53 protein-coding genes and 1 pseudogene (1 of these 54 running past the window's edge) are annotated in these 56,404 nt (G+C 62.0%); 27 read left to right on the top strand and 27 right to left on the bottom strand.

Features of this window, described 5'->3' with window-relative positions:
• Positions 1-1,111, top strand: the 3' portion of a protein-coding gene (locus ABD919_RS20460; protein ID WP_345237934.1) for a T9SS type A sorting domain-containing protein. The gene continues 1,397 nt to the left of window position 1, outside the view; 1,111 of the gene's 2,508 nt are visible here — the last part of the coding sequence; its start codon lies beyond the left edge, outside the window; its stop codon occupies positions 1,109-1,111.
• Positions 1,112-1,192: 81 nt separating this feature from the next.
• Here ABD919_RS20460 and ABD919_RS20455 read toward each other — a convergent pair whose 3' ends face one another.
• Both ABD919_RS20455 and ABD919_RS20450 read right to left on the bottom strand, forming a co-directional pair.
• Complete coding sequence (locus ABD919_RS20455; protein ID WP_345237933.1) at positions 1,193-2,377, bottom strand: T9SS type B sorting domain-containing protein; 1,185 nt, start codon at positions 2,375-2,377, stop codon at positions 1,193-1,195.
• Positions 2,378-2,401: 24 nt separating this feature from the next.
• A complete protein-coding gene (locus ABD919_RS20450; protein ID WP_345237932.1) occupies positions 2,402-3,049 on the bottom strand; it encodes an IPT/TIG domain-containing protein in 648 nt (215 codons plus the stop codon).
• Positions 3,050-3,454: 405 nt separating this feature from the next.
• Between ABD919_RS20450 and ABD919_RS20445 the strand changes: the two genes are divergently transcribed.
• Positions 3,455-3,634 carry a hypothetical protein gene (locus ABD919_RS20445; RefSeq protein ID WP_345237931.1) on the top strand — a complete coding sequence of 60 codons (180 nt, stop codon included), beginning with the start codon at positions 3,455-3,457 and terminating at the stop codon, positions 3,632-3,634.
• A gap of 408 nt (positions 3,635-4,042) precedes the next feature.
• Here ABD919_RS20445 and ABD919_RS20440 read toward each other — a convergent pair whose 3' ends face one another.
• From ABD919_RS20440 to ABD919_RS24030, 4 genes are all read right to left on the bottom strand, one after another.
• Positions 4,043-5,800 (bottom strand): T9SS type A sorting domain-containing protein, encoded by a 1,758-nt coding sequence (locus tag ABD919_RS20440; RefSeq protein ID WP_345237930.1) that lies wholly within the window; start codon positions 5,798-5,800, stop codon positions 4,043-4,045.
• A gap of 394 nt (positions 5,801-6,194) precedes the next feature.
• Positions 6,195-8,585, bottom strand: coding sequence for a S8 family serine peptidase (locus tag ABD919_RS20435; protein ID WP_345237929.1), 2,391 nt, complete (start codon positions 8,583-8,585; stop codon positions 6,195-6,197).
• Between the two features lie 78 nt (positions 8,586-8,663).
• Entirely contained in the window at positions 8,664-10,010 is a 1,347-nt protein-coding gene (locus ABD919_RS20430) for a T9SS type A sorting domain-containing protein (protein WP_345237928.1), read from the bottom strand.
• 154 nt (positions 10,011-10,164) lie between these two features.
• Complete coding sequence (locus ABD919_RS24030) at positions 10,165-10,398, bottom strand: integrase core domain-containing protein (RefSeq protein ID WP_425556425.1); 234 nt, start codon at positions 10,396-10,398, stop codon at positions 10,165-10,167.
• A 210-nt stretch (positions 10,399-10,608) separates the two neighbouring features.
• On the opposite strand from ABD919_RS24030, the gene ABD919_RS20420 reads away from it, so the two are divergent.
• Positions 10,609-10,929: a HipA domain-containing protein gene (locus tag ABD919_RS20420; protein WP_425556424.1), complete on the top strand. Its 321-nt coding sequence runs from the start codon at positions 10,609-10,611 to the stop codon at positions 10,927-10,929.
• A 352-nt stretch (positions 10,930-11,281) separates the two neighbouring features.
• Here the strand turns inward: ABD919_RS20420 and ABD919_RS20415 are convergent, their stop codons facing one another.
• From ABD919_RS20415 to ABD919_RS20365, 11 genes are all read right to left on the bottom strand, one after another.
• Positions 11,282-11,701 carry a response regulator gene (locus ABD919_RS20415; RefSeq protein ID WP_345237926.1) on the bottom strand — a complete coding sequence of 140 codons (420 nt, stop codon included), beginning with the start codon at positions 11,699-11,701 and terminating at the stop codon, positions 11,282-11,284.
• Positions 11,702-11,790: 89 nt separating this feature from the next.
• On the bottom strand, positions 11,791-12,969 hold the full coding sequence (locus tag ABD919_RS20410; RefSeq protein ID WP_345237925.1) for a PAS domain-containing sensor histidine kinase: 1,179 nt from the start codon (positions 12,967-12,969) through the stop codon (positions 11,791-11,793).
• Positions 12,970-13,035: 66 nt separating this feature from the next.
• Entirely contained in the window at positions 13,036-13,461 is a 426-nt protein-coding gene (locus tag ABD919_RS20405; protein WP_345237924.1) for a response regulator, read from the bottom strand.
• Between the two features lie 5 nt (positions 13,462-13,466).
• Positions 13,467-16,754 (bottom strand): PAS domain-containing sensor histidine kinase, encoded by a 3,288-nt coding sequence (locus ABD919_RS20400; protein WP_345237923.1) that lies wholly within the window; start codon positions 16,752-16,754, stop codon positions 13,467-13,469.
• 119 nt (positions 16,755-16,873) lie between these two features.
• Entirely contained in the window at positions 16,874-17,161 is a 288-nt protein-coding gene (locus ABD919_RS20395) for a hypothetical protein (protein ID WP_345237922.1), read from the bottom strand.
• A 68-nt stretch (positions 17,162-17,229) separates the two neighbouring features.
• The gene (locus tag ABD919_RS20390) at positions 17,230-17,502 is read right to left on the bottom strand and encodes a hypothetical protein (RefSeq protein WP_345237921.1); all 273 of its coding nucleotides are present in this window, start codon (positions 17,500-17,502) and stop codon (positions 17,230-17,232) included.
• Between the two features lie 83 nt (positions 17,503-17,585).
• Entirely contained in the window at positions 17,586-18,188 is a 603-nt protein-coding gene (locus ABD919_RS20385; protein ID WP_345237920.1) for a hypothetical protein, read from the bottom strand.
• A gap of 245 nt (positions 18,189-18,433) precedes the next feature.
• Complete coding sequence (locus ABD919_RS20380; RefSeq protein WP_345237919.1) at positions 18,434-18,823, bottom strand: hypothetical protein; 390 nt, start codon at positions 18,821-18,823, stop codon at positions 18,434-18,436.
• 45 nt (positions 18,824-18,868) lie between these two features.
• A complete protein-coding gene (locus tag ABD919_RS20375; protein ID WP_345237918.1) occupies positions 18,869-19,198 on the bottom strand; it encodes a hypothetical protein in 330 nt (109 codons plus the stop codon).
• A gap of 34 nt (positions 19,199-19,232) precedes the next feature.
• Positions 19,233-19,523, bottom strand: a complete 291-nt coding sequence (locus tag ABD919_RS20370; protein ID WP_345237917.1) for a hypothetical protein — start codon at positions 19,521-19,523, stop codon at positions 19,233-19,235.
• 82 nt (positions 19,524-19,605) lie between these two features.
• A complete protein-coding gene (locus tag ABD919_RS20365; protein ID WP_345237916.1) occupies positions 19,606-20,610 on the bottom strand; it encodes an ArdC family protein in 1,005 nt (334 codons plus the stop codon).
• A 395-nt stretch (positions 20,611-21,005) separates the two neighbouring features.
• Here ABD919_RS20365 and ABD919_RS20360 point away from each other — a divergent pair, with 395 nt between their 5' ends.
• The 5 genes and pseudogenes from ABD919_RS20360 to ABD919_RS20340 all read left to right on the top strand — a co-directional run bounded on the left by ABD919_RS20360 (position 21,006) and on the right by ABD919_RS20340 (position 25,891).
• Positions 21,006-21,473, top strand: a complete 468-nt coding sequence (locus tag ABD919_RS20360) for a LexA family protein (protein ID WP_345237915.1) — start codon at positions 21,006-21,008, stop codon at positions 21,471-21,473.
• 2 nt (positions 21,474-21,475) lie between these two features.
• Positions 21,476-21,586, top strand: a pseudogene (locus ABD919_RS20355) (Y-family DNA polymerase); the annotation flags it as partial.
• 558 nt (positions 21,587-22,144) lie between these two features.
• Positions 22,145-23,869 (top strand): group II intron reverse transcriptase/maturase, encoded by a 1,725-nt coding sequence (gene ltrA / locus ABD919_RS20350; protein ID WP_345237913.1) that lies wholly within the window; start codon positions 22,145-22,147, stop codon positions 23,867-23,869.
• A 68-nt stretch (positions 23,870-23,937) separates the two neighbouring features.
• The gene (locus tag ABD919_RS20345; RefSeq protein ID WP_345237936.1) at positions 23,938-25,125 is read left to right on the top strand and encodes a Y-family DNA polymerase; all 1,188 of its coding nucleotides are present in this window, start codon (positions 23,938-23,940) and stop codon (positions 25,123-25,125) included.
• A gap of 85 nt (positions 25,126-25,210) precedes the next feature.
• Positions 25,211-25,891 carry a hypothetical protein gene (locus ABD919_RS20340; protein WP_345237912.1) on the top strand — a complete coding sequence of 227 codons (681 nt, stop codon included), beginning with the start codon at positions 25,211-25,213 and terminating at the stop codon, positions 25,889-25,891.
• A gap of 45 nt (positions 25,892-25,936) precedes the next feature.
• Here ABD919_RS20340 and ABD919_RS20335 read toward each other — a convergent pair whose 3' ends face one another.
• Positions 25,937-28,471 carry a toprim domain-containing protein gene (locus ABD919_RS20335; RefSeq protein ID WP_345237911.1) on the bottom strand — a complete coding sequence of 845 codons (2,535 nt, stop codon included), beginning with the start codon at positions 28,469-28,471 and terminating at the stop codon, positions 25,937-25,939.
• A gap of 87 nt (positions 28,472-28,558) precedes the next feature.
• Entirely contained in the window at positions 28,559-28,945 is a 387-nt protein-coding gene (locus tag ABD919_RS20330; protein ID WP_345237910.1) for a hypothetical protein, read from the bottom strand.
• Between the two features lie 237 nt (positions 28,946-29,182).
• Here ABD919_RS20330 and ABD919_RS20325 point away from each other — a divergent pair, with 237 nt between their 5' ends.
• The 13 genes from ABD919_RS20325 (at position 29,183) to ABD919_RS20265 (ending at position 40,476) form a co-directional block, all read left to right on the top strand.
• Positions 29,183-29,881 carry a hypothetical protein gene (locus tag ABD919_RS20325; protein WP_345237909.1) on the top strand — a complete coding sequence of 233 codons (699 nt, stop codon included), beginning with the start codon at positions 29,183-29,185 and terminating at the stop codon, positions 29,879-29,881.
• A gap of 58 nt (positions 29,882-29,939) precedes the next feature.
• The gene (locus tag ABD919_RS20320; RefSeq protein ID WP_345237908.1) at positions 29,940-30,359 is read left to right on the top strand and encodes a hypothetical protein; all 420 of its coding nucleotides are present in this window, start codon (positions 29,940-29,942) and stop codon (positions 30,357-30,359) included.
• A 6-nt stretch (positions 30,360-30,365) separates the two neighbouring features.
• A complete protein-coding gene (locus tag ABD919_RS20315; protein WP_345237907.1) occupies positions 30,366-30,695 on the top strand; it encodes a hypothetical protein in 330 nt (109 codons plus the stop codon).
• Positions 30,664-33,279 carry a TraG/VirB4 family ATPase gene (locus tag ABD919_RS20310; protein ID WP_345237906.1) on the top strand — a complete coding sequence of 872 codons (2,616 nt, stop codon included), beginning with the start codon at positions 30,664-30,666 and terminating at the stop codon, positions 33,277-33,279. The genes ABD919_RS20315 and ABD919_RS20310 overlap by 32 nt, the downstream gene beginning before the upstream one ends.
• Complete coding sequence (locus ABD919_RS20305) at positions 33,276-34,415, top strand: hypothetical protein (RefSeq protein WP_345237905.1); 1,140 nt, start codon at positions 33,276-33,278, stop codon at positions 34,413-34,415. The genes ABD919_RS20310 and ABD919_RS20305 overlap by 4 nt, the downstream gene beginning before the upstream one ends.
• 21 nt (positions 34,416-34,436) lie before the next feature.
• Positions 34,437-35,087 (top strand): hypothetical protein, encoded by a 651-nt coding sequence (locus ABD919_RS20300; RefSeq protein ID WP_345237904.1) that lies wholly within the window; start codon positions 34,437-34,439, stop codon positions 35,085-35,087.
• A 48-nt stretch (positions 35,088-35,135) separates the two neighbouring features.
• Positions 35,136-35,888: a conjugal transfer protein TraK gene (locus ABD919_RS20295; protein WP_345237903.1), complete on the top strand. Its 753-nt coding sequence runs from the start codon at positions 35,136-35,138 to the stop codon at positions 35,886-35,888.
• Between the two features lie 124 nt (positions 35,889-36,012).
• Positions 36,013-36,807 (top strand): DUF4138 domain-containing protein, encoded by a 795-nt coding sequence (locus tag ABD919_RS20290; RefSeq protein WP_345237902.1) that lies wholly within the window; start codon positions 36,013-36,015, stop codon positions 36,805-36,807.
• An 18-nt stretch (positions 36,808-36,825) separates the two neighbouring features.
• Positions 36,826-38,205, top strand: coding sequence for a conjugative transposon protein TraM (gene traM / locus ABD919_RS20285; RefSeq protein ID WP_345237901.1), 1,380 nt, complete (start codon positions 36,826-36,828; stop codon positions 38,203-38,205).
• 31 nt (positions 38,206-38,236) lie between these two features.
• Positions 38,237-39,127 carry a hypothetical protein gene (locus tag ABD919_RS20280; protein WP_345237900.1) on the top strand — a complete coding sequence of 297 codons (891 nt, stop codon included), beginning with the start codon at positions 38,237-38,239 and terminating at the stop codon, positions 39,125-39,127.
• Positions 39,128-39,133: 6 nt separating this feature from the next.
• The gene (locus tag ABD919_RS20275; protein ID WP_345237899.1) at positions 39,134-39,673 is read left to right on the top strand and encodes a hypothetical protein; all 540 of its coding nucleotides are present in this window, start codon (positions 39,134-39,136) and stop codon (positions 39,671-39,673) included.
• Positions 39,674-39,688: 15 nt separating this feature from the next.
• Positions 39,689-40,078, top strand: coding sequence for a hypothetical protein (locus tag ABD919_RS20270; RefSeq protein ID WP_345237898.1), 390 nt, complete (start codon positions 39,689-39,691; stop codon positions 40,076-40,078).
• 32 nt (positions 40,079-40,110) lie between these two features.
• On the top strand, positions 40,111-40,476 hold the full coding sequence (locus ABD919_RS20265) for a hypothetical protein (protein WP_345237897.1): 366 nt from the start codon (positions 40,111-40,113) through the stop codon (positions 40,474-40,476).
• A gap of 83 nt (positions 40,477-40,559) precedes the next feature.
• On the opposite strand, the gene ABD919_RS20260 is transcribed toward ABD919_RS20265, so the two are convergent.
• Positions 40,560-40,820: a hypothetical protein gene (locus ABD919_RS20260; RefSeq protein WP_345237896.1), complete on the bottom strand. Its 261-nt coding sequence runs from the start codon at positions 40,818-40,820 to the stop codon at positions 40,560-40,562.
• 640 nt (positions 40,821-41,460) lie between these two features.
• Here ABD919_RS20260 and ABD919_RS20255 point away from each other — a divergent pair.
• The 3 genes from ABD919_RS20255 to ABD919_RS20245 are packed head-to-tail and all read left to right on the top strand — an operon-like array spanning position 41,461 to position 42,629.
• On the top strand, positions 41,461-41,868 hold the full coding sequence (locus tag ABD919_RS20255) for a hypothetical protein (RefSeq protein WP_345237895.1): 408 nt from the start codon (positions 41,461-41,463) through the stop codon (positions 41,866-41,868).
• A gap of 10 nt (positions 41,869-41,878) precedes the next feature.
• Positions 41,879-42,250 carry a hypothetical protein gene (locus ABD919_RS20250; protein WP_345237893.1) on the top strand — a complete coding sequence of 124 codons (372 nt, stop codon included), beginning with the start codon at positions 41,879-41,881 and terminating at the stop codon, positions 42,248-42,250.
• 1 nt (position 42,251) lies between these two features.
• Complete coding sequence (locus ABD919_RS20245) at positions 42,252-42,629, top strand: hypothetical protein (protein WP_345237892.1); 378 nt, start codon at positions 42,252-42,254, stop codon at positions 42,627-42,629.
• 177 nt (positions 42,630-42,806) lie between these two features.
• Here ABD919_RS20245 and ABD919_RS20240 read toward each other — a convergent pair whose 3' ends face one another.
• The 3 genes from ABD919_RS20240 to ABD919_RS20230 all read right to left on the bottom strand — a co-directional run bounded on the left by ABD919_RS20240 (position 42,807) and on the right by ABD919_RS20230 (position 45,490).
• Positions 42,807-44,135, bottom strand: a complete 1,329-nt coding sequence (locus tag ABD919_RS20240) for an ATP-binding protein (protein WP_345237891.1) — start codon at positions 44,133-44,135, stop codon at positions 42,807-42,809.
• A 140-nt stretch (positions 44,136-44,275) separates the two neighbouring features.
• A complete protein-coding gene (locus tag ABD919_RS20235; protein ID WP_345237890.1) occupies positions 44,276-45,001 on the bottom strand; it encodes a DUF6088 family protein in 726 nt (241 codons plus the stop codon).
• 264 nt (positions 45,002-45,265) lie between these two features.
• Positions 45,266-45,490: a hypothetical protein gene (locus ABD919_RS20230; RefSeq protein ID WP_345237889.1), complete on the bottom strand. Its 225-nt coding sequence runs from the start codon at positions 45,488-45,490 to the stop codon at positions 45,266-45,268.
• Positions 45,491-45,645: 155 nt separating this feature from the next.
• Here ABD919_RS20230 and ABD919_RS20225 point away from each other — a divergent pair, with 155 nt between their 5' ends.
• Positions 45,646-46,557, top strand: a complete 912-nt coding sequence (locus tag ABD919_RS20225) for a YitT family protein (protein WP_345237888.1) — start codon at positions 45,646-45,648, stop codon at positions 46,555-46,557.
• 106 nt (positions 46,558-46,663) lie between these two features.
• On the opposite strand, the gene secDF is transcribed toward ABD919_RS20225, so the two are convergent.
• Entirely contained in the window at positions 46,664-49,660 is a 2,997-nt protein-coding gene (gene secDF, locus ABD919_RS20220) for a protein translocase subunit SecDF (RefSeq protein ID WP_345237887.1), read from the bottom strand.
• A gap of 173 nt (positions 49,661-49,833) precedes the next feature.
• Complete coding sequence (locus ABD919_RS20215) at positions 49,834-50,205, bottom strand: hypothetical protein (RefSeq protein WP_345237886.1); 372 nt, start codon at positions 50,203-50,205, stop codon at positions 49,834-49,836.
• Positions 50,206-50,343: 138 nt separating this feature from the next.
• On the opposite strand from ABD919_RS20215, the gene ABD919_RS20210 reads away from it, so the two are divergent.
• Positions 50,344-52,773, top strand: a complete 2,430-nt coding sequence (locus tag ABD919_RS20210; RefSeq protein WP_345237885.1) for an efflux RND transporter permease subunit — start codon at positions 50,344-50,346, stop codon at positions 52,771-52,773.
• Between the two features lie 7 nt (positions 52,774-52,780).
• Here ABD919_RS20210 and ABD919_RS20205 read toward each other — a convergent pair whose 3' ends face one another.
• Complete coding sequence (locus tag ABD919_RS20205) at positions 52,781-53,161, bottom strand: hypothetical protein (protein WP_345237884.1); 381 nt, start codon at positions 53,159-53,161, stop codon at positions 52,781-52,783.
• 340 nt (positions 53,162-53,501) lie between these two features.
• On the opposite strand from ABD919_RS20205, the gene ABD919_RS20200 reads away from it, so the two are divergent.
• Positions 53,502-54,959, top strand: coding sequence for a potassium/proton antiporter (locus ABD919_RS20200; RefSeq protein ID WP_345237883.1), 1,458 nt, complete (start codon positions 53,502-53,504; stop codon positions 54,957-54,959).
• A 126-nt stretch (positions 54,960-55,085) separates the two neighbouring features.
• On the opposite strand, the gene chrA is transcribed toward ABD919_RS20200, so the two are convergent.
• Positions 55,086-56,312, bottom strand: coding sequence for a chromate efflux transporter (gene chrA, locus ABD919_RS20195; protein WP_345237882.1), 1,227 nt, complete (start codon positions 56,310-56,312; stop codon positions 55,086-55,088).
• Between the last annotated feature and the right edge of the window lie 92 nt (positions 56,313-56,404).

Genomic DNA, 56,404 nt, shown 5'->3' with positions numbered 1-56,404 from the left:
AGTAGTTGTAGGCGGCAGGTTTGACCAATTGAGCGGTGGCCCTAGGCTAGCTATTGGTCGACTTCTGCCAAACGGAGCATTAGATAATTCATTTGTTCCATCTTCGCAATCACTGCCTCTGGGGACTCCCTATGTGCGCCAAGTAGCCTTGCAGCCGAATGGCCACGTACTTGTTTTGGGTCAATTCAATTTAGTGGGCCCTAACAATGTTCAGTATTTAAGCCGATTAAATGGGGCAACTGGTTCAGAAGACTTGAGTTTTCAGCCCGCTGAGCCCGCTGACGTAGAATCTTTATTGGTCCAGCCAGACGGTCGAATTGTGGTAGCCGGTCAAACGACCCTAATGAATCAATCCGTTTTGGTCTGGCGCATGCTTCCTGATGGCCCACGAGACCCGGGGTTTTCCTTAACCCCTGTCACGGCTCCGCGTGCTGGAGGCACCTTGGCCCTCGATGCCGCCGGAAATATCTACGTGGGTGGCTATTTTACTTCGTACGGTACCGTTCCGACTGCGGGTGTGGCAAAGCTCCTGCCTAGCGGAACAGTAGATGCCGGGTTTATTGCCCGTCTGACAGGGGTTGTGAATCTGAACTGCCTAGCAGTACAGCCCAATGGCCGCGTGCTACTAGGCGGCTCTTTTCTTCCGTCCTCACCGAGTGGCAATGCTGGCACACTACGGCTCCTGGCAGATGGCACTAGCGACATGACTTATACTGGTGCCAGTGGACCTAATGCGAATGTGGAGCAACTAATTGTTCAGCCCGATGGAGCGATTGTTGCAGCTGGCTCCTTTACCCGGGTAACAGGGGATGAAATTGCCGGGTTAACTCGTTTAGTGGATTTTAATGTGCTTACAACGAAAGCCCGGCTGGCACATCCTAGGGTGCAGGTCTGGCCCGTTCCTACTCAAGGCCTATTGCATTTGTCGATCCCAGCTGATACTCAGGTACAACAGATTTGTCTTTTGGATTTACAAGGAAAAACTGTTTTGCGGGTGCCCACCAAGGCATCTACACTAACTCTAGATGTTCGAGGACTCAGCGCAGGAGTATATGTGCTTAAAATAGTACTTGCGTCCGGTACGGAACTGGTAAGGATACAAGTACAGTGAGGTTTTGAAGCTGTTTAATAACAAGAAGGCCGACGCATCAAATGCGTCGGCCTTCTTGTTGTAGCTAAACGAATGGTATGACTACCGGGAATGGTCAACTACGATTTGCTTGGTAATGGCATCGCCTTTGTCGCCAATAATACGCAGGAAGTAGATTCCGTTGGCTAATGACTTGGTGTCAATTTCTACGGCTTGTTTGGTTGCTGAACCGCTGTAGCGAACTAGCCCCGTTTTATCGAGTAGTTCGACTTTGTATAGTACTGAATGTCGCGGTGCTGTTGCACGGTTGTCGGCTGCGTCGAGACCAGCTACCATGTAGGGGTTAACTACGACCTTTTCATTTGCTGGATTGGGATAAACACCTAATTCAGTAGATGTAAAGGGAGTAGGCTCGTTTGAAGCAGCTCGCATGTAGTTGCTGGCGAAGATGGATACCCAGCCCTGTATGAAATCCGTGTGTGTTTGCGAACATGAGCAGCCTAGGCTGCAGTTGTAAAAATCTACTCGATAATAGTAGTCGCCATCCACACAGCCTACGCCATTGTCGTCACGGCCATCCCACTGAATCTGGCCACCAATAAGCCCAACGGAATTAATTCGGGTGTCAGTGTAGCTACGCTCTAGCTTCTTTACGCCCCATCTGTCAAATATGCGCAACCTGTACCCGTAGGCATTCAATGGGCCAGTACCACGGTTAGGAGTGTTGTCGCGAATCTGCCAGGTATCATTTATGCCGTCACCATTCGGGGTCAGAACATTAGTTGCCCAAGCGCTGATAGCACCTGTGATAATAGGAGTCACGAGGACCCTTGCAATTGCGAATTGGTAAGGGTTTGTGCCCTCATCACGAACTGTTACTTCGAATTCCGTGGGTACTTGGGGCGACACACTGATGGATGCTGTGTTGCCAAGCGTGACATTGCTAGACGGGTTAGCACTCCATGAATACTTAAATGGGCCAACACCATTACATACTGAAGCAGTAATGATGCGGGGGCCGCAATCATTAGCTCTAAAGTTCTGGCGAATCAGGTTTACCGAAAAACCAGGAACGAGCGAGCAAGGGTCGACACCAGGCCCGTCTTTGAGTTGAGGTTGAGAAGATGTGGAAATTGGTTGAATTGCTACCTTGGCATCTTGGGCATCGACACTACCTGACAGGAACATACCTGCCAAGAAAAGAGTCGTAGTCAAGGTAGATACAGTCCGTTGCCAAACTCGCGACGAATAATGAGCCATTTGTGATTGAGTGAAAGGTGTTTTCATTAGAGAAAAGGTGTACGGTGAGGGTTAAGGGTTTATGGTGACTGGAAAGATTTCTGTAACAGACTTGGTGTTTGTCGTATTAAAATAGGTTATGAGCCGTGCGTTGCCGCTAATAGCTCCAGCAGGTACTATTACTTGTAAACTGCTGCTACTTGCTGCGCGAATGGAAGCTTGTATTACAGTGTTGTTTGCTCCAGGAAACAGCACCGCACTCTCTGCGGGGTTTGCCTTAAAGCCTTGGCCACTAATGTTGATGACATCGCCAGCCCTGCTACTAGCCGGAGCGACCGACACAATCTGGGGATAAAGCGGAGACTTGAGTAAAACTGCTCGTGAGCAGCTCCGGGTGCCTGTTTTTACAAATACTTCAGCGGCAGGTACTTCTGCCGTCGTGAACGCGTTGGCTGGTACGACAACTGATAAGGCGCTGGATGAGGCCGAGAGAATGGTGCCTGGGAACCCATTAAAGGTGACTTCGTTTCGGCTGGGAACCGCACTGAAGTTACAACCAGTCACCGTCACCGTCATGCCTTCCGCAGCAATAGCTGGCTCAACAGCGGTAACGGTCGGATTAGGTTCAGGCTCTTGCTTGTTGCAAGCGCTTAGAGCCGATGCAAAGGCAATAAAGGGAACTACAAGGGCTTTCTGGTACTGAATGATAATATTTTTCATAATGAGTAGAGGATTAAACTAGGCTTTCGCCTGTTAAAAAGGTGGCCAAATATAAATATAATCAAGTGATCTATTGCAAATAACATTGTATTTAATAGGGCTTCCGCACCAAATATCAGGCAATCTAGAGTAGGTACTCATGTCGTAGGCTGCTTGTTTTCGCTTTCGTTTAAGGCTAATAGGCTGTGGGTCCTGGGTCAGCAAGTAGAGGGCGGTTTTGCGTAAGATGTTGGCATTAAGGGTTGCATGGTCTGCTCGTAAGCGCGACTGGTCTTCCTTAAAGGTCAGGTCCAACTGTCAATGCAACTGGTATTCTATGGCCAACTCCTACTCCCAGCATCACCCGCTTTATCTGGTGCTGCGCGAACTGGGCCGAGCCTTACGCACGGAGTTTTTGCTCTCTACATGGACGAGCAGAACCTGCGCAAGCGCATCAACGACCAACTCGGCAAGTTGGAAATTACCACCCAGGTTGTCCGCGCCGTGTTTTATGGGAAGAACGCGCAGTTCCACTATGCTGGCGGGAAAAGCAGCAGGTCGCAGATAACTGCAAATGGCTCGTGCAAAACGTGCTTATGTGCGTGAATTGCTTGTACCTGAACCAGCAGTTGTTTCAGGTCCCATCTGTAGAGGGGTTCTTGTTGCAAACGGGCAGATTTACACGCTAAGCCCTGTTATCAGAAAGGGTAGCCAGAGAGTAAGCCGAAAAAGGGCGATTCCAAGCAATCCAAAGGGTGCGTTGACCTAGTCAGAAAGTATTCCTTTTTGATTGCGCATCAGAAAAGAGTCTACAGTGGGGTGAAAATCAAACAATTGTTCACTTAGCGTATAAATCCGCCCGTTTGCAACAAGAACCCCTGGCAAGGATTGAGGAATAAGCGCGCATAAAGCCCGCTGGTACTTACTCGCTTACCTTTTGCCGGTGGAAGAGGTGGCAGTGAAGGTGAAGCGGAATCAAGATGCGGCCGCCATTACAAGCCAGGGCAACCAGCTTTACTCCTGCACTACCAGACGCTGCATGGCCTGGGTAGCAGTAGACTGTACCCGTAGCCAGTACACCCCCGGGGCCAAGCCGATAAGAGGCAAAGCAAAGGATGAGCTACGCGGGAGCAGCTGTACTGGGTGCGTGCTCACGGTGCGGCCCAGGGCATCGGTGAGCGTGAGCGTGGCCAGGGCCCCGCCGGGCACGGCCGGCAGCCCTATCGAAGTGGCGGCACGGGCGGGGTTAGGAAAGAGTTCCAACTGGTCACCCGGCCGGGTTGTGGCTGTGGCAGTCATGGTAGCGTCGGTCAGCGAGGCCAGGAAGGCAGAGGCTCTGCCCGACGTCCCGTTACCGCTAAGGGCATGGCTGCCGAAGGTGGCCGTGGGGCTCATGAAATAGCCATTCACATACACCCGCGACCCACTCAGGGAAAGCCCCGTACCTACATCCAGACCCGTGCCGCCGGCCCGCTGCGCCCACTCAAAGCGGGCGCTGTTGCCCGCGTCGCTGAGTTTGGTCACAAATAGGTCGCCTTCCCCGGCACTAACCAGCGGATTGCCACCAAAGTCGGCCGTGCTATAGAACATACCGGCCGCGTAGAGGCTGGTGCCGCTCACAGCCAGGCCTGAAACGGCGGCCCGGTTGCTGGGGCTGGCAATGCCGGCTTGCCGGGCCCAGCCGAAGCTGGCCGTGCCGCCAGCATCGGTCAGCTTGGCTAAAAATACGTCCTCCCCTGAGGCCGTTAGGGCAATGCCGCCAAAGTCCGCGGAGCCCGTGAAGATGCCGGCCATGTATACGCTCGTGCCCTGTACTGCCAGGGCCGTGCCCTCGTGAACTCCTATTCCTCCTACCTGCCGGGCCCACTCGAAGCTGGCCGTGCCGCCCGCGTCGGTCAGTTTGGCCACGAAGGCATTGGGGAGAAACGAGTTACCGATGGTATTGGTCAGGCTGCTGCTGCCGAAGCTCACCGTGGGGCTGGCAAAATAGCCCACCAGATATACGCTTGGACCACTTACTGCCAAGCTGATTGGAATGTCGTAGCTCGTACCGCCGGCCTGCCGGGCCCACTCGAAGCGGGCCGTGCTGCCGGCGTCGCTGAGTTTGGCCACAAACAGGTCGGTGCTGCCGGCGTTTAGCAGCACGCTGCCGCCCACGTTGAGCCGGGCGCCGTCAAAAATTCCCGCCACGTATACATCCGTGCCGCGCACGGCCAGTGCATATATCCCGTCGTTTTCGGTCCCACCAACCCGTTGCGCCCACACGAAGCCGGCAGCACCGCCTGCGTCGGTGAGCTTGACCACGTAGGCATCGGTACGATTCCGCGCGCCCGGCAGGGTTTCATTCACCAGAAAGAGACTACCGAAGCGGGCTGTGTCGCTTTCGAAAGTACCTCCCAGGTACACGTTCGCGCCATTCACGGCCAGGGAAGAACTGCGGTCGTCGGCCGGTCCCCCGGCCCGTTGGACCCAGACAAAGTCACTCGCCGCTGGGCTCCACTTGCCTACGAACACATCGGTGCCGCCTGCGCTGGTGACGGTATGACTTCCCAGGGTAATTTGTTGGGTAAATCCGCCGGTCACGTACACGTTGCCAGTGGCGTCAGTGACCGTCTTGTGGATAAAGCAGCGACCGTCGGCCGGGTTGTTGCCCACGGCCAACTGCCAGGCCGGGGCCTGGGCGCGGGCTCCCAGCCCGGCTAGCAACAGCAGCAACCCGACCAGCAGGCCCCGGCAATCAAAATAAGAGGGAGTAAAGGGGAAGGGTTTCATAGGGAGCGGGTAATAAGTAGGGTAATAAAGAAAAGCCTGCTAAAAGCAGGCTTTCCGGTGCGACACGCCCGGCAACAAGGCTTGGTACGAAGCGGGTCAGGAAGCTATGCCACCCACTCTGGGCAACCCTGGTTAACGTATTTCCAGGTAAGCGGATGAGGCCTTGTCCGCGGGTCTCGTGGCTTGCCCGTGAGACCGAATGCCAAGCAAAACGGCGTTTCCCTGAGCGCAAGCGGCAAGCAAAAACAACGCCACACGCGGGTATTACAAACATTGCGCGAGCGGCAGCCAGGCAACTCGACAGGCGGCGAGGGTTGTCGGGGCTGGTATTAAACCTGGGCCCGACAACTCATCTACTTTCCCGGGAGCGCCGCAAGCCGGTGAGCTACACGGCTTATTCCTTCACAATGCGTACGACGCTCACCCCGCTGGGCGTCGTTACACGACACAGGTACAGCCCCGTCGGCAGCTTAGCCAGCGGTAGCTGCTCGGTTTGCCGTCCGGCTGCGGTGGCGGTGTGCTGCCATGCCGCCACCGTTTGGCCGGCAAGCGTTTGCAGCTCCAGTCGGGCCTGCTCTCCACTGGCTTGCGCCCCGAAATCGACCCAGGCCTCGCGGCTACTTGGGTTCGGGTAGGTCCGCGCCGACGTACTTGCGCCGGCTGTGCCGGGTTCATCGCCGGGCGCCGTCCGAAATTCGAAATGGTAGGGGTCGCTCGTCCAGACCGTGTAGGCGTAGTCATTGCTGGTCACATTCGGATTATAAGGCAGCCACACATCAAGCGGACCGAGTGGACCGCTAGTGAAATGGTAGAAGTAGCCCGTCAGGGTTGCCGAGGTGGTAGTAGGAGCGGAGAGCGTTATGCCTGGGTAAGGGAAGACTGGATAATAAGTATCTGGTCCAATCACGAAACTTGGCCGTATCCCATAAGGAACCGACGCACTGTTACGGGCCCAGGCCCCTTTGATGGTCAAGTGGCCCACGTTGTGCGAGGCAGTCACGACAGAGCGAATGACGTCACCGGTGTAGGTTTCCGCGTTGAGCATGCCTACGCGATTTGCAAGTATCAGCTTAACTCCGGTGGCTATCGTAGTGCGCGTGGCATTGGCGGCGTCGGTGCCTGCCAGCTGGTGGAGCTGATAGCCGCCTCGGGTCCACTGTATTGCCTTGCCCACGTCCAGCAGGCCCGCGCCGTACAGGTCGCTGACGGATATTCCGGAATAAGGGCTGACCGTTTTGGGTCGTGCGGTTTTTTTCAACACTTCCAATACGTCCTCGGGGTGCAGCGTTTGGGGGGAAGGCTTCGTGCTGTGGTAGCTAAGCAGCAGCGCTGCCGCACCGGCTACGTGTGGTGCGGCGGCCGAAGTGCCATTAAACACGTCGTAGGGAACAGCAGGCGGAGGCGTACCACTGGGTCGGTAGCGGGTTTGGGTGGTGTACACCAGCGCGTGCGTGCCGGGTGCGGCCAGGTCTACATCCGGGCCATAGCTGCTACCGTACAAATCGTCGGGGCCGGAGCCATTGGTGGAGGTTTTTATATTTCCGTTGCTTCCGGTGGCGCTCACGCTGATTACTTCCGGGTAAAAGGACGGGAATAAAGCAGCGTTGTTACCAGCATTGCCCCGGGCCGTTACCATTACCACTTTATTGGAATAAGCGGTCTTGACGGCCTCTTCTAATAAGGTTAGGTTAGAAGTGCTGGAGGGCGCGGTCCAGCTGTGGTTCATTACATGCACCCCATAGTTGCGGGCGCGGCCCGTGTTCAGGGCGGCGTCCAGAATCCCTTCGGCGGCCCGGTCCATGCCCGCGAAAGCACTGCTTGGGACTGATGAGTTCCACAGAGGGTCGCTGGGGCTATTGCCGAATATGCGCAGCGAGTAGAGGCTCACGCCGCTGGCAATGCCTGCTACTCCTACGTAGGTGGTCCCACCGCTTACCTGGTTGTTACGAAGCGCCCCGATGATACCGGCACACTGGGTGCCGTGCCCCCAGAAGAAGCCGCCGCTCGTTCTGGCGTCGCCTTGCCAAGTATCTGAGTTAAGGGTGAAGGGCTGTTGGTTTACGTAATCCCATCCCCCACGCACACGCGAGCCGGCGGTGGTGCCATCCCCCAAATCGGGATGGCCGCCGTCGATGCCCGTATCCATGATGCCGACTTTAATAGTGGAGATTCCGAAGGGTACGTATTGCCAGGCCGGCTCTACATTCACGTGAAAGCGGTTCGCAACATCAGTTGGCTCGGGGTAGGTTGCCGTGGCGTGAAGACTGGCCTGGTTTGTCACATAGAAAGGGTCGTGGGTCTTCGGCCAGGGCGGGTTGGTAGACGCTGGCTGGGCTATGAAATTGAAGTGCGCGTAAATGACCAGACCGCTGGCCTGGTTCAGGTTGTCGCACACGGTTTGCTCATCCAGCCAGTTGGGTAGCCGTAGTACAAATGCCGACCACAGGGGCGGGATGCGTACGGGCACGTTGTCACGGCCGATGGAAAGGGTATCAAGGGTAGTCAGGTTGCGAAAAATCTTGAACGTGGATACTGCGGACAAGTCCTGGCCCACCAGTGAGGACAATTGCTCCACGGTACCCCCGTCCACAAAATCTATTAGTGCTCCGGTTACTTTGGTTGGATTGTCAATGGCAAACCCGTTCACATGGAGCGGGTCGAAGCGCACGATGATTTCGTGTTTGACGCGCAGGGGGGTGCCCTTTTCATCCAGCACGGCTTCATAGGAACGCTCCTGCGCGTGCAGGGCATGGGTACTGCTGCCCAGCGCGAGGGCTAAGAGCAAAAGATGGCGGTAAAGCTGCCTCATGAGCAAAAAGGGGGTAAGGTGAAATTGGAAACGGATGAAATCTTTGTTTAACACTCATTGCACCAGTAGCTTGCATGTGCCCGTGCCGGCGGGGGTGCGTAGCCGCAGCAGGTAGGCTCCGGCCGCAGCACCTGGTGTAGAAACCGGGCAGGTATGCCAGCCGGCAGCCTGCCAGCCCAGCGGCACGTGCTGCACCACCCGGCCAGCCAGGTCCAGCAGGGTGTAGGTGACCCGCCCACCGGTGGGCAAGTAATACCGCAGGGTGCTTTGCCCAGGGCTCGGGTTGGGCCACAGTTCCGGGGCCAGAGCCAACTGCGCCGTGGGCGCCCGGGTCGCCAGCACCAGGCCGCTCACGCGCCGGATGCGGTGGTTATTGGTGTCGCCAATCAGAAGTGCTCCTGTACCGTCCAGCGCCAGACCAGAGGGCTGGTCGAACTGCGCCGTCAGGGAGGGCCCGTCGGCAAATCCAGGCTGCCCACTGCCAGCCACCGTACTGACAGTTGATGTGCTAAGGTTTATTTTCCGTACCAGATTATTACCCTGTTCCAGTACGTATAGCGTGTTTTCAAGCGTGCTGTAAGCCAGCCGCAGGGGGCGAGACAAGCGGGCCATGCTAAGTGGACCGTCCACGTAGCCGGCAGTGCCGTTCCCGGCAAGGGTGCTCACGGTATTGGTTAGGGGGTCAAACTTGCGAATCCGATTGCCGACGTAATCAGCGATGTACACGTTGCCACTGGTGTCGGTCGCCAGGCCCGTCGGGCCCCAGAAGCGGGCGTTGCCGGCGGGGCCGTCCAAGTGCCCACGCACCCCGCTGCCGGCCACGGTACTGACGACTCCCCCAGCCACCTTGCGAAGGCGGTAAGCATCCGCGTCGGCAACGTACAAGTTGCCGCTTTGGTCCACGCTCAGCCCGACAGGGGTACGAAAGCGGGCCTGGCCGACCGGCCCATCCAGGAAGCCGCTGCTCCCGGTGCCGGCCACCGTAGTCACAGCAGCGGTATTTTTATCGATGCGCCGGATACTGCCGTTGCTGGAGTCGGAAATCAACAGGTCGCCGTTGGGCGCTACAATAACTTCCTGCGGGCTGGAGAAAATGGCATCGGTGCCGATGGGGCTGTTGTAGTGCCCCGGAAAGCCGCTGCCCGCCAGGGTGCTCACCATGCCCTGGGGCGAGATTTTACGAATAAGGTGGTGGTTAGGCTCGGCCACATACACGTTGCCGGCGCTGTCGGAGGCCACGCCATACGGTTGGTTGAATTGCGCGGCGGCGGCTGGGCCATTTACGTTTCCGGCCATGCCGGTGCCAGCCACGGTGCTCACCGTCTGACCATAGGCGCTGGGCAGCAGGCCCAGCAAGCTGGCCCAAGCTGAGAGGGCGAGCCGCGCAAAGTTTGGTTTCATAGTATCAGAAAGGTGTAGCAAATCAGGCAGCCAAATCAAAGTTCTTTTTCTGGATTTTACTAATTATCTTTTGAACTGGATAAAACATCAAATAGTGTGGGGCGGCCCTATTTAATCAGTTAGCCGGATTGGTGACAGTACTGAGGTGGTTTAGCTAAGCCAGACACAACAAGGACGTGTTGTTGAGTTGGATTACGAACTGGTTGAGAGCTAAGTAGTCGAGGGCAGAATGTCGGCGCTCGGCGTTGTTACAGGCGATGTGGTGGCTGACTTCGAGCTTGGCTTCGGCAAGGTCATGGAAGTGACCGCCGTCGAGCAATTTGACCTTGAAGTGGCTCCAAAAGGGTTCGGCGTGGGAGTTGGCGTAGCATTTGCTGCGTCTGACCATAGATTGCCGGCAGACAGAATATTATCGCGCCAAATGCGATTTTTGGACTAAAATTTTAACCAAGGCCATAGTCATCGCAAAGCGGCTGCGGGCAAGCAAGCCGAGTGAGTTTTGTCCTAAGCGCCCGGTTCAATTCCTTAACGTGCTATTTTTTCCGTTTCCTGAGAGGACCCCACGGAGCTCTGGCGGCGCATCGTCTTCAACATCTGCGTGTCCAACACCGACGACCACCTGCGCAACCACGGCTTTCTACTCACGCCCCGGGGGTGGCGCCTCTCGCCGGCATTCGACCTGAACCCCATCCGCTACGGGCAGGGCCTCAAACTCAACATCTCCGAAACGGACAATGCGCTGGACCTCGACCTGGCCCGGGAGGTCGCGCCTTACTTCCGCCTGTCAGCCATGCAGGCCGAAGCCGTGCTCGCGCAGGTCGTGGCCGCGGTGCGGCAGTGGCCGGACGTGGCGAGCCGGTATCAGCTCTCGCGCACCGAGCAGGAGCTGATGGCGGGGGCTTTTGAGGCCGTGCGGTAAAAACCAGCAAGAACTGCGACCGGCCCGTGCAATTGGAAGTGGCTGCTATAAGGGGTTCTTCTTCCTCAGGGGCGGATTTACATGCTTGGCGTGTAAATCCGCCCCTGAGGAAGAAGAACCCCTACCAGCTGTAACAGGCTACCCATGAGGCGGATTTTAGCCTGCCGATGAACCACCCAAGCCTTCTGGTACAGGCTGGCGATTAACTTTTGTACCAAACTTTTAACAAAGGCCAAGGATATGAAAGAAGCAGCACGTGGCCGGGTGTGGCCAGCCACTTGAAAACGAAACGAGCGGGCCAGATAGTCCGCTCGTGGTAGGTTTGGGTTTATGCGGGCGTTTAGAGTCGGGACTAGGCCGGAAAGTGGCGCTGAAAATGCAGTTGCAGGATGGTGTCGAGCTTTTCCTTGGTAAGGGGCTTGCTGACGAGGCCGGCAATGGGCAGGGCCTCGATGCGGCCCAGGTCGACGGAGCTCATGGAGGCGGTGTGCATGACGATGACCACGGCCTGCTGGCGCTCCTCGGGCAGTTTCTGGTAAGCCTCGACGAAAGCCATGCCATCCATGCCGGGCATCTTCACGTCGAGCAGTACCAGCACGGGGCTACTGGGGAGGGCCTCGGCGGCAAGGTCTTCCAGGGCGGCCAGGGCCTCGACGCCGTCGTTGACGGCGAGGTAGCGGTCGGCCACGCCGAGGTGCTGGAGCAGGCGTTCGTTGAGGTCGTTGGTGCGGGGGTCGTCGTCGACCAGCAGCACGCTGGAGAGTTTTATCATCGGAAGCGGAACACGAGCTATCGGGCCTTGGAACGACGGCACGGACGTTCCAACACGCTGACGGGGCAAAGCTAGCGTATTCTCACGTTTCAGGTTAATTCAACAAAGAAGGTAGTGCCTTCTTTCTCGCGACTTTCGAGCCATATGTGACCGCCGTGGAGCTCCACGATTTGCTTGGCAATGAACAGGCCAAGGCCGGTGGTCTTCTCGCCGTTCAGGCCGGCGCGGCGCGTGGGGTTGAACTTGTCGAAGAGGGTGTGGTGGAGGCGGCTGGGGATGCCGATACCGGTGTCCTGCACCGTGAGGAGCGTTTTGCCCTCGTGGGCACGCACGCCCACCGTGACGGTGCCGCCGGCGGGCGTAAACTTGAGGGCGTTGCCGAGCAGGTTGTCGAACACGCGGCCAAACTTCTCGGGGTGCAGGCGGGCCTGCAGGGGTGTGGGGGGCAAGTCCAGAACCAGGGCGATGCCTTTCTTTTGGGCGGCGAGGCGGTGCAGCTCCAGCTGGGCAGTGAGGTAGGCGTGCAAATCGGTGGGGCGCTTCTGCAGGCCGTTTTCGTCGAGGTCGCCGATGTAGAGCACGTCCTGCAGCAGGCTGTGGGCGTGGGCGCAAGCATCTTGAATAAGGCCGATGTAGTGCACCATTTCGGGCGGCGGCGGGGCCTGGCCCGCCCGGCTGGTGAGCTCGCGCTGCAGCAGGTCGGTGAGCAGCTCGATGTGGGCGATGGGGCCCTTCAGGTCGTGGGTGGCCAGCTGCAGGATGGTTTCCTGGGCGTCGTAGACGCGCTTGAGCTTCGCTTCGAGGGATTTGCGGTCGGAAATGTCCTCGAGGATGGTGTAACCCAATTCGCCGTCTTCGTCGGGAAAGAGTACCGAGTGCACCCGGCACCAGAACGAGGAGCCGTCGCAGCGCACTAGGCACGTTTCGAGGGTGAAGGCCGGCAGTTTGTGCTCCCAGAGGCGCTCCTGCAGCTCCTGCCAGTCGGCGCGGTGGTCGGGGTGGGAAAACTCCAGAATTTTGCGGCCCACCAGCTCTTCCGCGCGGGTGCAGCCCAACATGGCCGCCACGGCGGGGTTGGCTTGGCGGATGGTCAGGTCGGGGGTGATGATTTTCTGGCCGAGCGGGGCGTTTTCGAACACGGTGCGGAAGCGCACCTGGCTTTGCTCGTAGGGGTCGAGGGGCGGGCGGTTAGCGGCGGGCTGGCCTGCCAAGGCGGCTTGCGCGTCGGCAGCGGTGTTCGACGGCTCGGGGAGAGGTACTTGGGGCATAAAACGGGGGTGCGGATAAGCAAGGTACCTCGAAAGCGGCGGGCACTGCGAGTTACCGGGAGTTGGTTAGCGCGCGGGGACGGGCTGGCCAAAGTGGTCCTGCAGCACCTGCGTAACTTTGTCGCGGGTGAGGGGCTTGGTGAGGTAGCCAGCAATGGGCAGGCCCTGCATCTGGGTTATGTCGTTGGGGTTGAGGGAGGTGGTGAGCATGATGATGACGACGGTGGGGTTTTCGCGCTCGGGCCTTTGGGCGTAGGCTTGCAGGAATTCGAAGCCGTTCATCAGCGGCATTTTCATATCCAGCAGAATCAGGGCCGGGCAGGTGGGCGAAGCGGGCTGCTCGCAGTGCTGATGCAGCAGGTCGAGGGCCTGCTGGCCGTTAACGGCCACGAGCACCTGGTCGCTGATGCCCATTCGCCGGAGCAGCTTCTGGTTGAGAAAGTTGGTGGTGTCGTCGTCGTCGACGAGCAGGGTGCAGGAGATGGCGGCCATGGCGGTTAGGCGGGGAGGTAGGCGGGAAAGGGCTGGCTGGCGGCGTGGCCCTCGTGAGGTAAGAAGACGAAGAACGTGGTGCCGGCCCCGAGCTGGGAATGCACTTCGATGCGGCCACCGGCGTTTTCGACCATGCGCTTGACCATGTACAGGCCGATGCCGGTGCCCTCGACGTGGTCGTGGAGGCGCTGGAACATGCCAAAGAGCTTGGGCAGCTGGTCGGCGGCTAGGCCCAGGCCGTTGTCGTGGATTTCGAGCACGGTGTGGCCGGCCCGCACGTGGCCGCGCACGTCGACGCGGGGGGCGCGGTCGGGCGAGCGGTACTTGAGCGCGTTGCTGAGCAAGTTGTAGACCACCGAGCGCAGGTTCTTTTCCGAGAATTGCACGGGCAGCACGGCGGATACGTCGATGAAGAGCTTGGCCCCGGTTTCCTGCAGCAACGGCGCCAGGTCCTGGCGAACGTCCTCCACCACGGCGGCCAGGTCGACCAGGGTGGCGGCCGGGGCGTGCTCCTTTTGCAGCTTGGACACCTCGGTGAGGTGGTCGATGGTGCGCTTGAAGCGGTCCACGGCGTCGAGCATGCGCGTGAGCGTGGGGCCGACTTCTGGGTCCTGGGCCACGGCCGGGGGCAGCTCCTCCTGCAGCAGGTAGAGCAGGCCCTCGATGTTGGAGATGGGGGCTTTGAGGTCGTGCGAGGCCGTGTAGATGAAATTGTCAAGGTCCACGTTGGTGCGGGTAAGCTGCTGGTTGGCGGTGCTCAGCTCCGCACTCAGGCGCTGGAGGGCCAGTTCGGCCAGCTTCTGCTCGTGCACGTCCACCACGGCGCCCACCATGCCCTCGTAGGCACCGGCGGCATCGAAACGGGGCAGGCCCTGGTCGAGGACCCAGCGGTAGGCGCCGTCGCGGTGCCGCAGCCGAAACTGGACACTGAAGGGCTCGCGCCGGGTGTTGGCGGCCAGGAACGTGGCGCCGGCGCCGGCCGCGTCGTCCGGGTGCACGGCGGTGGTCCAGCCCAGGCCCAGGCCCTCGGCGGGGGTTTGGCCGGTGGTGGCGTACCAGGGCTGGTTGAGGTAGGTGCAGGCGCCGGCCGGGTCGGTGACCCAGAGCATGGCTGGGGCATTGTCGGCCATCAGCTGAAACGAGGTTTCCCGGGCTTCCACCACGCGCCGGGCCTGTACCTGGTCGGTCACTTCGTGGGCAAAGACCAGCACGCCGTCGGTTTCACCCCGGGCGTTGCGGCGCGCCTGGTAGGTGAAGGTCCAGTAGATTTCCTCTAAGGGGGCGCCGTCGTGCCGGGCCATCATCAGCGGCAGCTCCTGGGCCATGAGGGTTTCGCCGGTGTCGTAGGTGTGCTGCAAGTCGTCGAGCAAGGGGATGCCTCGCATTTCGGGCAGGGCGTCGAGCAGGGGCTTGCCCAGCAAGGCGCGGCCGGGAAAGATGCGCTGGTAGGCCGGGTTGACGAGCTGATACACCAACGTCGGCCCGTCGAGGATGACGATGGGGGCCGGGGCTTCCATGAAGAGCTTGTGCAGCTGTTGGCGCTCGGCCTCGCGCTCCTGCTGGGCGCGCGTCTGCTCGGTCACGTCGTAGGCAAAAATGGAGACGCCCACGATGGCACCGCTTTCCCGGTAGGGTTCGTAGCTGAAATCGTAGTAGCGCTCGTGGGGCGCCGAGCCGTCGGGCGGGGTGGTGACGAAGGGCACGGCGGTGCCGAAGTAGGGCTGACCGGTAGCGTACACGCAGTCGAGCTCGGGCAGGAGGCCGGCGGCCACGATTTCGGGCATGGCCTCGGCGTAGAGCCGGCCGGTGAGGGCCCGGCCCGGGAACAGGGCCTGGAACGCGGGGTTGCGGTAGTGGAAGAAATGCTCGGGCCCGCGCAGCAGGGCCACCACCACGGGCGCCTGCTCGAACACCTGGTACAGGTCCTCGCGCTCCCGGGCGCGGCGCTCGGCGGCGGCCAGCCGCTCGGCCTGCAGGGCTTCGCGCTCCTGGCGGGCCCGCACCTGCTCACTCACGTCGTGGGCGTAGGTCACGAAGCCGTCAATTTGGCCGTGCTCGTCGTAGCGGGCCAGGTAGGTCAGGTCGAAGTAAATATCCTCGATGGGGCCGCCCTCGTGCCGGGCCAGCGGCACGAGCACCTCGGATTCCTGGAACGGCTCGCCCGTATCGTAGACATGGCGCAGAATGCCCACCAGGGGCTGGCCGTGCAGCTCGGGCAGGGCGTCGAGCAGGGGCTTGCCCAGCAAGGCGCGGCCGGGAAACATGGCCTGGTAGCCGGGGTTGACAAACTCGTACACCCACTCCGGGCCGTCGAAGATGCAGACGGCGGCCGGCACGCGTAGGAACAGCTGCTCCCACTGCCGGCGCTGGCGCTCGGCCTCGCGGGTGCGCTCCTGCACGCGGGCTTCGAGCTCCTGGTTGAGCTGCTCCACCTGCTGGCGGGCCCGCACGGCGCTCGTGACGTCGTAGGAGAAATTCAACACCCCGGTAATCTGGCCCTGGGCGTCGCGCAAAGCCAGGAAGAAGAAATCGTAGTACACCTCCTCCAGCTTGCCGGTGCGCGTGAAATCGGCCTGAACCGGCAGCCCGGCCGCGGTGAACGGTTCGCCGGTGTGGTACACCCGCTCGAAAATGTCGAGGATGCCGTGGTCGGCCAGCTCGGGCCAGACCGTGCGAATGGGGTGGCCGAGCAGGGCGCGCCCGTTGGCGATGCGCTGGTAGCCGGGGTTCACGAAGGTAAACACTTGGTCGGGGCCCTCGTGCACGGCCACGTGGGCGGGCAGCTGCAGCAGCACCTCGTAGAAGCGCTGGCGCTGGACGTCCGCCTCGGTGCGGGCGACTTGCTCGGCGGCCTGGCTGTCGCGCAGCTGCCGCTCGGCCAGCACGCCTTCCGTGATGTCTTGCACGGACTGGATGATGAACTGCACCTCCCCTTGCGCATCGAGTACGGGCGTGTGGCGCGGCTTCCAGTGGCGCTCCACGAAGTGGCCGGGCCGGGCGCGGTCGGGCACGTCGTAGTGCTGGGGGGCCATGTCGTGCGGCTGCTTGGTGGTCAGCACTTGCTGCAGCGAGGCGCGCACGTTGGCCACGCCGTCGGCCTCGGGCGCGTCGGGGTTGTCGGGAAAGGCGTCGAAGATGTGCTGCCCAACGATGACGTCCCGCTCGGTGAGGGTGGCGGCCAGGTAGTCGTCGCTGGCGCCCACTATCACCCACGCTGGCGAGAGCAGGAGCGTGGCGCCGGGCTGGGCGTTGAAGACGAGCAGCAGGTCGGCCGCGAGCAGGGGTGTAGACATCAGGACAAGAGTATCGTTCGGGCAGCTGGCGGGGAAGGGCCTGGGCTTGGATTAGGTAAACAGGTTTGAGTAACCGGTGGCCAGCGTTGCTACGCCGGCTCCGGCTCTGCTTATGTAGCTTACGGCAAAGCTTCGGGGTTGCCGGTAGCGTGCGCCTGGGCCCGCACCACGGCAAACAGCTCTTCCTCGGATACCTGGAGCACCCGCGCCAGCTGCTGCAGCTCGCCCACGGTGCAGGTACCGGGGCTGCGCTTGCGCGTGTCGTAAGTGCGGGCCGACACGCCCCAGGCCTCCACAATGCGCTTTCGCGTGCCGGCTGCCTCCAGCAGCTCGGCCAGGGTGCCGGCCCGGTGCACGCGCGGCGGGCTGGTCAGGGGCTCGGTAAAGGAAACGGTGGGGGCAGGCATTTTAGGCATCACAGAAAGGCTAAAAAGGCACAGAACAAAGTGCGTAAAGTAACCCTTCTACGCGGTAGTCAGCCCGGCAGCCCATCCTCATTTTTCCAGTTGCCTTCCTCAGCCAGCGTCCGTTCTTCCCAGCGCCCGCATTCGGCCACGGCCAGCGCCAGCCAGTGCCGGAGCCGGGCAGGCTCGCTGCACTGGCCAATAAACGGCTCGGCCGCCTGCCGCCGCCAAGGCGCGATGGCCGGGTGCTGCAGAATACAGCGAAGTTCCGCCCGCAGCGCGTCCAGCTCGGAAGGGCGTGCCTCCGATAAAGTCACCCTTGAAGCACGGGGAATGACGGGCATAAGCAGGTCTTTAGCGGGCCGGCAGCAATCGGGGACGGGGAGCTCAAGCCGCCGCCCCGGTAGCGGAGCGGCGGCAATTGGCGCTAGCGCATCAGGCCGGACTTCATCAGCAGCACTGGGCCGGCCACGACGTCCACGGGTGAGTACTGCTCCAGCGGGTAAGTTTCAAACCAGGCGGCCGTGGCCAGCGGGTTGATGGGGCGCCGGCGGTCTTTGCCCCCGTCGTCAAATACCAGGATGTAGCCCTTATAGGGGCCATGCTGCGGGCAGTGCACGTCGATGTAGCTGGCCTTCAGCGCCGCGCACAGCTGGGCCAGGCCAAACGTTTTGCGGCCTTTCTCGGGCCGGACCTCCCGGATGCTGCCGTCTACTCCCAGCAGCGTGGCCGCTCCATCGGCAGGAAGCATAGCCGCGTGCTGGGCCTGGTAATGCTCGCCCAAGGCCTGCCGCGTGGCGTACTGACGGCCACCTACCAGCTGCAGCGGTCCGCGGTCATAGGTCGTGGTCGGGAAGAGCTTGCCCGTGGTGCCGCACAGGGCCACAATTTGGGTTCGCCGGCCGGGCTGCGTGTACAGGAACAGACGGGGCGGGAGCGGGAAATTGACCCCCTCGGGCCTTACCAGCTCGGTGCTGTGCAGGCTAACAAGCAGGGGCTGCGGGCGGGTGGAGCAAGGGGCGTTTTCCATGATACTAAGCTGATTTATTGCTGTTTGCTTCTGTATCATAAACGTCTGAACAGTTTACATCGTTCTCTTTTAGATATATTTTATGTATCTTTTTGCTCTTTTTATTCCGCCTTAATTCCCCAGGGCCCCGCTGGTCAGTGCATAAAAAAGCGCAACAGCCTGCCTGGACTGTTGCGCTTGGAAGTAATAGATTTTATAAGCCCGGGTGAGGCTTTTCCCACTGCAAAACCTACTGCAGGCGCCACTCAAGTAGTAAGGGATGCTCCGGGCACCGGCAGCCGCCGGTGGGGACTGCGGCTCGTGCCGGGTGCCGGTTTAAACGGCGGCTCAAACCAGTCGCGGTAGGCGGTCGTGAGCCGGTCGGCCACGATGGCCAGGCGCGCAGCCTCCCCGGTGCGCTGCACCCAGATGTGGGCGCTGCCGCAGCCAATATCGTAGCCGGGCCCGAGCAGCTTCTTCACCGCCCCCGCCAGCCCGCGCAAATCGGTGGTGTGGGTGTGGGCCTGCACGTGGCGGCGCAGGGCCGCCAGCCGGCGCTTTTCGGCCGGGTCGACGGGTTTTAGCTCAATGGCCAAGTAGGCCTGCTGGGGCGGGAAAGGGTCAGGGAGCGGGGCTGATTGGGGATGCTGATTCATGGGAGGTCAAAAGGGTAGGAGGGAAGGCGGAATTAAGCGGGTGGCTTATTTGGCGTCCAAGTAGCGAATGTGCCGGAAGCCGGCCAGCAGCCGCGCCGTGGCAAAGGCCTCGGCGAAGTGGCCGCGGTGGTAGTCGGCGTGCAGCTGGCCCACGTGGGTAAAGGCATACGCCAGGCCCGTGTGGCCCACAGGCTGCAGGAACTCGTCGGCCTCTTCGGCGCTGAAGCCACTCAGGTCGCGCCCGTCGCTGAGCAGCACCTGCACGCCGGGCCGGACGCCCGGGCCGCGCTCGTAGACTTCGTAAATCAGGCCCACGGCCTGCTCGCGGGGGTAGAGCACGGCCTCGCCGACGGTTAAATCCTGGGGAGTAGGCATAAAGGGGGGGCTGGGGGTGAGGCAGGAATTGATTTCAGACCAGCAGCAGGGCAAATTGTCCGCCGTGGTCCTCGCGGGTGGCGCGCACGGCCTCGCGGGCAATGGGCCGCAGAGCCTTTACCAGGGCTTCCAGCACTTGGAAGTCCTCCACCGTGGCCACGCCCACGGGCAGGCGTTCGGCTACTTCTAGCGTGAGGCCTTCGCTGCTCAGGCCGTAGCCGCGCTGCTGCATGTCGGCTTCCACGTCGGTGAGGGCCGCGACGACGCGGGCCCGGTAGCGGTTCCACTCGGCATCACCTAAAACGGGGGCTTCGGCGGCGTTCATATTGGGGCGGTAGGGTGAGAAATGGAAGAAAAGCCGGGCCCAGCGGGCAGCAGCGGGCGTGCTGCTGCCCGCTTGCCTGGCATCAGGCAGCGGCTAGCCAGCTGAGCTCGGCGGCCCTGTATTGCTGGCTTACCGCATCCTCGGGTACCAGCTCCCGCACGCGGGCAGGAGCGGGGGCCGGCACTTCTTCGCCTTCCTCCACCACGCCCAGAATGAGCTTAGCGGCGCGCTGGGCCTTGCTGGCTGCCTGCAGTACCAGCTTCTTGTCGTTTTTCAGGCGCTCCAGCCACGTCTGGATGTAGGCCACGGCATTCTCCTCGGTCTGGGCCGTGTCGAGGCCGGCCGCGGCGCACAGGAAGGAAGCGCCCATCTCGGCCGTCAGCTCCTCGCGGGCGTAGCTGGCCGAGAGCTTGCCCTCGCCGGCGGTCAGGTCGGGGCGGTTGAGCCGGGAGGCGTGGCCGGTGCTGTGGGTCAGCTCGTGAAAGAGGGTGGCGTAGTAGCCTTCGCCGGTCGTGAAGGTGTCCCGCGCGGGCATGTTGACCATATCCAGCGACGGGGAGTAGTAGGCCCGCTGGTGCAGGTGCTCAATGGCGGGGCGCTCCTGCCAGCCGGACACGATGGCTTCGGCCGCCTCGATGGGGGTATGGGCGTGGCGCTCTACCTCGGGCAAGTCAAATTCGATGCCCTCAATGTCTTCCACCGAAAACACCGTGTAGTACTTCAGGAAAGGCAGCTTTTCCTCTTTGCCGGTCTGCTCGTTCTCACGCACCGACACGTTGTAGTAAACAACCGGGTAGCCCTTGGCGCCCTTGCGGACGTGGCCGCCTAAGGCCAGCGCCTGCTTGAAGGTCAGAAAGAAGGGCAGGGCCCCGCTGAAGTGCAGCAGAAAGGCGTTGATGCCCGAGTAAGCGGCACCCGTAGCGTAGTTGCGGGGCAGGCCGTACACCGCGTTCCACGGCTTGCGCCATGGAATTACGCCGCCTTCGAGGGCGGCCACAATCCGGTCGGTTACAATCTGGTACACATCGGGGCGGGGGGCCGAAGCAGCGGCAGCTTGGCGGGCGGAGGGCTTGCGGGTCTTTTTCATAATAAAGCGCTGTTTTTGTGAGCGTTTGCTATACCTATTAAACGTAAACAGCTGCCCCTTAGTTTACATTTTGCGCTATTTTTTGTATCTTTTTGCTCTTTTTATTCAACCTTCTTTCCCCACCGCCCCTTTGCGGAGTTGGCTCTAATCAAGCACTCCTTTCCAGTGGTCAGCTTTTAGGCTGATGAGTGGAAAAACCACTTTTTATAAGCGGGGGCGCCCCGGCGCGGGCCTTTTTTTGGGAAGGCCGGCGTTGGGGCTGGGCAGGCTGGTGCGCCAATAATCGCTCAAATGAGGCCACACTCTGCATCCAGATAGCTAGTATTTTTAGCTTTTTTGCTACTAATTTTATTAGCAGCACGTATTATTGCGGACCCGCCTACTCTATACCACCCATGCGCAACGTCGAATTAATCCCCGTCCACGACTCCCAAAACCCGTTTTTACTGCCGCTTTTCAGCTGTTCGGTATCAGCCGGATTTCCTTCGCCGGCCTCAGATTATACCGATGAGCTCTTCGATTTAAACCGCCTGCTTTTGCGGCACCCCGACGCCACCTACTTGGTGCGGGTGAGCGGCGAGAGCATGAAAAACGCCGAGATTCACGAGGGCGACCTGCTGGCCGTGGACAAGCAGATGGAAGCCGACCACAACCACATCGTGGTGGCCGTGGTCGACGGCGAGTGCACCGTCAAGCGCCTGGTCTGCGAGCACGGCACCTGGTGGCTCAAGCCGGAAAACCCGGACTACAAAGCCTGGGAGATTCACGACGCCGGGGATGTTAAAATCTGGGGCGTGGTGACCCACGTGCTGCATGAGCTCATTCCCGGCAAGCTCGCGGCCCTGCTGCGCACCCGCGACTAGCCATGTACGCCCTCGTCGACGCCAACAACTTTTACGTGAGCTGCGAGCGGGTTTTTCAGCCCCGGCTCGAAGGCCGGCCCGTCGTGGTGTTGTCCAATAACGACGGCTGTGTGCGACCTGTTGCCTGTGAACTAACTAAGCAGGCGTTCTTTAGCTCAGGCTAAAGAATAACTATCTGTCTGGTGCAGCGTTCGATTCGCTGCCGCCCTGGTGAGCGGGCGAAAACGCTTTCCCCACTGGTCCGGCGTGGCAACCCGGCAGGTGAAGCGGGAAAGAAAGCGGGTACGTCGGAGACTGGCCGGCCATCCCCGCGAGTGTGAAAGTAGGCGTAAGACCTTCTGAATCCATGCATCATCGTTACGTTGAACAAGCTTAGCCAGTATGAAAAGCTTGCCCAAAAGGGACTGGTTGTCGGGCCTCGGTATTGCATGACCGACCGAGGCCGCTCATTCGCAGCACAACCCGGTGAAAGAGTGGGACGCTACGCTTTCGTGAAACAGGCAGATGGAACAGGGAAACCCCGAACCGGCTCTGCTTCGGCAGTGGGCCGCCGGCTACACGCCGGTTCGGGGCAGGATGGCGCAAGAAGCCAACGCCGCCGGGAAAGCCGGCGGATATGCCCACTTGCGCCCGTTGTGTATCGGTAAATGAAGCCAGTAACAGTCAAGACGATGGACACTGTGACGCCGCAGATGGATGAATGGAAAACCCTGCCCTGGAAGAAGCTCCAGCGCACGGTTTTCAGACTGCAAAAACGCATTTACCAGGCCAGCCGCCGGGGCGATACCCGGCAGGTGCGCCAACTCCAAAAACTACTGAGTAAGTCCCGGGCGGCCAAACTCCTGGCCGTCCGCAAAGTCACCCAGGACAACCAGGGCAAACGCACCGCCGGCATCGACGGGGTGAAGTCGCTCGCCGACAAGCAGCGCCTGCGGCTCAGCCGTCGGCTCTCGTTCCGGTGGGCGGCCAAGCCGCTGCGGCGGGTCTGGATTCCCAAGCCGGGTTCGACCGAAAAGCGTCCCTTGGGCATTCCCGTCATGCGCGACCGGGCCTTGCAGGCCCTGGTCAAGCTGGCGCTGGAACCCGAGTGGGAAGCCCGGTTCGAGCCCAACAGCTACGGCTTCCGGCCCGGCCGGTCGGCGCATGACGCCCTGGCCGCCATCTTTAACTGCATCAACCAGCGGGCCAAGTGGGTACTGGATGCCGACATCGAGAAGTGTTTTGACCGCATCGACCACCAACGGCTCCTGGCCAAGGTGGAGACCATGCCCCTGTTTCGCCGCCTGCTCAAGGGCTGGCTCCGGGCCGGGGTGCTGGAGGGCGACGTGTTTGAGTCGGTGGAGGCCGGTACCCCGCAAGGCGGGGTTATCTCGCCGCTGCTGGCCAACATCGCCCTCCACGGCATGGAAACGCTGGTGCAGACGCACTTTCGTCGGCGGCGTATCAGCCCCACCCGCGTCAGCACGCCCGTCACGCTCATCCGCTACGCCGACGACTTCGTGGTCCTCCACGAAGACCAAGCCGTGGTGGAAGCGTGTCAGCAGTTGCTGACGGACTGGTTGGCGCAGTTGGGACTGGTCATGAAGCCCGCCAAAACCCGGCTGGTGCACACGCTGCACGCCACGGCCGGGCACCCGGCGGGCTTCGATTTCCTGGGCACCACCGTGCGGCAGTTCGCGGTGGGACGGACCCATTCGGGCAAGGACCCACGGAGCCACCTGTTGGGCTTCAAGACGTTAATCAAACCCTCGCGCACGGCGCAGCAGCGGCACAGCCAGCGGCTGCGGGACATCCTGTTTCGGCAACGGGCCTCGCCCCAGCAGGCGCTGATTCGGGAGCTAAACCCGGTCATCCGGGGCTGGAGCCAGTACTACGCCGGTGTGGTGGCCAAAGACGTCTTTTCCCGCATGGACTACGTGCTCTACCACGGCCTGCGCCGTTGGGCCATGCGCCGGCACGGCGGCAAGCACCGCCGTCGCATCGTGCGCAAGTACTGGCGGTTGGAGCAGGGCAGCTGGAACTTTGCCACCCCGGCCGGGGTGCAGCTCCGCTACCACAGCTTCACCCGCATCCAGCGCCACGTCAAGGTCGCGGGCATCCGCTCCCCCTTTGACGGGGACTGGCCGTACTGGGGCACCCGGCTGCGGCAGTACCACGGCCTGGACCGGCGCACCTGCCTGCTGCTCAAGCAGCAAGCCGGACGCTGCGCCTGGTGCCACCTGTGCTTCACGGACACGGACGTACTCGAAAAGGACCACCGCGTACCCCGAATACGCGGCGGGAAGGAGGAGTGGACGAATCTACAGCTGCTGCACCGGCATTGTCACCACCAGAAGACGAAGCAGGACGGCAGCGTGGCAGCCCGCGGTAGCGGTACACAACGAGGAGCCGTGTGAGGTGAAAGTCTCACGCACGGTTCTGAAGTGGCAGCCGGGGGAGCGATTCCCCGGCTGACCATAACCTCATATCCCGGAGCGCCGAGGCCAAGGCCCTGGGCCTGCAGATGGGCGACCCCTACTTTCAGGTAAAACCCCTGCTGGAGCAGCACCAGGTAGCCGTGTTTTCGAGCAACTACGCGCTCTACGGGGACATGTCGCGCCGGGTGATGTGGTATTTAAGCCAGGTGGCGCCCACCGTGGAAGTGTACTCCATTGACGAAGCCTTTCTGGATTTGCACGGCATGGAGCCTTTCGTGGTCAGCAGCCTCGACATCTTTGCCCGCAGCGTACGCGCCAACGTGCTGGCCCGCACCGGCATTCCTACCTGCATCGGCATCGCGCCCACCAAAACCCTGGCCAAGCTGGCCAACCGTCTGGCCAAGAAAAACCCGGCCATGGGCGGCGTATGCTACCTCGATTCCGAGGAGCGGCGTAGCTGGGCGCTGGAGCAAGTGGCCGTGGAAGATGTCTGGGGCATCGGCCGGCAGTACGCCCAGAAGCTCTACGCCGCTGGCATCACGACCGCGGCCGGACTGGCCGGCTCCTCCGAGGCTTTTGCCCGCAAGCACCTGGGCGGGGTAGTCGGCGCCCGGCTCGTGCGGGAGCTGCAGGGCTTTCCCTGCCAGGGTCTGGCACCGAGCGAGGACGGCACGCTCTCCCGGCGCAGCCTGTGCTGCTCGCGCACCTTTGGCCGGCCGCTGACGGATTTCCCCGATGTCACGGGCGCCGTCAGCGCGTTTGCCTCGCGGGCGGCCGAAAAGCTGCGCCGGCAGGGCGACGCGGCCCACCTGATGACGGTGTTTCTGAGCAAGAGCCGCTACGGGCTGGAAGCCCCGCCGTATTCGGCCTCCGCGGTGCTCACCCTGCCCGTGGCCACCAACGACACCGTGGAGCTGGTGCGGTTTGCGCGGGCGGCGCTCAAGCGACTCTGGCAGCCCGGCAACCGCTACACCAAGGCGGGGGTGATACTCGACGGTCTGGAACCGGAAGGACAAACCCAGCTCACCCTATTTGAAGCCGCGCCGGTTTCGGAGAAGCGGGTAAAGCTCATGGCCGAGCTCGATGCGCTGAACCGTCGCTTTGGCAAAGGCACGGTAAAACTCGCCTCGCTGGTACTGCCTCCTGGCCAAGTGCGGGCACCCTGGGAAGGCCAGGCCCAATGGCGCACGCCGCAGTACACGACCCGTCTGGAAGATTTGCTCATGGTGGGGTAACCGGTTCCTCTATTTTTCTAGCCTGTTCAGAATGTCCCAACGCATATTTTAGTAGTTAAGCAGCAGACTTTAACCTACTACCGCCATGGGAAAAAGCTATCAGGAGCGTCCTAAGGACCCGTTGCGGGTGCGGGATATGCTCTCAGACCTTACCTCGGCCCGCTCCGGGCTGGCCAAGCTTCGCGGGCAGGGCAAGGAATACGACCCGCTCATCGACGAAATTCAAACCATGCTCTGGCCCTACCCAGCCAGCAGGGTGCTGCAGGAGAAACTGGGCCTTACTGCCGGGAAGCTGCGCAAGCTGATTGAAACGCTCCACGGGGATTTCATGACGGCCATTGAGGAAAGCCCCGACGTGCTGCAATTCACCCAGGTGGTGCACCTGTTTTGCGCGCCCGGCTTCCGCGACTACCGGACTTTTCAGTGCCGGCTGGCTGTCACGCCGCGCGTAGGCGACACCATCTACCTGCCGTTTCTGGCGGGCATCACCGGCAGTTCACGCTACTACGTGTATAAAATCGAGCACGAGTACGAGGAGGAGAAGGTGTGCATCACGGTGCACCTGAAAAACGGCATCTACAACCAGCACCTGGCTTACCTGGAAGACCAGGCACTCTTCGAGGGCAAGCTCAATTACGGGCAGAAAATCGAGTTGGGAGATTATGGTATCGAGGACCACTTACGCACGCAGTACGGGCCGCCACGCCCCGCGCCACCGGTGTACACCCCAGCGCCGGTCAGCAAACGCCGCAGGCGCAAACTCTAGCCACCTGCCCCCCTCTGCCGGCCAATAACCCGGCGTCTGCCAACTTTACCGCTCCAACTGCTGAACTGGCGGCTTAGCCTCTAAACTACGGCTGGCCGCCTCGTGACGCTCCCCTCGGTCACGGCTGTGCTCGTTCACCTCGCTACCGGGCTGCTGCGCAATGGCATCGAGTGTCTGGCTGATGCGCCCCAACTCGGGCTGGTCGGTCCGGTAGGAAACCAGCATTTCCGAATGACGCCGGCCGTGCTCGTCGGTGCTGCTGTGCACTTCGCCAACCTTCGCGCCACTGGCCTCCACGGCATCCTGCACCGCTTCAGCCTGTCCGCGCGTCCCGGGAGCAGGTACCGTCTCGGTTACTTCAATCAGAACCTTCTTTTCCACGCCAATAGGCCGCTCCTCAGCATGGCCTGCCACCTCCGCTTCTGGGGGTGCTTGCTGACGGATATGGCTGTTGCGCGGCTGCAGTTCGGCCTGGATAGCTGCCTGCCGGCGTGTGGCCTGGTCGTCCTCGCTTTCGCTAATGCTGATGCCAGCGTACTTCTGGTTGCCGGCTGCCGCGCGGGCACTGGTGTTGGTGATAATGGCGTGAATCAGGGCAATCTCGCGCTGGTCGTTCCGGTAGTGCATGTCGAACTCCGCCCGGCGGATGCCCTGCTCATCCACCGTGCTGCGCACCTCACTTGTACGGATGTAACCGTCGCTTTCCAGAATCGCCCTCCAGGCTTCAGCCCGGCCGGTTGTGTTGGGCATAAGCTCGTCGACGCGCCACGTAGCCACCTTCTCGTCCCCAACTGCTGCAATTGCTTCGCGTTCCGCCCGAGTCGGGCGTTGGTTCTGACTGACGAGCGACTCCTCTTCGCGCGCATTGCGGCCGGTAGGCGGAGGATTGTCGTGCATCCAGTCGCGCAACAGTACTACGCCGGCGTCTTTGAGGTGGGTGAACTGTGCGGTTTGCTCGCGGGCTTCCTGCTCACTGCGGTAGGAGCGGGTGGGCCGGTCTGCGTCGGCAGCCGCTCCCAGCACGGCCTGGGTAAAGCGCTTGTCGTCCTGCTCGCGTTCCTGCTGGGCTTCGGGGCTGTTTTCCCGCGCCCGCTGGGCCTCCCGCTCCAGGGCCCGCTGCTGCCGCTCCTGACGCTGGACCTCAGCCAGCCGCTGCTGACGCTCCGACTCGCGCTGCTGCTCCTCGCGCTGGGCCGCCGCCCGGATTTGCTCAGCACTCAGCCCTTGATTCGTGTACTCCAGTTCCTTGTTGAAGTCCTTGGCCAGCGGGTAGTCCACCCGCAAAAAGCTTTCCTGCTGGCGCTCGGCTTCGGCACGCAGCTGCTCGCGCTGGCGGTAGAGTTCCTGGGCCACGACTTCGAGCTGGGCGGTGTCGGCGCGGGCCACGGTCAGGCGCACGATGGTGGCCTGCTCGGTGCTGCGCTGTACTTCCACCGCGAGCGAAGGACCCGCCTCCTGAGTGCTGTTGATTTTCTCCACCCGCTCGCTAAGCTGCTGCACCTGGGCTGCGCCCTGCTCGGCCGAGTCGTGGTGAAAAGTCACCTTCAGGCTCGTATGGTACTTGTCGCTGGTGGCGTGCCACTCCACCGGCCGTGAGGCCTCTCGATAGGCTTCCTGCTCGGCCACGGGCACCAGCGGCCGGGCCGGCTGCAGTTCGTTGAGGTAGTTGATGTTGAACTGCCGCCCGCCGGCGTCACGGTCGTTGGCCAGCACTACCTCCTGCGGGGCCTGCTTGTCGATGACCCGCTGAATTAGGGCAATCTGGGCCTCGGTGGGCGTGCCACTGGTGGCAATGTAGAGCGTGTTTTTTGGGTCCTGGCTGTGCTTGAGCTGGAAGTGAGACAGCGAATCGATGGCCGACTCGCTCACCACCACGCGCTCCACCGGCGTGTCCTTGCCGTCGGTGGGGTGCGACACCCAGATACCGTTTTTAGGCAGCGGCAGCAGGCTTTTGTAGTGCTCGTTTTTCTGCTCCACGCTGGCCAGCCCGTGCTCGTTGTAAAGCGGAAAAGCCGTGTTCTTGTGCTCGTTCTGCTGCGCGGTGAAGATGCGTCCCTGAAAGGCCGGGCTGTCAAGCGTTTCATCGGTAATGCCGCGCCCGTGCAGGTAGCTGCGGTCGGTCAGTTCCTTCTTGACGCCCAGCACTTCGGAAATCAGGCGGGTGCGGCGTTCCTCCTCGGCCTGCCGGGCCTGCTCCGGGTCGCCCACAGGCAGATTACTTAGGCGGGCGTTATCGGGTGGGGTGGCATACACCCGGGCCGGAGCAGGTGCCCCGTCGAGGTACTCGCGCAGCTGCTGGCGCACCTGGCCCAGGTTGAGGCCGTGGCCGTCGCCGCCTCTCGTCTTGGCAAAGTCGATGATGGAGCCCGCGTCGCGGTCGTCGCCGGTGTTCAAATACACTTGGTGGTCGCCCTTGCGAGTGACGACGAGGTGCTCCTCGTCTCGGACCAGGTGGTGCCAGTCGCCGCGGCGGCTTTCCTTCTTAATGGTGTAGCCCTGGCGCTGGGCGTAGTCAACCAGGTCAATGTCGCGCTTGAAGCGGTCGAGTTCGGTGGGGTCGTTTTCCCGGGGTGCATTCATGGAGTGGGCTGGAATAGTGGAGCCGGACAGCTCCACCTCCTTGCCAACGCCCGGCGGCCGGGCCCCAAGCAGGAAAGCTATCCGGGGTTAGGTGGTCGGCGGCGTGCTGCCGGCCCGCTGCGCGGCCGCCTCGAAGAAGGCCAGCTGCTCGCGGAACTGGGCTAGTAGCTCGCTGCTGCCGAACACGTACTGATTGGCGCCGCTGCCGATGTCGATGCGCACGATTTCGGTGGATACGCCCAGGGCGCGCAGCACCTTTTGCACGAGGCGCGGCTCGTCGCGCTTGAGCTTGCCGTTCTTCAGGTTGACGACGTTGGTATAGGTAAGGCCATGCTGGGCACAAAATGCGGTTAAATCACCCTGGGGCAGGGCTTTCAGGCGAAACTGCACGTAGCGTAGGCACTCGCTGTAGGGTGCAGACAGGCTAAGGTCAGGAAACCCCAACGGGGCGGAAACGTGGTCGGATGGTACCATGCGAAGAAGGGCACACTGCTGGGGCAGTGGGGGTGAAGTATCGGAGCGATACCCCAAAGGACGCATATCGGGCTTAGAAGCCGCAACGCCATTGGGGAAAAACTCAAATCTTCTACCATCCGGCTGGCATCAGCCGGAAGCTACTTCGCTGGCAGGAGACTGATACGGGCAAGTATTTTTTAAGTTTTGACTAAGTTTTTGCTAACACTGCCGTGCTTCTTGCCGTAAGGGGCCGGTATGCGTTCCGGAATACTCTTACTGGTGGTAGTACTGGCCCTGGGTGCCTTGGCGGCGCTGCTGTGGTGGCGTTTCAAGGGACCAAGCAAACCGGCTGCACCGGTCGCCGTGCTGGCCACCCGCAACCACCATTCGCTGCGCACCTTTCACTACGAAACTGCCACGGCCACCCAAGCGGCCGAGAAAGCAGTTGCCACTACGGAAGTTGGCAAAGCACTGGCCCGGCTGCTCCCTCAGGAAGACATGGCAGCCTCAGAGCCCATGCATTCTGTTGAGGAAGAGGAAACAACGCCTGCCGTCAACAACGCAGAACTAACTGCTGACCTGAGCGATGGCAATCAGGAAACACCAGCAGAGGAGACGCCACGCCCGGCTTCCATTCGCCACGCGGCCGGCGCCCTGGCCTCCCTGCTGGATGCCCAGGGGGGAGCTGCCGCGCCCGCAAGGCCCGCTCCCAATCCTGCGCCCGCAGCCGACGAGCAGCCGGAGGTAGAAGAAGAGCCGGCCGCGTCACTCTACCACAACCCCCTCACGGCGCCCGCCCCGACGGCAAACGACCAGGCCAACCGCGCCGCCCGCATCAGCCTGCGCCAGCAGCAGCGGGCGCGCATAAGCGCGGACGCCGCGGCCCAGCGGGCGGCGCTGAGTGGCCTGTTCCCCGGCGCCGGCAGCCCCATTCCCACGGCCAAACCCTCCTAGATGCCACACCTGCTTTCAGGGGAGATAAGCACCCTGTTTCCACCTATTCACCCTTTCTATGCTAACCAACTTCCTTTTCCGGGCCCGTACCCACGCCGCTACGGCTACTAACACGCTTCATTCCCTGGCCGCGGCCGGTCAAACCTATCAGCCTTCCCGCACCGAGCAGCGCGCCGCTGCCCTGCTCACCACCCTGGCCCTGGCCACCAGCCAGGCCCGCGCCCAGCTGGGTGGCGGGGGCGCCGCGGCCGCGCTGGAAGGCGTGAAGGACACCGTCATCGGCATCGTGCAGGTCATTTTCGCCATCGTGCTGATTGTCGGCCTAATTAGGGTGGTAATGAAGTTCGTGCAGGGTGCCCCCGACGCGCTGGGCTCCCTGGGCTGGCTCGTGGGCGGCGTGATTCTGTGGTTTGGCTTCCAGCTCTTCAAGGACGATTTGGTCAGCGCCGTGGGCGGCGGGGACGGAGGTGTTCGCTAAGCAGCCATGCGCGCTTATAAATCCATCGAGCGGCCCGCGCAGGTACTGGGCATGAACATCCAGGACCTGGGCATCATGGTGGGTCTCTTTATCGGCTCGGTGCTGCTGCTGGGCTTCCTGGGCATGGCCGTTCACATCCCGCGCCTGGTGTACCTGCTGGTCATTCTAATCGAGCTGGGTCTGATTCTGGGTCTGCGCTACCTGAGCAAGAAGCAGGCACCCGGCTTTCTGATGGGCTGGCTCTCCTTCACCTTCATCCAGCCCCGCCGCCTGGCGGTGGGGCCCATTCCCACCCCTTCCACCCATGACCAAAAAGCCCAAAACGGCCGCGTTTAACGCCGTGATGCCCGTGCACAGCTTCGAGGGCGACAAGGTGGTCTTCAAGGACGGCCGCGTCGCGGTGGGCTTCCGCGTGGAGCCCGCCGAGATGGAAAGCTGGACAGCGGAAGACTACGAGGCCTTTCAGACCGCACTGGTGGGCGTGCTGCGCCCCCTGCCGGTGGGCACCATCGTGCAGAAAACCGACATCTACTACGACCGGCCCTACCGCGAAGACAAAACCCAGCAGACCTACTTCGAGAACAAGATGAACAAGCACTTCTTCGAGCGGCTGGTGCTGTTCCAGAGGTCCTACCTGTTCCTCTCCTTCGCGCCGGTAGCGGTCAAGTCGCCCAAGACCAACGCCGTGAATGCCCTGGTAGCCCGCGCCGGCGAGGCCGTGCTCAAGAACCCCTTCGCCCAGCTGGTGCACACGCTCGAAGCCGCCGAAAGCGGGGCCGTGGAATTCATCCAAGGCATCAAGAACCTGGGCGGCGTGACCTTCGAGCGGCTGCAAAGCGCGGAGATTCACCAGCTCTACCTGCAGTACTTCAACCTCAACTTCGACGGGCAGCCCACCCGGCAGGAGCGCGAAATCGGCAACGACCTGGGCACCTTCAGCGTGGGCGAGCACAAGGTTAACGTGCTCTCGATGGTCGGGCAGGGCTCCGACGCCTACCCGGCCGTGCGCAACTCCTATGGGGTGACGGCGCCGATGCTTTACCCGCTCACCCACATCCTGCAGTGCCCGCACGTGCTCACGCAAGCCTTGCTCATTCAGGATACCCGGGCCGAGCTCGGCTCGCTGGATACCGACCGCAAGCTCAACGCCTCACTTTCCTTTCTGGCCACCCAGGACAACCACCTGCGGGCGGCCGAAGTCGAGGAGTTTACGGCCGAAGTGCGGGCCGAAAACAAGCAGATTGTGGGCCTGCACCTGAGCTGCGTGCTCTGGGACACGAACGACACCAGCCGGCGCGAGAACGTGGAGCGCGCCACGGCGGCCTTTCGCTACATGTTCGGCACGGAAAGCGTCGTGGAAAGCTACCTGGCCCTGCCCGTGTTCTTCGGCCTGCTGCCGGGCAACGCCTGGCAGGTGCCGGACCGCTGGCTGACGAGCACCGCCGACCGTGGGGCCTGCTACACCCACTGGACGGCCACCTACAAAACCGACCCGGTAGGGGAGTACCTCACCGACCGGTTCCGCAACCTGGTGCAGGTAAACCTGTTCAACACGGCCCTGGACAACCAAAACGCCATTGTCATCGGCCCCTCGGGCTCGGGCAAGAGCTACACCTTCGGCAACCTGATTGTGCAGCGCTTCGAGAAGGGCGCCCGCCAGATTATCATGGACGTGGGCGGCACCTACCGCAACGTGCTGCAGTCGCTCAACGGCGAGGACTTCGACCACACCTACTTCGAGTACGACCCGCAGCGGCCCATCGAGTTCAACCCCTTCGTGGTGCCGCGCGACGCGGCCGGCAAGTGGCTCTACAACGATGAGAAAACCAACTTTCACCTGGCCCTGCTGGCCGCCCTTTGGAAGGGTGGCAAGGATACGGCGCTGGATAAGTCGGAGCGCACCATTCTCTCGCGCTTTCTGATTGAGTACTACGCCTGCCTGAACGAGAGCCCCCGCCTGAACCAGAAAGACGAGGAGTTTCCCGGCATGGAAAGCTTCTACCGCTTCGTCGAGCAGTACGACCAGGAAATGCAGAAGCCCGTGGCGCAGCCCGGCGATGGGGTGGAGCCGGACCCACTGGACGGGGCGCGCCGGCAGTACCAGAAAAACCTGAAGTACATCGACATGCACCAGTTCTTTCTGGTGCTGGGCCAGTACATCACCGGTGGCCGCTACGAGCGGGTACTCAACGCCAAGCGCGACGTGGATTTGAGCGAGTACCGGCTCATCTGCTTTGACCTGGCCAAGGTGCAGGCCGACCCCGACCTCTACCCGGTGGTGGCCATGCTTATCACCGAGCTGAGCCTGGACTTATTCCGCAAGTTTCCCGACGACATCAAGTACATCGCCCTGGACGAGGCCTGGACCATGCTTTCGGGCGTGCTTTCGGAATTCATCGAGTCGATGTACCGCACCATCCGCAAAACCAACGGGTCGGTCACCATCATCACGCAGGGCATCACCGAGATTACCAGCAGCAAAATCGGGCCAGCCATCATCAACAACTCGGCCACCAAGATTATCCTGCGCCACGTCAACCCCGACTCGCTGGCCCAGCTGCAGGCCCCGCTCGGCCTGACCGGCCACGAGATGGATTTGATTAAGTCAGTGCGCTCGACCGAGGCGCTGCGGGAGTTCTTTATCAAGCAGGGCGCCAAGGGCAAGGTTTTCGCCCTGGAAGCCTCCCCGCAGCTCGATGCCATCCTGACGTCCAAGCCCATTGAGCGCAACCACCTCAACCAGCTGGTGAAGTTCTACCAGCAGACCCAGCAGCGGCCCCGGACCGATAAGAACGGCCATGTGCTGCTCAACGCGGAGGGGCAGATAGAGTACGAGCCGGTCCGCGTGCAGCGCCTGGACTACGCCGTCGACCAGTTTGTGGAAGATAAACAGGCCCGCAAAGGGGCCTTAGCGAAATGAGTATGCTCGCGATGGTGGCCTACGGCATCGACCCGGGCTTTCTGCGGGCCTGTGACCAGACCCTGCAGGTGGTGCTCACCGCCTGCCGCTTCATCACGCCCTCGCTGATGGGCATCGCCCTGCTCTACACCATCGGGCGCGGCTTTATCTCCGGCAGCGGCCTGGCCATGGACTGGGGACCGATTATCAAGGCTACGTGGATATTCTTCCTGCTCTTCTTCTACCAGACGCTGATGGATACGCTCGGCGCGGGGCTGGCTGCCTTTACCGCCATGTTCTCGACCGATAAGTCAGCCGCCGAAGCAATCCGCGACCTAACCACACCGGCCTCGGTGGCCGCCGCGGCGCGCAACGACTCCATGGGCATCGGTGACATCGTGGCGGGCGCCAGCTCGCTGATGACCAGCATTTCCCAGACGCTGAACTCGTTTACGCTCTCCGGCATCCTGACCCGGCTGTTTACCGCCACGGCGGTGCTCATCATCCGCCACATCATGCAGTTTATCCAGCAGTTCATCCTGGGCTTTCTGTACGTGTGCGGGCCGATTGCCATGACCCTGTCGGTGATTCCGGCTTTCGGACAGCTGGCCATGAAGTGGCTGCAGAACTTCCTGGCCGTGCAGCTCTGGGGGCTGACGTTCGTGCTGCTTGACACCATTTATGGCTTCTACGCCGAGACCGCGCAGGCCCCCAATGGCATTTTCAGCGGCCTCACTAACGGCCCGCAGCAGTCGGTGGATGATGAGAAGTTCATGGTCATGTCAGTGGCCTTCGTGCTGCTCTACGTGATGGTGCCCTACCTCACGTCGATGTTCATCGGCTCCTCGGCCGTGCAGGGCTTCGTGGGCTCCATGGTCGGCTCGGCCGTGGGCGCCGCAACGGCCGTGGCCGGCGTGGCCTCGCCCGGTGGCGGGGGCCTGTCGAGTGCCGTTGGTCGCGCCCTGGGCAACGGCGGCAGCCGGGGCGGGGGAGGTAGCGCAGGCTCATCCGGTGGGGGAGGAGGCAGCGCCGGCGGGTACAATGAAGGCAGCGAACCGGCCTCTTCATCAGCCTCCTCAGGCTTGCCGACCATCACGATGTCCGAAGCCCTGAACCCGACTTACCGGCAGCGTGCCTCGGGTATCTGGACCAAATAACCCATTCTCTGACTCCTATCCATGAAGAACCTTCCCTTGTCGTTTGCCACCGGCCTTATCCTTGCCTTTGCGGTCAGCTGTCAATCCAATACCACTTCCCAGGAAAGCGGCAGCACCCCCGATGCGCCGGCGGCTGTCCAAGTAGAAGCCAGCCTTACCGCCCCACTGCCCTCCACAGCCGTTGACCTCAGGCCGGGCGTGGCCGAGCAAACCCCTCGGGAGGGGTACCTGCAGGTCGTTTCGGCCAAAGCCATGAAAGCAGAGCCCATGCAGCTGCGGCTGCCGGCCATGTGGCAGTCGGACCCGGACCGCCCGGATGGGGCGAAAGATGCCCCCGGCTACCGCATTTCCTACGAGGCAGTGCTGCAGTGGATACCCCAGGGCTTCGGTCATCAAAAGGTGCCGGCCTCACTGCCGCTGTACTCACCCAACGGGCGGGATACGCTGGCCTCATTCCGGGTAGGCGGCCTGAACCTGAATGTGCCCGGCCGCGAGCGGTATGCCGTCACGGCAATCGAGCCCCGCAAGCCCCTGACTGTGCGCGGCACGCTTTACGCCTACCTGGGAGAGAACGAGCAAAAGCAGCCCGCCCTGGTGGTGTACCCCTACCGCGGCCGCGCTGGTGGCTTCGATGACTCTTTCAAAAAGGTGCTGCTGCCCATCACCCGATAAGGGCAGTGGGGAGAAAACGCACCATTTACCACAACCAGACCCTCACCAATGGATTCCGCCAAAGACTTAAGCACCTCTTTCTCCACCATGCGCAACGTTGCGCTGAGCAGCGTGCTGGCCCTGCTACTGGTGGCCCTGGCCTCGGGCTTTCTCGTGTACCGGGCTTATGAAAACAGCGGCCGGCGCGTGTACGTCGTCTCGCAAACCGGCTCGGTGGCCGCCCTATCGGCCGGTAACGACGCCCACACGCCCTACGAGGCCCGCAACCTGGTGCGCCAGTTCATGCAAACCATGTTCGGCCACGACCAATACACCTACAAGGCCAACCTGGACGCGGCCCTGCCCCTGATTGAGGGCCGGGGCGGCCGGCGCATCTACGAGGGCTTCACCCGCGGGCAGGTGCTGCAGAACTACGAGCGCTACGCCGCCCGCAACGTGGTGACCGTGGACAGCGTGCTCGTGGACATGAGCAAGCGTCCCTGGTCGGGCTCCGTGTACATCAAGCAGCGCATTTTCATCGGGGGCCAGCAGAAAGAGCCCCTGCCGCTGGCGGCAAAGTTCAACCTGGTGGAAACCAACCGCTCCGATGCCAATCCCTACGGGCTGCTCATCACCAACTTCGACTACATCCCTTACTCGCCGCAGCTGACGCGGGAAGAGCAGGAGCTGCTGCAGGCCCAGGAAGCTGACCGCCAGCGCCGCCTGCAGGAAGCCGAGCGGGGTCTGGCCCCGGCCAGCACGCCGGCACCGCCAGCTGCGCCCGCCCCAACTATGCCCGCCCCAGCTGCACCCGCCAACTAAACGCTAATCCCCTTTTCCAATGCGCTTTTACACGCTTCCGCCCCTGTTAGGGCTGCTTTTATCACTTACTCACCCTTCGCCCGCTCGCGCGCAAAGCGCCGCTTCTTCCCCTACCCGCGCCGTCGTGGCCGCCGACAACCTGCTGGACGTGGCCGTGTCCGACTCCTCCACCACCTACCTGGTTTTTGGCGGGCCGGTGTCACTGGTCGACGTGGGAATGGCAGGCAACTACCTGGTCAAGATTGAAGCCAACGCTGTGTTTGTGCGGGCCCGGCGCAAGCACGCGCCGCCCACGCCCATGCTCATTCGCTACGGCTCGAAGTACTGGATGGGCCGGCTTGTGTTCGTGAACCGCCCGGTGCTGCAGCTTTACGATTTCCAGAAAGACGGCACGCTGAGTGTCAACGGCAAAAACGCTTCATCCACTGGAGCGGCGCCCGAAAACGAGCTGGCCCTGGACAAGGAGCGCGAAAAGAAAGCCGTCGTCGAAGGCAAGCTCACCAAGCTGCGCAAAGCCCGCGAAGAGCACCAGGCGGTGGCCGTGGTCGACAACGACCTGGTTTTGTCGCTGGCCAATGTGCGCAACGACAAGGATTTCACCTACCTGCGCTTTAAGGTCATCAACAAGACCAACATCGACTACAACGTCGACTTCACCGACTTCCAGCTGGTGGAAAACGCCCAGAAGAAGTTTCTGGCCCGCAAGAAGAACGAGGCCCGGCGCCCGCTGGCTCCCTCCGGCGGCCAGCCCAACCAGACCATTACCGGGCGCACCACGGGCTACCTCACCTATGCCATTCCCCTGTACGCGGCCACGGAGCGCGGCTACCTGGAAGTGACCCTGCGCGAGCTCAACGGCGCCCGGGTGCTGGTGCTGCCCGTGCCTTCCCGCGTGATAAACCGCGCCGCCACCATCTAACGCTGCCTGGCTACTTCTATGGAACCCATCACTTCTCCTACCCAACCCAACGGCACGACTATTCGCCCGGATAGTGAGCTTTCATCATCTACTGCCGTGCCCGTAAAGCGCACCCCGGCCGAAATCCTGCGCTCGAACTGGATGGCGTTTGCCGGCCTGCTGCTGGTGCTCATCATCGGCGGCCTGTTTCTGTGGCTGAAAGCGGCCAATGAAGCGGCCCAGCAGGAACGGGAGCCGGTCGCGGCTGCTTCGGCCAACATCGAGCCTGAAATTCCCTCGGTGGAAACCGCGCCCCCGGCGCCCCTGCCCTCGCCTTCGGCTCAAATGGAAGCCCAGCGCCGCGCCGAACAGGACGCCCAAAGCGCCCCGGCCCGGGCCATGGACCAGGATGTAGTCGACGTGTTTGCCGTCGACACCACCGGTCTGGCCCTGCGCAAGCGCCGCCGGGCTCAGGCTGCAGCCCGCCGCGCCGAAGCCGCCCGCCTGGCCGCGGCCGAAGTGGACACGATTGAGACCACGATTCAGGACCCTTCCACGGGCTCTTACCGGGCGCAGACCCTGGTGGTACCGCGCCGGCACCTCACGGCTGGCGGGGGAGGTGGCCGCCGGGCTGCTGGCCGAAGTGGGCGCAGCCCGATGCCGGCCCGCGACGTGGACGGCACTCCGTTTGAAACCGACCCGGACGTGCTGGCCATGCTGGGCTCCTCGCCGCCGGAAACCCGCGCCGCCTACGAGCGCATGACCGGCAAGCGCTACCGCGACCCCAACCAGACGGCGCAGCTGCTGGCCAATCGGATGAGCGCGCCGGGAATAGACGGTTTCAACACGGTGAAGGTGGGCAATGCTACCCGGATGATGGCCCAGGGCAACCAGCGGGAGCAGCAGTTGGCCCCGGACGTGTTTTTCAAGTGCGTCATCAACGGGGAGCAAAAGGTGCGCACCGGCTCGGTGGTCATCCTGCGGCTGCTCGAAGATGCCGTGGTCTCCGGGGTGACCTTCCCCAAGAACATGGTCTTTGCCGGCGTGGCCACGGTGGGCACCAACAACGTGACGCTGGAAGTCAACCGCCTCGGCCCGACGCGGGTGCAGGCCGACATCTACGACTTCAACTACATGCCGGGCATCATGATAGACCCGGTGAAGCGCGTGGCCCGCGAAGCGGGCATGGCCGGACAGGACTTGCAGCAGCAGACCACCCAGGAAATCAGCACGGCCATTGACCGCTCGGCCTCGGCCGCGAACTCCGTGGTGGGCGTGGGCGGCCGGGTCGCCGCTCAGGTGCTTTCCCGACCCAAAACCCGCACCAAGCTGCGCGACGTGCTGCTGCCCGATGGCTACCCCATCCTGATTACCACCGCGGCCGCTGGCCAACTGGGCCCGGAAGCGGCCACCCGCTGATTCATTTCCATTCACTAAACCGCTTACGACGATGAAAAAGACGCTTTTGCCGGCCTTCGCGGCCCTCGCGCTGATTCTGGTTTCCGGCAGGGAGGCCACTGCCCAGATGGTGGTCAACGACCCCGTGCACATGGGGGTGCACATCGGCGACTTCGCCAAGCGCCTCGCGCAGTGGACCGAAACGGTCAAAAACTACCAGGTAGTGCGCGACGCCAAGCAGATTGCCGGTGTCACCAAGGACATTACCGGGCAGGTCAAGGACATCACCGACCAGACCCTGCAGCTGCAGCGCCAGGTGCAGGCCGACTTGCGCAAGGTGCAGAGCATTCAGGATTTGCGCCTCTCCAACCCCCAGGAGCTGTTTGCCCGCGCCCTGGCCATGTCCGGCCGGGGGCAGAGCAATCAGTACATGCCCGTGTTTCAGAAGGCCGAGCGCTTGCGCCAGGCCCTGCAGCTGAATAACCCCCAGCAGGACCTGAACACGGTCTACGACGTGTTTTCGCGCTTCGGCGCGGGCTCCACGGCCGGCAATAACCGCATGAGCTCCCAGCAGTACCAGGCCAAGCGCGAAGAAGCGGCTGTTTCCACGTTCGCCTACGAGGAGATGATGCAGAAAAAGAAGATTGCCACCGCCTTCGGCTACTACAAGATTGCCGACGAGATAACCCAGCAAAGCATCGAGCTTAATGCCACGCTCAAGAACCCTGGCCGCTACGCCATGACGGAAGGCGAGCGGATGGTAGCGCTGAATACCTCTAATGACAACATGATTAAGGCCATGCAGCTGCGCCAGGAAGCCGACCGGCTGCTGGCCGAAGCCGCCCAGCCCGGCCCCTCCCGGCAGGCGGCGGAAATGGTCTATGCCGACATCCTGGTACAAAACGCCCTTATCAAAGCCGACCGGGCCCGCCCCCGCAATTAATTCCTTATGAAACACCTCCTGCTAGTGGCCCTGCTGCTGGCGGGGGCCGGCGCCGTGCCGGCCTCCGCCCAGCGCCACGTCAAACACATATCTAGCTGGGGCGCCCACCTGGGCCGCTCTGAAAAAGGCGACTACTACGAGCTGAGCTACTCCGCGATGCTCACCAACCGCCTGGCCTTGCGGGCCAGCGCCCTGCGCGACGCCGGCAACCTGAGCGGCCGGGGCGAATACTCCAGCTACGTGGGCCGGGTACTGCTCGCTCCGCAGCTTTTCCGCCTCGGGGAAGTGGTCTACGTGCACCTGTTGCTGGGCGCCGCGGCCGGCTACGAGCGCACCCATGAGAACGGCACCGGGGAGCTTACGGCAGACGCGAAGGAGCCGCAGCGCTTCACCTACGGCCCGCAGGCCGGGGCCGAAGTCGACTGCTTCCTGGGCAACCGGTTCTCGCTCGTGGCCACCGCCACTAAAGGCTACCTACTAAACAATCCCCTCATCGACCAATGGCCAGGCTACGCCAGCGCCGGCCTGCGGTACCACTTCCGCTAACCCCTTTTCTGACCGATGAAACGACTAACTTATTTACTACTAAGCTGCGCCACGCTGGCCACTGCCACCAGCTGCTCCAAAGACGAGGCTACCCCCACCGGCCCTACAGAATACCAGGTCGAGTACCGCATTTCTTCCCCCTCCGCCCCTGTGTCGGACTACATCAGCTACGACAACGAGAGCGGCGGCACCACCACGCTCAACAACGTGCCCCTGCCGGCCACCTACCGGTTTAAGCGCACCATGAAGCGGGGTGACCACCTCAGCCTGCTGGCCAGCCTGGACGGGGGCACGGCTGCGTCTGAAATCACCGCGGCCATTCTGCTCGACGGGCGGGAAGTGAAGAAGGAAACCGGGCGCGGCACCGATGCGCAGGCAGTCCCGGTGTACGTGATTGGGCAGTAAGGAAGCAATCAGCTGCGTTTTACTTTTGTTATATGAACTCCCCCTTTGCTCCCGCTGGCTTTCCTGACCCGGCGCTCGTCATCAACTATCCTACCGCCCTGCGTTTCGTCCGCGTCCGGCTTAACCGCATGGCGCACGGGCAGATGAAGTCCTGGGCAACTACGCACCGCTTCAACTACGCCCGGCTGGTCGAAATCAAAAAGGATGACCGGCAGCTGTACGCCCCGCTAATCAAGCGCCTCTTTGCGGCTTTTGGCTACTCGGTTGACGTGCTTCGTTTGATTTCAATGACCAACGAAAAAAGGCATTTCTATTGGTTTGCAACGCCGGAGGCTTACGCGCTGTTTCGCCACGAGCTGCGCGCCTACGATGAGCTGGTCAGGCTGGCCAGCCAATAGAGGTTCTCTCCCGCACAAGTACAGCAAAAAGGCCGCCCAGATGTCTGGGCGGCCTTTCTTATTAGGGGTTAGGACTTGGTACGCTATGCCGGTTTGGTCAGCTCCCGCTGCAGGCACTCGCGCAGCTGCTGGGAGGATTCCGGGCAAATCCGGATGGTGGGCTCCCCGGCGGTGCAGTACACAAACGTAGGGTCAGCCAGGGCAATGGCTCGGGCCCAGGCAGACGCGGGGGCTTCGGTGGAAAGGGATAGGGAGGGAGTAAACTGTTCTTGAATGAGCCGAACCATTTGCACCTGCACGGTAGGGCAGATGCGGGAGAACCGGCAATAAGGACTCGCGGACATAAGGTAATACTTCGACGGAAAGGGTTGAAAACGCCCCGCCTGCGGCCACCTGAAGGGGGCCGGGCAGGAAACAGGTAATCAGCGGCACAGCCCATCACCCATTGCGAGTGGGGCCGCGACCTGCGGATTACAGCCAGAAGGGAGCGTTATGCCAGGGAGCCCACGAAGAGGGCGGGCCGCTGCTGGATGGGCAGCGGCTGCCGGTGAGCCCAGCTCAGCCAGTCCGCAGCGAGGTCTGCTGACGAGGGGCATTTATGCAAAGCGGAGAATTTCAGGGCCAGCATACTCGGCAATCAGGTTGACGGGGCAAAGCTAGCGAAAAGGCTTAAAATATGCCCCTGTTGCGCATTAAAGCCACAATTTTTCCAATGTTGCGCTAAAGATTTTGCAACGCTGCCGCTGTTTTTCTTCTACGCCTTTCCTCGGAATAGCAGCACCTTACACAAGTAGTGCTTCACCTTAAACTTCCCGGTCTTCTTCATACCATGTCTGGGCACTGAGTCGACAACCAGCAGCGCCGTGAAGCGTCTTATTGGAAAATATTCGCCAATTTCCGCTTCTTACTGGAATTTTTTCCTCATTAGCCACCCCTAACGCTCCGTTGATGGAAAAGCAAAACACCTGGGCTAATCTGCCGGAGTTGCTTCGCCAAGCCAAAACGGACCTGGATGACCCGACCGTTTACTACCTACTGGGCGGGCACTACTATGACCGCGACAATCACCCGCGGCGCCGCCACTACCCGGCCGTGTTTTCCCTGCACCACGGCGAGGTCACCAACCTTGAAATTGGCCCTGATTTCGTGACCTTCGACGCGGAATTCGTGCGCTACCCGGAAGACGGTAAGCCACACGTCCCGGGCCCCTGGGTCGACCGATTCCGTGCCACCATTCCGTTCGAGCAGCTCTACCAGTTGTTGCGCAAAGTCATCCCGTCTGGGGAGGAAGTGGGCGAACGACTCACCTTCCTGCCGACCGAGTCGGTGTACTACAACGAGCAGATTTACCGCGAGAATTACCCCACGCCGTGGACCATGAACCAGCCCTAACTACCGCCTTATGCCCCGTGAGCCGCATGATTTAGCCGCCGTTCTGCACGAGGTGCAAGCCGGCCTTTCCAACCCGCAGCATCATTTCATGGTGTGCACGACCTACTTTGAAACGGATAACGGCCCGGTCATGCTCGGCACGCTGCACCTGCACCACAGCACGGTGTGGAATCTGCAAATCGGTGCCGACGGCTTTGCGTGTGAGGTGCTGCTCCAGCCTGGCAGCCAGCAGCCCCGTTCGTCGGTCCGCGTGGCCTACGCCAACGTCTGGCAGGTGATGCGTGGGGATGGACCCAACTTCAATGCGGGTAAGAGGGCGGGGATACTATACGTAAACAACCACGCCTTATCCACCTTTGCCAAGCAGGGAGTGGCTGAATAAGATGGAAGAATTGCTCCAGCCGCGTCACCCGCTCGACAAGCACCACCAGGCCCAGCTACAGGCCTTGCTGCAGTTGCCCGAAAGTCAGCGGGCCGAGATGGCCCGGCTGTTTCGCCTGGGCAACGCCACGTACCGGTACCAGCAGCTGGCGGACGGGGAAGTGACAGAGGAGGATTATCGGCACTGGCTGGAAGGATTGCCCGAGCGCTTTCGCCAGGCCATGGAGAAGGGTGGCTTTGCGGGCGCTAAATCCAGCCTGGCCCTGCGCCGGCATGCGCTGGAGCGGCGCGACGTCGGCTACTCTGCTTTTATGCAGGCCATACTATCACCAGAGGACTGGGCCTTTGAGCAGCAACAGCGCGTGGCCGCTGGCTTATAGAACCGATGCCGGTAGCCCAAGCCGCTTCCACCGCTTCTTTGCGAAGCACACCAGCCCCCGTGAGCCCTTACTGAGCCCATTGCCATGGTACAGAAGTACGCCAAAAACAGGGTCCTGGCGCTGGCAAGGCGCTTTTGTCAAATCCTACCCGGAAGTGGTGAGCCCTTTGTGAGCCCTTTAAGAATCGAGGAGCATGTACTGGGTGCCCACACCGGTTTTGCCGGATTTCTGCAACCAGCCGCCCTTTTCCAGCTCACTCAGGTAGCGGGTAGCGGTCGGCTTGCTCACGCTCAGCTGCTGCTGCACCAGGGTATTGGTAATGCTGCCGTGCTGCCCGGCGTAGAGCAGCACCGGCACCAGGTCGGCGCGCACTCCTTTATCCTGCCAGTAGGAAGCCGAGTACTCAGTAAACGCGACCACGAAACCCGAGGCTTCGAAGTAGAAACGCGGGGCCGGTAGGTGCGCCGCGCGGCACTCATTCAACATCTTAAGGGTACCCCGGCCCCAGGACTCGATGTAGCCGGCCCGGAACAGCGTGTTGGCCACGTCCGGGTTAAAGGGCTTGGACGGGTGCTTGCGCAGCAGGTTTTCCACCGTCCAGCTGTCGGGCAGGTGGCCATCGTTCCAGAACTGCAGCCGGTCCTCGTACACGCTAATCTGCACGGGCGTGCCGCCGCTGTAATCTTTGTGAGCCAGCGCATTCAGCAAGGCCTCGCGCAGGGCAGCCGTTGGAAAAGGCGCCGCCTCAATGCGGCTGGCGCCCTCGTAGCGTACCTGGGCCTTGGTGTACTTGGTTTGCAGCAAGTCCAGCGTCCGCTCCACTTGCAGGAGCAGGGGCCCGTGTACCTCGTCCTGATAGCGCAAATCGTCGTCCGTGGCAAAGAAGCCGATTTTCACGTAAGCGCCCGTCACGAACTTCTCGGGGTTCGGGTGAAACAGGAGCACGGCGGCCCGCTTCAGGTAGTCCCCGTCCAGCAGGTTCAGGTTATCGAGTAGTGCCTCGTCGCTGTCGTGCAGCACCTGCTCATCCACGCGCCCGCTTTTGGCGGCGCGCTGGCGGAACAGGCCAAATGCTTCGGCCGACAAATCAGCCGCCGTGACACCCGGCACCGGCACGCCGTCCCAGCGCTTGCCCTGCTTCTGCAATAAAAAGGTACTCAGCGCGGGCCCTCTAAGCTCCTGCTTGGTGCTGCCGCTGCGGTAGTGGTACTGCCCGCGGTAGCTGATGGGGTAGGGATAAGGTTCGACGACGATTTCCAGGTACTCCAGCCCGCCTTCCTCGTGGCGGTTGACTTCTACCAGAATACCCATCAAATCCCGCACCTGGTTGGGCAAGTCTTCCAGCAGCTTGCGGATGTTCGGGAGCCCGACTACCTGCCCGTCGTCGTTTGTGCCGATGAAGATGCGCCCGCCCTGCGCGTTGGCAAAGCCGCAAATCCACTTGAAGTACTCCTCCCGCCACGATTCCTTCCACTCAATGTTTTGCTGTTCGCGGGCAGTGCTCATGGATGACGTTAACAAAGCAACGGGTCAGGGTAACAAAACGACCAATAGCCGGCAAGTTACCCAATTCCCAAGCTGGAAAAAGCGGGCTTGAGCAAGAGCAAAGGCAGTACGCTGACTCTTTATAGGGTTAGGCGGAAGCATCACCGGATGTGCCACTGGGGGGCGTTGGGCAGGGCAGCGGTACTGAGGCCGAGTCGGTAAGTAGTGAGCGGATTGATGGTGGCCCGTAGGCTAGCGGCGCCGTGTTTATCGCCTTGCAACTCCAACAACGCCCCGAGTACTGCGCGGGCGCGTGGCGGGGCCTGGTGGCTGGCCAGTTCCACGAGGCGGCGACGCTCGGCCGGGGCAAGGGCTTTGACGAAGCGCTGAACCCGGGCTAGGACGTCATTGGGCCGGGCATCGGGAATGCGGCGCAGGTCGCGCAGTACCTCCAACCACTGCAGCAGCGGCACGTCGCTGGCCCGCTCCGGCGCCGGGCGCACCACAAACGCCACCCGCTTTGGCCGGGTGCGCCGCGGCTTGGGGGAAGTCACCTTAATAGTAGCTGGCACCTGAGTAGTCAGACCCAGCTGGTTATAAAGTGCAGCACCAGTGAGATAGGCTGACACTACCCCTTTTTCGGTAGTCAGGGTGCATAATATGGCCCCCTCGGACAGCGGCAGCGTGCCAAACCGACTGGTCTGGGGCCGGTAATACTGCCCCTTGGCATAGCGAACCACCAGCCCTTCCCGAATAAGGCGGCTCAATGCTGCTGCCACTGCCCCGAACTGCGAGGGCTCGGTCACTAGGTCCGCATAGTTTATCAGTTTACCCGGCTCAACCGCCAACACCTGCTGGCGGACACGCTGCATAATAGACTCCGGCATGAACACGCGTTGAGGTTGATTACGCAATGTACGTTACAGTGTCAAGTTTTTACAAGCAAAAACTTGACACTACTCTCGCGGGTGGAGCTCCTGCCGCTGAGCAAGTACCAGTTTGTACCTCGGCAAGCAAATCGGCAATACCATTCAGTACTGGTACAAGCGAACAGGTCCGCTGCGCGTCGCCTGGCCATGCGGTAGGTCACTTGCGTGTGTTCGACTCCCTGTCGCACCCGGGCAGGGGTAGACTCCAGCTTAGTCGCCGGGCTACTGGACCTGCACCGTCGGGGTGACCTCCTCGAGTTCGGTGCTTACTTCCAATGCCAGGCCAAACAGGAGAAAAAACACCATGCTCAGCCCCAGGTAGAGTACGCTGGATTTGAATCGGGTAGGGGTTGTCGGCAGCCAGAACAAGCTCTTTTGGGGACTAAAAACCCCGACTACCAACAGGAACACACTCAGCAGCAGCATAAGACCAAAAAGCTTCTCCATCACGTTGCTTCTTAAGGGTAATCACGACGTTGCCATTCGCATATCCTGCAAATTACGAAACAGGCGCAGAATGGCAGTACTTTTGGGCCTTTTACTGCTCCTGCAAAAATTCTCCGGAATTGGCCGTCGAGCAGCTGTTGCTTGCTCTTTGTTCTATGATTCTTCCCCAGGCAAATACCCCAGCGCCCGCCAAGCCCTTGTCCATTCAGGCTTTTCGTACGGGAGCAAAAAACCTGTCCTTCATCATCGCCGGCATCTTATCCGCGGGCATGGGCCTGAAAGGCTTCCTCTTATCCAGCCACTTCATCGACGGGGGCGCAACCGGCATCTCCATGCTGCTGGCCGCGGCCCTTGGCCTGCCGCTGTCCTGGGGGCTGCTGCTGATTAACCTGCCCTTTCTGGCCCTGGGCTACCGGCAGATGGGGGTGCGGTTTGCCCTGAAAAGCGCGGCCGCCATTGCGGGCCTGGCCGCCTGCCTGGTCCTGGTGCCTTACCCCGACGTGACCCCCGACCTGTTGATTACGGCCATCTTCGGCGGGGTCTTCATCGGGGCCGGCATTGGCCTGGCCATGCGCGGCGGGGCCGTGCTCGACGGCACCGAAATCCTGGCCTTGCTGATTAACCGCAACACGTCCCTGTTAAAAGTCAGCGACATTATTCTCATTGTCAACGTCTTCATTTTCGGGGTTGCGGCCTTCGTCCTGGGCGTTACCGAAGCGCTGTATTCCATTCTCACTTACGTGGCAGCCTCCAAGACGCTGGACTTTATCCTCACCGGCATCGAGCAGTACACGGGCGTCACCATCATTTCCAACCACAGCGAAGACATCCGGGAAGCCATCACCAACAAGCTGGGGCGGGGCGTGACCATCTACCGGGGTGAGAGCGGATTTGGCAAGCGGGGCGCGCACCGCGAGGAGCGCAAAATTATTTTCACCGTGGTAACCCGGCTGGAGCTGCCCGGTCTGCGCGAGGAAGTAAAGCGCCTCGACCCGAACGCCTTCATTGTGCAGCACAGCGTCGACGACGCCGTGGGCGGCATGCTCAAGCGGCGTCCGCTGCACTAGCGTCCCCCCGGACGCCGGGCTCGCCGACTGGTGGCCTGTGATAGGGCCCCCAAAAAGAAAGCCCGGCCAATGGACCAGGCTTTCTTTGTTCAGCGGCAACCGGTCCCTACACCGGGGTGGAGCTAAGCTTAGGCGCCTCGCCAAGGGGCGCATTCAGCTCCTGCCCGGCCCCGTCGTCCTTCTGCCCGGACGTATCCAGCACAATGGGCGTGGCAATGAACAGGGTGGAGTACGTGCCGAAGATTACCCCGACAATCATGGCAAACGAAAAGGAGCGCAACGTTTCGCCGCCAAAGATGAACAGGACCACCACGACCACCAGTACCGTCAGCGACGTGATGATGGTGCGCGAGAACGTGCTGTTCAGAGCCGGGTTTACCACCTGGGCAAACGTCAGCTTCGGGTTTTCGTGGAGGTATTCCCGAATCCGGTCGTACACCACCACCGTGTCGTTGATGGAAAAGCCCAGGATGGTGAGCACGGCCGCCACAAACACCTGGTCCATTTCGTAGGTGATGCCGAAGAGGCGGGCAATGGGAAAGGCCGCGATAACAATCAGCACGTCGTGCACCAGCGCCACAATCGAGGCCAGCGAGTACTGCCATTTCTCGAAGCGCAGCAGCACGTACACGAAGATGCCCACCACGGCGAGCAGCAGGCTCAGCACCGAGGTCTGCTTGATGTCGTCGGCCACGGTTGCGCCCACCTTGGAGGAACTCACAATGGTGGGGTTGCTGGCCGCGTACTGGGTCAGGCCCTGGCGCACGGCCTGCTCCACTTTCTGGTCGGCCACTGTGCTTTCATCCCCGGCGAGGTAGCTCGTGGTGATGCGCAGGCGCTGCGGCGCCCCGAAGGTTTTGACTTCGATGCCGGCGCCCTGCAGCTCATCGCCCAGGGCCGTGCGCACGTCCGACGCCACCACGGCTTTGTTGAAATCCACAGTGTAGCTACGGCCGCCCTTAAAATCCACGCCCAGGTTCGGGCCACCCTGCACGGCCATCAGCCCAAAGCCCAGGGCGATGATGGCCCCGGAGAACACGTAGGCGATTTTGCGTTTGCCAACAATATCAAAGCTAAAGTTCTTGAACATATTCAGCGACAGCGACGTGGCAAAGGTCCAGCTGCCGGCATTTTTCCCCGAAGTCAGCCAGTCCACGATGACGTGCGAGAGGTACACCGACGTGAGGAACGACGTGAGCACCCCGATGCCGAGCGTGATGGCAAAGCCCTGCACCGGGCCGGTGCCGAAGAAGCCCAGGATGATGGCCACCAGCAGGGTGGTCACGTTGGAGTCGAAGATGGCCGAGAAGGCGCGGCTGTAGCCAATGTGAATGGCCTCTTTCGTACCTACCCCCCGCGCCAGCTCTTCCCGTATCCGCTCAAAAATCAGCACGTTCGCGTCGACGGCCATGCCAAAGGTGAGCACCAGACCGGCGATGCCGGGCAAGGTGAGCGCCGTGCCGAACTGGGCCAGGATGCCCAGCACCAGGAAGATGTTGAAGCCCAGCGCCAGGTTGGCGACCAGGCCGCCCTTGCCGTAGTAGGCGCCCATAAACACCATGATGAGCACCAGGCCGGCCAGCGAGGAGTACAGGCCCTGGTTGATGGCTTCCTGGCCCAGCGAGGGGCCCACGATGGCTTCTTCCACGATGCGCGTGGGGGCCGGCAGCTTGCCCGCTTTGAGGACCTGGGCCAGGTCCTGCGCTTCCTCCACCGAAAAGCTGCCCGAGATGCTGGTGTTGCCGCCGGCAATCTCGGTTTGCACCACCGGGTCGGTATACACGTAGTCGTCCAGGACGATGGCCACCTGCTTGCCGATGTTGGCGGCCGTCATGGCTTGCCACTTGCGGGCACCGGCGGGGTTCATGCTCACGCTGACCTCGGGCTGGCCGCTCTGGTCAAAGTCCTGGCGCGCATCCGACACTACTTCGCCCGACAGGGGCGCCGCGCCGCCGTTGCGGTCCTTCTTCACCGGCGTCAGGCGCAGGTATTCCTGCTTGTCGAGGGTCACGGGCTTGGCGGCCCAGAGCAGGGTGAGGCCAGGAGGCAGCGTCGCCCGGGCTTCGGGCGAGCGCAGCACCTGGTTCATGCGGGCGGTGTCGCGCAGGTTCACGCCCAAGCCGCCGGGCATGGTGAACAAGCGGGAAAGAAGCCCGCCCTTGGCGGCCGTGGCCGAGTCGGTTTTGGCCGCCGTGGCCGGGTTTTGCTTCGCCAGCTGGGCTGCCAGGGAGGTGGAGTCGCCAGCGGCTGCGGCAGTGGTGTCGGTGCTGGTAGTAGCAGCAGTGCTGGCCGGGGCTGCGAGGATGTTGACCTTAGCCAGGGCTTCCTTGGCCGCCAAGGCCTGGTCGAGCTGCATCAGGTACGGCCCGATTGCCTGCTGGTCCCACACTTCCCAGAACTCGAGCTTGGCCTGGCCCTGCAGCAGCTTGCGGATGCGGTCGGGGTTGTCGACGCCGGGCAGCTCAATCTGCAGACGGCCGGTGCCCTTCACGCGCTGGATGCTGGGCTGGTTCACGCCGAACTTGTCGACGCGGGTGCGCAGGATGTCGAACGAACGGTCAATGGCCTCTTCCACTTCCTTGTCGATGGCGGCGATGACCTTCTCATCGGTCGAGTTGATGTCGAGGCCGCGGCTTTTATTAGCAGAGTTGGCAAACAGGCGGGCCAGGGGCCGGTTGGGCGCCGCCTCGCGGTAGGCGCGGGCAAACAGCGCCGTGAAGGCGGTGCCCGAATTGGTTTTCTGCAGTTGCTGGGCCCGGGTGATGCCTTGGTTCAGGGCCGGGTCTTTGGAGTTGCCGCTCATGGCGCGCACAATTTCCACCGGCGATACTTCCAGCGTCACGTGCATGCCGCCTTTCAGGTCCAGGCCGAGGCCCAACTCGCTCTGGCGCACGTCGCGGTACGTGAAGGGGCCGAATACCGGTGCCCGCCATACGGAGTCGAGGTAGTGCTGGCGGGCCGTTTCGTTGAGCTTTCCGTTCTGGGTGGCGTACGTCACGGCCTGGTCCTGGACCCGGCGCGAGACATAGGTAAAAAAAAGAAAATAGGCACAGAGTGCCGTCACGATGAGCGTGAGGGCAACAATCAATCCTTTGTTACGCATTATTGGTTAGGGGAAACGATGGAGAAATACGGGGTGAGGCAGCGGGCGCACACGCAAGCGCGGAGCCACTGCAGCCGGATGGGAAGTAGCAACTGCACGCCTACAGGCGTGCAGCCGGGGAGGCTGCTAACGCATCCGCTCCGGAACAGCTCCATTCCCGTGTATCTCCTTCGTTAGGGGGCTTGGGGCGAGAGCGCCACGGCCAGCAGCCGGACCCTGAACACCTCGGCCGAATGCACGCCGGCCAGCAGCCGCGGCACGGCCAGGGCCCGCCGCAACCGGGGCAGCCAGCAGGTGGTGATGGCCGGTACCGGTAGCCAGGCCAGGACCGGGGGCGCCACGTAATGGCTGAGCACCAAGGTGGCTTCCAGGGCCACCCGCTTCTTGACCATCTCGACCGATTGTGCTCCGCCTCCGTACGCCTCCGTTGCCGTCGGCTGGCGAAAGACGGCTACCTCCCGGTGGTTCAGGCCCAGCGACAGCAACACCGAAACGGTGAGCAGTGCAAAACGCAGCGAGCAGGCAATACGAGCAACAGGGGACATGAGCACAGCGGGAGCCCACAAAGATAAAAGATGGAAAAGGGTTGGGGGCCCTCGTGCCCGGTGGGCTCCCCACTGGAGCCGGGAGGCGCAAAGGATGCCTGCCCTGCCTTTTTGTAGCTTCGCCTTTTTAAAAGAGTTATGTGGGCACACCTCGCCTTGTTCATCATCCGGTTCCGCCTTTCGCTGATTGGCGTGCTGGCGCTCATCACCGTGTTCATGGCTTACAAGGCCAAGGACGTGGAGATGACCTACGACTTTGCCCAGGTGGTGAGCCCGCAGGACCCGGAGATGGTGTATTTCCAGCAGTTTAAGAAAACGTTTGGCGAAGACGGCAACGTGCTGGTGCTGGGCCTGCAGGACTCGGCCATTTACCGGCTGGGCAACTTCAACGAGCTGCGCCAGCTAACCGACACCCTGGCCAAAGTGCCAGGCGTGAGCGGCGTGCTGAGCGTGACCAAGCTGCTGCAGCTGCGACGCGATACGGCCACGAGCCAATTCAAGGCAGTTCCCATCTTCAAAACCTCTCCGGGCTCGCAAAAGGAACTGGACAGCCTGATGCGGGTAGTAAACCGGCAGGAGGTCTACAAAGGCCAGTTGATTTCGCCCCGCACCGGGGCCACGCTGCTGGCCCTCACCATGGACCCAAAGTACCTGAACTCGTCGCGCCGCCAGGCCGTGATGCAGAACATTCTGGTGCATTCCAAGGCCTTTGAGCAGAAAACGGGCATCCGGCTGCGCTACGCCGGCCTGCCCTACGTGCGGTCTACGATGACGAGCAAGGTGGCTTCGGAAATGAAGCTGTTCACCTTCCTGGCCTTGGCGGTGACGGGCCTCACGCTGCTGGCGTTTTTCCGCAACTGGTCGGCGGTGGTGTTTCCGCTGCTGGTGGTGAGCGTGGTGGTGGTGTGGTGCATCGGCTCCATTGTGCTGCTGGGCTATAAAATCAACCTGCTCACGGGCCTGATTCCGAGCATTATTGTGGTGATTGGCATCCCGAACTGCACTTACCTACTCTCGCGCTACCACTACGATTACCGCAAATCGGGCAACCAAGTGCTGGCCATGACGCGGGTAATCCGCAAAATCGGGCTGGTGACGCTGATGAACAACACGACCACGGCCGTCGGCTTCTTCGTGTTCTGCCTCACCGACATCGCCATCCTTTACCAGTTCGGGCTGGTGGCCACCGTCAACATCTTCGCCGCCTTCGTCATCAGCCTGATTCTGATTCCGGCGGTGTTTACTTACCTGCCGCCGCCCACGCCCAAGCAACTCGAACACCTCGACGCCGCCCCGCTCACCAAGCTGCTGGAATTCTTCGAACACGTGGTGCTGCATCGCCGGCCTACCGTGTATGTGGCCACGGTGGGGCTGGTGCTGCTGGCTCTTATCGGGGTGCGGCGCATCGAAGCCGTGTCGTTCATGGTGGACGATTTGCCCAAGAAAAGCTCGGTCAACTCGGACCTGAAATTTTTCGAGCGCCACTTCAGCGGCGTGATGCCGCTGGAATTTGTGGTAGATACCCACAAGAAGCGCGGCCTGCTCAAGCTCAAGAACCTGGAGAAAATCAACCAGTTCGAGAACTACCTGCGCACCCAGCCCGAACTCTCGTCGCCGGTCAGCATCGTCACGTTTCTGAAAGCCACCACCCAGGCCTTTTACAACGGCGACCCGCAGTTCTTCCGCTTGCCCGACAACTCCGAGAAAAATTTCATTCTCAGCAGCCTGGCCAGCTCCAAGGGCAGCGGCGCGGGCATGGACAGCAAGCTGCTGCGCTCCTTTGTCGACAGCACCGGGCAGCAGGCCCGCATCAGCCTCAAGATTGCCGACATCGGCTCCCGGGAGCTGGATACGCTGATGACCGCCAAAATCCTGCCCGAGATGCGGCGCATCTTCAACGGCACGGGCATGGACGTGCGGCCCACCGGCACCACGATGCTCTTTACCAAGGGCAACGAGTACATCATCAACACCCTGGGCGAAAGCCTGCTCATTGCCTTCGGTCTCGTGAGTTTGGTGGTGCTGCTGCTGTTTCGCTCGGCGCGCACGGTGTTGTTTGCCTTTGTTCCCAACGCCGTGACGTTGGTGATTACGGCCGGCATCATGGGCTACTTCGGCCTGCCGCTTAAGCCGGGCACGGCCCTGATTTTCGTCATTGCCCTGGGCATCGACGGCGACAACGCCATTCACCTGCTGGCCAAGTTTCGCCAGGAAATGGCGACCAACGGCTACCAGGTACGCGCAGCCGTATCGGTCACGCTGCGCGAGGCCGGCACCAGCATGATATACACCAGCATCGTGCTGCTGGTGGGCTTCAGCATCTTCGCCTTCAGCGAATTTGGCGGCACCAAGGCCCTGGGGTTGCTCATGTCGGCCTCGCTGCTGATTACCAATTTTTCCAACCTGATTCTGCTCCCCGCACTGCTCATCACCTTTGGGCACGGCAAAGGCAACACCATTAACCCCAAGGCCCTGGTGCACCACTACGACGAATCCTATCACGATGAAGACGACCAGGGGCTGGACTTGGACCGGCTGCGGGTCGGGCCCCGCACCGCCGGCACGTAATCGTCGCTTATGCTCGTATACCAGGCACCGGACCCAGACAGGTGGCCACGGCGTCGCTGAGGCGTTGGTGAGCAGTGAGTACCGACGCCTTGAGGGCGCCGTCCAGGGTAAGGGTCAGTTGGGAATCGAAGCTGTTGGAAACTCCTCCTTGCGTGGTGGCAAGCAGGGTGCGCCCGTCAACCCAGCGGGCTTCAAAGGCGAGGGCCGGCCCCGGGCCGGGTGGAATTAGCGGGTGCACGCTGGCCGGGGCATAGGGCGCCAGGGCCTGGTAGGCGTCCTGCAGGCGGCCAATTAACAGCTCTGCCCACGTGGCGGCGTCCGGCAGGGGCACGGCGTGGGCGCGCAGCTGCTCGGCAAATGCTTCGAAAGCAGGAAAAGAATAGGGCATGCTATGGCTTTACGTCGGGCAAAGGTTGCTGTTTCCCGGTGCAACTGCAGTACGGCATGGTCCCGGTACACGGCGTAGTCCCGGGAGCAGATGGTGAACGTGGTGGCCGCCCACCCGGCCCCGGGCGCGGGCCACGGCCAGACCGCGTCCGGGTGGGCTCGCGAATCAGCTCCCCCTCTAACTCGGTTAGGGTGACCACTGCAACTGATGGCCGGGGAGCGGGTAAAGGGTGTGGGAACTCAACTCGTGCCAACGCTTGCCCGTTAGAAAAATACCCCCGGCGCGCCGTTGAGGGCTGTTCCTCAAACCAGCGCCCCCCTGGACACTTATTTTATCCTGCATGGAAGTCACAACCGACAATATTTTACTAATCGGTTCGGTGTTGCTATTTATCGCCGTGCTGGCGGGCAATACGTCCCACCGGTTTGGGGTACCTACCTTGTTGTTCTTTCTGGCCATCGGCATGGTGGCCGGCTCCGAAGGATTGGGTGGGATTTATTTTGACGAGCCCAAAACGGCCCAGTTCTTAGGCATCGCCGCGTTGACCGTCATTTTGTTTTCCGGGGGCCTAAGCACGGAGTGGCGGGCCATCAAGCCGGTGCTCTGGCAGGGCATCGCGCTTTCCACGGTTGGGGTGCTGGCCACGGCGCTCTCGGTAGGCCTGTTCGTAGCGGCCGTGACGAATTTCAGCCTCTACGAGGGCCTGCTGCTGGGCGCCATTGTGTCTTCCACCGATGCCGCCGCCGTGTTTTCCATTCTGCGGGCGCGCAGCCTGGGACTCAAGCACAACCTGCGCCCCACGCTGGAGCTGGAAAGCGGCAGCAACGACCCGATGGCCTACTTCCTGACCATTGCCTTTACGGGACTGGTGGCCCAGCCCGTCGCCGGCTTGCTGCCCATCGTGCCGCTGTTTATCCAGCAAATCGTCATCGGCGGCGTGGCCGGGCTGGGGTTTGGCCTGCTGGGCAAGTTTATGCTCAACCGGCTGCAACCCGACTTCGACGGGCTGTACCCGGTGCTGGCGCTGGCCCTCGCCTTCGCGGCCTTCTCGGCCACCGACCTGGTGGGCGGGAACGGCTTTCTGGCCGTCTACATCGCGGGGGTATACCTGGGGAACCAGCCGCTGATTCACAAGCGCAACATCCTGCAGACCTTTGACGGCTTTGCGTGGCTGATGCAGATTGTGCTCTTCATCACGCTGGGGCTGCTCGTGTTTCCCAGCCAGGTGCTGCCCGTGGTGGGCATCGGCCTGCTGATTTCCGCTTTCCTGATTCTGGTGGCCCGGCCGGTGGGGGTGTTCCTCAGCCTGGCTTTCTTCAAGATGCCGGCCCGCAGCCGGTTGTTCGCGTCCTGGGTCGGCTTGCGCGGGGCGGTGCCCATCGTGTTTGCGACGTACCCTTTGCTGGCCGGGCTGGAAAAAGCGCAGATGATTTTCAACATCGTGTTCTTCATTTCGCTGACCTCGGTGCTGGTGCAAGGGACCTCGCTGGCCGCGGCGGCCCGCTGGCTGCGGGTGGCGCTGCCCGACGCGCCGAAGGAGGAGTCGCTGCTGGACAACCTGCTGCGGCACGAAGTGAAATCCGAGTTTGTCGAAGTCGTGGTCGGGGAGCACTCCCCGGTGCGGGGGCGGCGAATTGTGGATTTGAACTTCCCCAAGTCGGCCATCATCGCCATGCTCAAACGCCGCAACCACTTCGTTACGCCCACCGGGGCCACGGCGCTGCAAGAGGGGGACACGCTCATGATTTTAGCGGAGGACCCGGAGAGTCTGGCCCTGGTTCATGAAATCCTGGGGTAAGGATGAGCAGCGCGTCCCCAAAAGATGAGGCAGTGGGAGCGTAATCCCTGTGCTGCCCCAGCGGGTCGTCCAGTAACTTAGCCAACCCGATGCAGCAGGAACAGCGGCAGCAGGGGGGCTCACCGCTCACAGCAGGCCGGTTTGCTGCAGCCCGTAGCCCAGCGCGGCCCCGCCCAGCACCAGCCAGGCGGAATTGACCCGGTAGCGCAGCAGCAGCCAGGCGCTGACTGCCGCCAGCGCCCCGGTGGGTCCATCCAGCAGGGCGGTGCGGGCCAGCATCAGCGAAACCGCCGCCATCAGGGCCCAGGAGGCGGCATTCAACCCGTCGAGAAAGGCCCCGGCCAGCGGCGACTGCCGCAGCTGCGCCACCAGCTTGATGCTGATTCCCACGAATAGAAACGCGGGCAGGAAGATGCCCACCGTGGCCACCAGCGCCCCGCGCCAGCCCTGCAGCACGTAGCCCACGAAGGTGGCCGTGGTGAACACGGGCCCCGGCGTCACCTGCCCCACCACCACGGCATCAAGCAGCTGGCCTTGACTAAGCCAGTGGAAGCGCTGCACGAGTTCGGCGTCGAGAAAGGCCAGCAGCACGTAGCCGCTGCCGTACAGCACCGAGCCGATTTTTAGAAAGGAGAGCCCCAGCGGCAGCAGTCCCAACGGGGGCGGCGCGCCGTTGGGCGGCCCCCCCGGCCCCAGCCCCAGCAGCGCCGGCAACAACGCCAGCGCGGCCACCGCCCCCAGCAGTAGCCCCAGGGCCGGGGGCACGGCTTTGCGCTCCAGCGCCGGCCAGCGCCACGCGCCGGTGGCTACCCCCGCCGCGAAAAGCAGCAGCAGCTCGTGGACTCCCAGCAGGCTCAGGAGCAGCACCACCGCGGCGGCGGCGCGGAGCGGCCACGTTCGGAGCGCTGATTTTCCCAGGCTCCACAGTGCCTGCGCCACCACGGCCACGATGACGGGTTTCACGCCGTAGAGCACGCCGGCCAGGGCCGGCAGCGTGCCGTAGCGCACGTAGGCCCAGGCAAAGCCCATCACGAGGAGCATGGCTGGCAGAATAAAGCAGACGCCCGCCACCAGCAGCCCGGCCCAGCCGCGCCGCTCGTAGCCGATGTGAATGGCCAGCTCCGTGGAATTAGGGCCGGGAATGAGGTTGGCGGCGCTGAGCAAATCCAGAAACCGCTCTTGGGTTAGCCAGCCGCGGCGGCGCACCACTTCTTCTTCCAGCAGGGCCACGTGCGCGGCCGGGCCGCCGAAGGCCGTGGCGCCCAGGCGCAGAAACAAGCCGGCCAGCTCGCCGAAGGAAGTAACGGCCCCGGGGGGAGTGGCGAATTCGGGGGAATGGGCGGGTTCGGTCATGCCGATGCGAATTGTCCAGACGTTAAGGAAACGGTTATGAGCCGGCTATGAGCGCCAGTCGGTGGCCGATGCGGTTGCCGCCAGTTCGCCCG

The sequence above is a fragment of the Hymenobacter saemangeumensis genome, assembly GCF_039541835.1.
Classification (GTDB): Bacteria; Bacteroidota; Bacteroidia; order Cytophagales; family Hymenobacteraceae; genus Hymenobacter; species Hymenobacter saemangeumensis.
Note: the sequence above shows the minus strand (reverse complement) of the source record. Positions and strands in the feature narration are given on the sequence as shown.

Coding starts and splice junctions, on each gene's coding strand:
- ABD919_RS20385 (WP_345237920.1), bottom strand. CDS start 18,188: ATGGAAAACGCCCCTTGCTCCACCCGCCCGCAGCCCCTGCTTGTTAGC.
- ABD919_RS20400 (WP_345237923.1), bottom strand. CDS start 16,754: ATGTCTACACCCCTGCTCGCGGCCGACCTGCTGCTCGTCTTCAACGCC.
- ABD919_RS20275 (WP_345237899.1), top strand. CDS start 39,134: ATGAAACACCTCCTGCTAGTGGCCCTGCTGCTGGCGGGGGCCGGCGCC.
- secDF (WP_345237887.1), bottom strand. CDS start 49,660: ATGCGTAACAAAGGATTGATTGTTGCCCTCACGCTCATCGTGACGGCA.
- ABD919_RS20200 (WP_345237883.1), top strand. CDS start 53,502: ATGGAAGTCACAACCGACAATATTTTACTAATCGGTTCGGTGTTGCTA.
- ABD919_RS20260 (WP_345237896.1), bottom strand. CDS start 40,820: ATGTCCGCGAGTCCTTATTGCCGGTTCTCCCGCATCTGCCCTACCGTG.
- ABD919_RS20455 (WP_345237933.1), bottom strand. CDS start 2,377: ATGAAAACACCTTTCACTCAATCACAAATGGCTCATTATTCGTCGCGA.
- chrA (WP_345237882.1), bottom strand. CDS start 56,312: ATGACCGAACCCGCCCATTCCCCCGAATTCGCCACTCCCCCCGGGGCC.
- ABD919_RS20215 (WP_345237886.1), bottom strand. CDS start 50,205: ATGTCCCCTGTTGCTCGTATTGCCTGCTCGCTGCGTTTTGCACTGCTC.
- ltrA (WP_345237913.1), top strand. CDS start 22,145: ATGGACACTGTGACGCCGCAGATGGATGAATGGAAAACCCTGCCCTGG.
- ABD919_RS20310 (WP_345237906.1), top strand. CDS start 30,664: ATGACCAAAAAGCCCAAAACGGCCGCGTTTAACGCCGTGATGCCCGTG.
- ABD919_RS20440 (WP_345237930.1), bottom strand. CDS start 5,800: ATGAAACCCTTCCCCTTTACTCCCTCTTATTTTGATTGCCGGGGCCTG.
- ABD919_RS24030 (WP_425556425.1), bottom strand. CDS start 10,398: ATGGTCAGACGCAGCAAATGCTACGCCAACTCCCACGCCGAACCCTTT.
- ABD919_RS20380 (WP_345237919.1), bottom strand. CDS start 18,823: ATGAATCAGCATCCCCAATCAGCCCCGCTCCCTGACCCTTTCCCGCCC.
- ABD919_RS20205 (WP_345237884.1), bottom strand. CDS start 53,161: ATGCCCTATTCTTTTCCTGCTTTCGAAGCATTTGCCGAGCAGCTGCGC.
- ABD919_RS20305 (WP_345237905.1), top strand. CDS start 33,276: ATGAGTATGCTCGCGATGGTGGCCTACGGCATCGACCCGGGCTTTCTG.
- ABD919_RS20235 (WP_345237890.1), bottom strand. CDS start 45,001: ATGCCGGAGTCTATTATGCAGCGTGTCCGCCAGCAGGTGTTGGCGGTT.
- ABD919_RS20320 (WP_345237908.1), top strand. CDS start 29,940: ATGCTAACCAACTTCCTTTTCCGGGCCCGTACCCACGCCGCTACGGCT.
- ABD919_RS20445 (WP_345237931.1), top strand. CDS start 3,455: ATGGACGAGCAGAACCTGCGCAAGCGCATCAACGACCAACTCGGCAAG.
- ABD919_RS20410 (WP_345237925.1), bottom strand. CDS start 12,969: ATGCCCCAAGTACCTCTCCCCGAGCCGTCGAACACCGCTGCCGACGCG.
- ABD919_RS20365 (WP_345237916.1), bottom strand. CDS start 20,610: ATGAAAAAGACCCGCAAGCCCTCCGCCCGCCAAGCTGCCGCTGCTTCG.
- ABD919_RS20280 (WP_345237900.1), top strand. CDS start 38,237: ATGAAAAAGACGCTTTTGCCGGCCTTCGCGGCCCTCGCGCTGATTCTG.
- ABD919_RS20250 (WP_345237893.1), top strand. CDS start 41,879: ATGCCCCGTGAGCCGCATGATTTAGCCGCCGTTCTGCACGAGGTGCAA.
- ABD919_RS20300 (WP_345237904.1), top strand. CDS start 34,437: ATGAAGAACCTTCCCTTGTCGTTTGCCACCGGCCTTATCCTTGCCTTT.
- ABD919_RS20450 (WP_345237932.1), bottom strand. CDS start 3,049: ATGAAAAATATTATCATTCAGTACCAGAAAGCCCTTGTAGTTCCCTTT.
- ABD919_RS20240 (WP_345237891.1), bottom strand. CDS start 44,135: ATGAGCACTGCCCGCGAACAGCAAAACATTGAGTGGAAGGAATCGTGG.
- ABD919_RS20315 (WP_345237907.1), top strand. CDS start 30,366: ATGCGCGCTTATAAATCCATCGAGCGGCCCGCGCAGGTACTGGGCATG.
- ABD919_RS20325 (WP_345237909.1), top strand. CDS start 29,183: ATGCGTTCCGGAATACTCTTACTGGTGGTAGTACTGGCCCTGGGTGCC.
- ABD919_RS20390 (WP_345237921.1), bottom strand. CDS start 17,502: ATGCCCGTCATTCCCCGTGCTTCAAGGGTGACTTTATCGGAGGCACGC.
- ABD919_RS20335 (WP_345237911.1), bottom strand. CDS start 28,471: ATGAATGCACCCCGGGAAAACGACCCCACCGAACTCGACCGCTTCAAG.
- ABD919_RS20340 (WP_345237912.1), top strand. CDS start 25,211: ATGGGAAAAAGCTATCAGGAGCGTCCTAAGGACCCGTTGCGGGTGCGG.
- traM (WP_345237901.1), top strand. CDS start 36,826: ATGGAACCCATCACTTCTCCTACCCAACCCAACGGCACGACTATTCGC.
- ABD919_RS20415 (WP_345237926.1), bottom strand. CDS start 11,701: ATGATAAAACTCTCCAGCGTGCTGCTGGTCGACGACGACCCCCGCACC.
- ABD919_RS20405 (WP_345237924.1), bottom strand. CDS start 13,461: ATGGCCGCCATCTCCTGCACCCTGCTCGTCGACGACGACGACACCACC.
- ABD919_RS20370 (WP_345237917.1), bottom strand. CDS start 19,523: ATGAACGCCGCCGAAGCCCCCGTTTTAGGTGATGCCGAGTGGAACCGC.
- ABD919_RS20225 (WP_345237888.1), top strand. CDS start 45,646: ATGATTCTTCCCCAGGCAAATACCCCAGCGCCCGCCAAGCCCTTGTCC.
- ABD919_RS20245 (WP_345237892.1), top strand. CDS start 42,252: ATGGAAGAATTGCTCCAGCCGCGTCACCCGCTCGACAAGCACCACCAG.
- ABD919_RS20360 (WP_345237915.1), top strand. CDS start 21,006: ATGCGCAACGTCGAATTAATCCCCGTCCACGACTCCCAAAACCCGTTT.
- ABD919_RS20295 (WP_345237903.1), top strand. CDS start 35,136: ATGGATTCCGCCAAAGACTTAAGCACCTCTTTCTCCACCATGCGCAAC.
- ABD919_RS20375 (WP_345237918.1), bottom strand. CDS start 19,198: ATGCCTACTCCCCAGGATTTAACCGTCGGCGAGGCCGTGCTCTACCCC.
- ABD919_RS20210 (WP_345237885.1), top strand. CDS start 50,344: ATGTGGGCACACCTCGCCTTGTTCATCATCCGGTTCCGCCTTTCGCTG.
- ABD919_RS20265 (WP_345237897.1), top strand. CDS start 40,111: ATGAACTCCCCCTTTGCTCCCGCTGGCTTTCCTGACCCGGCGCTCGTC.
- ABD919_RS20430 (WP_345237928.1), bottom strand. CDS start 10,010: ATGAAACCAAACTTTGCGCGGCTCGCCCTCTCAGCTTGGGCCAGCTTG.
- ABD919_RS20395 (WP_345237922.1), bottom strand. CDS start 17,161: ATGCCTGCCCCCACCGTTTCCTTTACCGAGCCCCTGACCAGCCCGCCG.
- ABD919_RS20230 (WP_345237889.1), bottom strand. CDS start 45,490: ATGGAGAAGCTTTTTGGTCTTATGCTGCTGCTGAGTGTGTTCCTGTTG.
- ABD919_RS20330 (WP_345237910.1), bottom strand. CDS start 28,945: ATGGTACCATCCGACCACGTTTCCGCCCCGTTGGGGTTTCCTGACCTT.
- ABD919_RS20270 (WP_345237898.1), top strand. CDS start 39,689: ATGAAACGACTAACTTATTTACTACTAAGCTGCGCCACGCTGGCCACT.